The 55,636-nt window shown below is 62.7% G+C and carries 54 protein-coding genes and 1 tRNA gene (2 of these 55 cut by a window edge); 20 read left to right on the top strand and 35 right to left on the bottom strand.

Annotated elements, in window-relative coordinates:
• A protein-coding gene (locus JI748_RS16015; RefSeq protein WP_201632986.1) for a COG3904 family protein crosses the window boundary here: on the top strand, positions 1–414 show its 3' portion. It extends 381 nt beyond the left edge of the window; only the last 414 of its 795 coding nucleotides appear in the window; the start codon falls outside the window, past its left edge; the stop codon is at positions 412–414.
• A 76-nt stretch (positions 415–490) separates the two neighbouring features.
• Positions 491–778, top strand: a complete 288-nt coding sequence (locus JI748_RS16020) for a hypothetical protein (protein ID WP_201632989.1) — start codon at positions 491–493, stop codon at positions 776–778.
• Positions 779–924: 146 nt separating this feature from the next.
• On the opposite strand, the gene JI748_RS16025 is transcribed toward JI748_RS16020, so the two are convergent.
• On the bottom strand, positions 925–1,932 hold the full coding sequence (locus tag JI748_RS16025; protein ID WP_201632992.1) for an LLM class flavin-dependent oxidoreductase: 1,008 nt from the start codon (positions 1,930–1,932) through the stop codon (positions 925–927).
• Positions 1,933–2,117: 185 nt separating this feature from the next.
• Between JI748_RS16025 and JI748_RS16030 the strand changes: the two genes are divergently transcribed.
• Positions 2,118–2,714 (top strand): acyloxyacyl hydrolase, encoded by a 597-nt coding sequence (locus JI748_RS16030; protein WP_201632995.1) that lies wholly within the window; start codon positions 2,118–2,120, stop codon positions 2,712–2,714.
• Here JI748_RS16030 and JI748_RS16035 read toward each other — a convergent pair.
• On the bottom strand, positions 2,711–3,901 hold the full coding sequence (locus JI748_RS16035) for a BaiN/RdsA family NAD(P)/FAD-dependent oxidoreductase (RefSeq protein WP_201632998.1): 1,191 nt from the start codon (positions 3,899–3,901) through the stop codon (positions 2,711–2,713). The two genes, JI748_RS16030 and JI748_RS16035, sit on opposite strands and share 4 nt — an antisense overlap.
• Positions 3,902–4,215: 314 nt before the next feature.
• Between JI748_RS16035 and JI748_RS16040 the strand changes: the two genes are divergently transcribed.
• The 3 genes from JI748_RS16040 to JI748_RS16050 are packed head-to-tail and all read left to right on the top strand — an operon-like array spanning position 4,216 to position 6,605.
• Positions 4,216–5,262 carry an aspartate-semialdehyde dehydrogenase gene (locus JI748_RS16040; protein ID WP_201633009.1) on the top strand — a complete coding sequence of 349 codons (1,047 nt, stop codon included), beginning with the start codon at positions 4,216–4,218 and terminating at the stop codon, positions 5,260–5,262.
• Positions 5,263–5,730 (top strand): GNAT family N-acetyltransferase, encoded by a 468-nt coding sequence (locus JI748_RS17360; protein ID WP_211200723.1) that lies wholly within the window; start codon positions 5,263–5,265, stop codon positions 5,728–5,730.
• Between the two features lie 17 nt (positions 5,731–5,747).
• Positions 5,748–6,605, top strand: coding sequence for an EamA family transporter (locus JI748_RS16050; RefSeq protein WP_201633011.1), 858 nt, complete (start codon positions 5,748–5,750; stop codon positions 6,603–6,605).
• A 38-nt stretch (positions 6,606–6,643) separates the two neighbouring features.
• Here the strand turns inward: JI748_RS16050 and JI748_RS16055 are convergent, their stop codons facing one another.
• Positions 6,644–6,889, bottom strand: a complete 246-nt coding sequence (locus JI748_RS16055; RefSeq protein WP_201633013.1) for an EF-hand domain-containing protein — start codon at positions 6,887–6,889, stop codon at positions 6,644–6,646.
• 295 nt (positions 6,890–7,184) lie between these two features.
• Entirely contained in the window at positions 7,185–7,823 is a 639-nt protein-coding gene (locus JI748_RS16060) for a carbonic anhydrase (protein WP_201633014.1), read from the bottom strand.
• Positions 7,824–7,894: 71 nt separating this feature from the next.
• On the opposite strand from JI748_RS16060, the gene JI748_RS16065 reads away from it, so the two are divergent.
• Complete coding sequence (locus JI748_RS16065) at positions 7,895–8,101, top strand: DUF1737 domain-containing protein (RefSeq protein WP_164532837.1); 207 nt, start codon at positions 7,895–7,897, stop codon at positions 8,099–8,101.
• Positions 8,102–8,317: 216 nt separating this feature from the next.
• Here JI748_RS16065 and JI748_RS16070 read toward each other — a convergent pair whose 3' ends face one another.
• Genes JI748_RS16070 through JI748_RS16090 form a run of 5 tightly spaced genes read right to left on the bottom strand, consistent with a single transcriptional unit; the run spans position 8,318 to position 10,492 of the window.
• Entirely contained in the window at positions 8,318–8,734 is a 417-nt protein-coding gene (locus JI748_RS16070; protein WP_201633016.1) for an SRPBCC family protein, read from the bottom strand.
• Positions 8,731–9,126: a DUF1801 domain-containing protein gene (locus JI748_RS16075; protein ID WP_201633019.1), complete on the bottom strand. Its 396-nt coding sequence runs from the start codon at positions 9,124–9,126 to the stop codon at positions 8,731–8,733. The genes JI748_RS16070 and JI748_RS16075 overlap by 4 nt, the downstream gene beginning before the upstream one ends.
• 8 nt (positions 9,127–9,134) lie before the next feature.
• Positions 9,135–9,545 carry a DUF1801 domain-containing protein gene (locus tag JI748_RS16080; RefSeq protein WP_201633022.1) on the bottom strand — a complete coding sequence of 137 codons (411 nt, stop codon included), beginning with the start codon at positions 9,543–9,545 and terminating at the stop codon, positions 9,135–9,137.
• A complete protein-coding gene (locus JI748_RS16085) occupies positions 9,542–9,862 on the bottom strand; it encodes an ArsR/SmtB family transcription factor (RefSeq protein ID WP_201633025.1) in 321 nt (106 codons plus the stop codon). Before JI748_RS16085 ends, JI748_RS16080 begins: the two co-directional genes overlap by 4 nt.
• Positions 9,863–9,922: 60 nt before the next feature.
• Positions 9,923–10,492 (bottom strand): NUDIX domain-containing protein, encoded by a 570-nt coding sequence (locus JI748_RS16090; RefSeq protein ID WP_201633028.1) that lies wholly within the window; start codon positions 10,490–10,492, stop codon positions 9,923–9,925.
• 223 nt (positions 10,493–10,715) lie between these two features.
• Here JI748_RS16090 and sdhC point away from each other — a divergent pair, with 223 nt between their 5' ends.
• From sdhC to JI748_RS16115, 5 genes are read left to right on the top strand one after another with little or no spacing between them, the layout of a single operon-like run.
• Positions 10,716–11,102, top strand: coding sequence for a succinate dehydrogenase, cytochrome b556 subunit (gene sdhC / locus JI748_RS16095; RefSeq protein ID WP_201633031.1), 387 nt, complete (start codon positions 10,716–10,718; stop codon positions 11,100–11,102).
• Between the two features lies 1 nt (position 11,103).
• Complete coding sequence (gene sdhD, locus JI748_RS16100; RefSeq protein ID WP_201633034.1) at positions 11,104–11,493, top strand: succinate dehydrogenase, hydrophobic membrane anchor protein; 390 nt, start codon at positions 11,104–11,106, stop codon at positions 11,491–11,493.
• Between the two features lie 3 nt (positions 11,494–11,496).
• A complete protein-coding gene (gene sdhA / locus JI748_RS16105; protein WP_201633036.1) occupies positions 11,497–13,308 on the top strand; it encodes a succinate dehydrogenase flavoprotein subunit in 1,812 nt (603 codons plus the stop codon).
• Positions 13,308–13,592, top strand: coding sequence for a hypothetical protein (locus tag JI748_RS16110; protein ID WP_201633039.1), 285 nt, complete (start codon positions 13,308–13,310; stop codon positions 13,590–13,592). Before sdhA ends, JI748_RS16110 begins: the two co-directional genes overlap by 1 nt.
• Before the next feature lie 42 nt (positions 13,593–13,634).
• Complete coding sequence (locus JI748_RS16115) at positions 13,635–14,417, top strand: succinate dehydrogenase iron-sulfur subunit (RefSeq protein ID WP_201633042.1); 783 nt, start codon at positions 13,635–13,637, stop codon at positions 14,415–14,417.
• Between the two features lie 249 nt (positions 14,418–14,666).
• Here JI748_RS16115 and JI748_RS16120 read toward each other — a convergent pair whose 3' ends face one another.
• The 3 genes from JI748_RS16120 to JI748_RS16130 all read right to left on the bottom strand — a co-directional run bounded on the left by JI748_RS16120 (position 14,667) and on the right by JI748_RS16130 (position 18,078).
• Complete coding sequence (locus tag JI748_RS16120) at positions 14,667–16,001, bottom strand: hypothetical protein (RefSeq protein WP_201633045.1); 1,335 nt, start codon at positions 15,999–16,001, stop codon at positions 14,667–14,669.
• Between the two features lie 134 nt (positions 16,002–16,135).
• Positions 16,136–17,071 carry a DMT family transporter gene (locus JI748_RS16125; protein WP_201633047.1) on the bottom strand — a complete coding sequence of 312 codons (936 nt, stop codon included), beginning with the start codon at positions 17,069–17,071 and terminating at the stop codon, positions 16,136–16,138.
• Positions 17,072–17,148: 77 nt separating this feature from the next.
• On the bottom strand, positions 17,149–18,078 hold the full coding sequence (locus tag JI748_RS16130; protein ID WP_201633050.1) for a tyrosine recombinase XerC: 930 nt from the start codon (positions 18,076–18,078) through the stop codon (positions 17,149–17,151).
• 109 nt (positions 18,079–18,187) lie between these two features.
• On the opposite strand from JI748_RS16130, the gene JI748_RS16135 reads away from it, so the two are divergent.
• A complete protein-coding gene (locus JI748_RS16135; RefSeq protein ID WP_201637447.1) occupies positions 18,188–20,356 on the top strand; it encodes a primosomal protein N' in 2,169 nt (722 codons plus the stop codon).
• Between the two features lie 3 nt (positions 20,357–20,359).
• Here JI748_RS16135 and JI748_RS16140 read toward each other — a convergent pair whose 3' ends face one another.
• Both JI748_RS16140 and JI748_RS16145 read right to left on the bottom strand, forming a co-directional pair.
• A complete protein-coding gene (locus JI748_RS16140) occupies positions 20,360–20,689 on the bottom strand; it encodes a type II toxin-antitoxin system RelE/ParE family toxin (protein WP_325166883.1) in 330 nt (109 codons plus the stop codon).
• On the bottom strand, positions 20,643–20,894 hold the full coding sequence (locus JI748_RS16145) for a type II toxin-antitoxin system ParD family antitoxin (RefSeq protein WP_201633055.1): 252 nt from the start codon (positions 20,892–20,894) through the stop codon (positions 20,643–20,645). The genes JI748_RS16140 and JI748_RS16145 overlap by 47 nt, the downstream gene beginning before the upstream one ends.
• A 212-nt stretch (positions 20,895–21,106) precedes the next feature.
• On the opposite strand from JI748_RS16145, the gene JI748_RS16150 reads away from it, so the two are divergent.
• The 6 genes from JI748_RS16150 to JI748_RS16175 all read left to right on the top strand — a co-directional run bounded on the left by JI748_RS16150 (position 21,107) and on the right by JI748_RS16175 (position 28,499).
• Entirely contained in the window at positions 21,107–21,694 is a 588-nt protein-coding gene (locus tag JI748_RS16150; RefSeq protein ID WP_201633057.1) for a F0F1 ATP synthase subunit delta, read from the top strand.
• Positions 21,695–23,230 (top strand): F0F1 ATP synthase subunit alpha, encoded by a 1,536-nt coding sequence (gene atpA, locus JI748_RS16155; protein WP_201633060.1) that lies wholly within the window; start codon positions 21,695–21,697, stop codon positions 23,228–23,230. It abuts the gene before it with no gap.
• A 22-nt stretch (positions 23,231–23,252) separates the two neighbouring features.
• Entirely contained in the window at positions 23,253–24,140 is an 888-nt protein-coding gene (locus JI748_RS16160) for a F0F1 ATP synthase subunit gamma (RefSeq protein WP_164532821.1), read from the top strand.
• A 21-nt stretch (positions 24,141–24,161) separates the two neighbouring features.
• A complete protein-coding gene (gene atpD, locus JI748_RS16165; RefSeq protein WP_201633063.1) occupies positions 24,162–25,601 on the top strand; it encodes a F0F1 ATP synthase subunit beta in 1,440 nt (479 codons plus the stop codon).
• Between the two features lie 83 nt (positions 25,602–25,684).
• Entirely contained in the window at positions 25,685–26,110 is a 426-nt protein-coding gene (locus JI748_RS16170) for a F0F1 ATP synthase subunit epsilon (RefSeq protein ID WP_164532819.1), read from the top strand.
• A 211-nt stretch (positions 26,111–26,321) separates the two neighbouring features.
• Positions 26,322–28,499 (top strand): methyl-accepting chemotaxis protein, encoded by a 2,178-nt coding sequence (locus tag JI748_RS16175; RefSeq protein ID WP_201633065.1) that lies wholly within the window; start codon positions 26,322–26,324, stop codon positions 28,497–28,499.
• Positions 28,500–28,604: 105 nt separating this feature from the next.
• Here JI748_RS16175 and JI748_RS16180 read toward each other — a convergent pair whose 3' ends face one another.
• From JI748_RS16180 to JI748_RS16260, 17 genes are all read right to left on the bottom strand, one after another.
• Positions 28,605–29,291, bottom strand: coding sequence for an aspartate/glutamate racemase family protein (locus JI748_RS16180; protein WP_201633068.1), 687 nt, complete (start codon positions 29,289–29,291; stop codon positions 28,605–28,607).
• Positions 29,292–29,302: 11 nt separating this feature from the next.
• Positions 29,303–29,803, bottom strand: coding sequence for an RNA pyrophosphohydrolase (locus JI748_RS16185; protein WP_201633071.1), 501 nt, complete (start codon positions 29,801–29,803; stop codon positions 29,303–29,305).
• Positions 29,804–29,812: 9 nt separating this feature from the next.
• Positions 29,813–30,946, bottom strand: a complete 1,134-nt coding sequence (locus JI748_RS16190) for a divergent polysaccharide deacetylase family protein (RefSeq protein WP_201633073.1) — start codon at positions 30,944–30,946, stop codon at positions 29,813–29,815.
• A 95-nt stretch (positions 30,947–31,041) separates the two neighbouring features.
• Positions 31,042–32,478 (bottom strand): S41 family peptidase, encoded by a 1,437-nt coding sequence (locus JI748_RS16195; protein WP_201633076.1) that lies wholly within the window; start codon positions 32,476–32,478, stop codon positions 31,042–31,044.
• 8 nt (positions 32,479–32,486) lie between these two features.
• Positions 32,487–33,962 (bottom strand): murein hydrolase activator EnvC family protein, encoded by a 1,476-nt coding sequence (locus JI748_RS16200; RefSeq protein ID WP_201633079.1) that lies wholly within the window; start codon positions 33,960–33,962, stop codon positions 32,487–32,489.
• Between the two features lie 99 nt (positions 33,963–34,061).
• Positions 34,062–34,544: a 23S rRNA (pseudouridine(1915)-N(3))-methyltransferase RlmH gene (gene rlmH, locus JI748_RS16205; RefSeq protein WP_201633082.1), complete on the bottom strand. Its 483-nt coding sequence runs from the start codon at positions 34,542–34,544 to the stop codon at positions 34,062–34,064.
• 3 nt (positions 34,545–34,547) lie between these two features.
• Positions 34,548–34,940, bottom strand: coding sequence for a ribosome silencing factor (gene rsfS, locus JI748_RS16210; RefSeq protein WP_164532812.1), 393 nt, complete (start codon positions 34,938–34,940; stop codon positions 34,548–34,550).
• Positions 34,941–35,128: 188 nt separating this feature from the next.
• Positions 35,129–35,749 carry a nicotinate-nucleotide adenylyltransferase gene (locus tag JI748_RS16215; protein ID WP_267911599.1) on the bottom strand — a complete coding sequence of 207 codons (621 nt, stop codon included), beginning with the start codon at positions 35,747–35,749 and terminating at the stop codon, positions 35,129–35,131.
• A complete protein-coding gene (locus tag JI748_RS16220) occupies positions 35,746–37,023 on the bottom strand; it encodes a glutamate-5-semialdehyde dehydrogenase (protein WP_201633085.1) in 1,278 nt (425 codons plus the stop codon). The genes JI748_RS16215 and JI748_RS16220 overlap by 4 nt, the downstream gene beginning before the upstream one ends.
• On the bottom strand, positions 37,020–38,150 hold the full coding sequence (proB, locus tag JI748_RS16225) for a glutamate 5-kinase (RefSeq protein ID WP_201633088.1): 1,131 nt from the start codon (positions 38,148–38,150) through the stop codon (positions 37,020–37,022). The genes JI748_RS16220 and proB overlap by 4 nt, the downstream gene beginning before the upstream one ends.
• 151 nt (positions 38,151–38,301) lie before the next feature.
• Positions 38,302–39,345, bottom strand: coding sequence for a GTPase ObgE (obgE, locus tag JI748_RS16230; RefSeq protein WP_201633091.1), 1,044 nt, complete (start codon positions 39,343–39,345; stop codon positions 38,302–38,304).
• On the bottom strand, positions 39,342–39,917 hold the full coding sequence (locus JI748_RS16235) for a GNAT family N-acetyltransferase (protein WP_201633092.1): 576 nt from the start codon (positions 39,915–39,917) through the stop codon (positions 39,342–39,344). Before JI748_RS16235 ends, obgE begins: the two co-directional genes overlap by 4 nt.
• 7 nt (positions 39,918–39,924) lie before the next feature.
• Positions 39,925–40,437, bottom strand: a complete 513-nt coding sequence (locus JI748_RS16240) for a GNAT family N-acetyltransferase (protein WP_201633094.1) — start codon at positions 40,435–40,437, stop codon at positions 39,925–39,927.
• 22 nt (positions 40,438–40,459) lie between these two features.
• Complete coding sequence (locus JI748_RS16245; protein WP_201633095.1) at positions 40,460–40,975, bottom strand: GNAT family N-acetyltransferase; 516 nt, start codon at positions 40,973–40,975, stop codon at positions 40,460–40,462.
• Positions 40,976–41,201: 226 nt separating this feature from the next.
• Positions 41,202–41,468 (bottom strand): 50S ribosomal protein L27, encoded by a 267-nt coding sequence (rpmA, locus tag JI748_RS16250; protein WP_164532805.1) that lies wholly within the window; start codon positions 41,466–41,468, stop codon positions 41,202–41,204.
• 14 nt (positions 41,469–41,482) lie between these two features.
• Positions 41,483–42,022 carry a 50S ribosomal protein L21 gene (gene rplU, locus JI748_RS16255; RefSeq protein ID WP_201633097.1) on the bottom strand — a complete coding sequence of 180 codons (540 nt, stop codon included), beginning with the start codon at positions 42,020–42,022 and terminating at the stop codon, positions 41,483–41,485.
• A gap of 222 nt (positions 42,023–42,244) precedes the next feature.
• A complete protein-coding gene (locus JI748_RS16260) occupies positions 42,245–42,988 on the bottom strand; it encodes an MBL fold metallo-hydrolase (RefSeq protein ID WP_201633099.1) in 744 nt (247 codons plus the stop codon).
• 165 nt (positions 42,989–43,153) lie between these two features.
• On the opposite strand from JI748_RS16260, the gene JI748_RS16265 reads away from it, so the two are divergent.
• Positions 43,154–43,243 (top strand) — tRNA-Ser (locus tag JI748_RS16265).
• A gap of 236 nt (positions 43,244–43,479) precedes the next feature.
• Here the strand turns inward: JI748_RS16265 and JI748_RS16270 are convergent.
• The 4 genes from JI748_RS16270 to JI748_RS16285 all read right to left on the bottom strand — a co-directional run.
• A complete protein-coding gene (locus JI748_RS16270; RefSeq protein WP_201633100.1) occupies positions 43,480–44,829 on the bottom strand; it encodes an HlyD family type I secretion periplasmic adaptor subunit in 1,350 nt (449 codons plus the stop codon).
• Between the two features lie 24 nt (positions 44,830–44,853).
• Positions 44,854–46,938 carry a cadherin-like domain-containing protein gene (locus JI748_RS16275; protein WP_201633103.1) on the bottom strand — a complete coding sequence of 695 codons (2,085 nt, stop codon included), beginning with the start codon at positions 46,936–46,938 and terminating at the stop codon, positions 44,854–44,856.
• On the bottom strand, positions 46,935–48,692 hold the full coding sequence (locus tag JI748_RS16280) for a type I secretion system permease/ATPase (RefSeq protein WP_201633106.1): 1,758 nt from the start codon (positions 48,690–48,692) through the stop codon (positions 46,935–46,937). The genes JI748_RS16275 and JI748_RS16280 overlap by 4 nt, the downstream gene beginning before the upstream one ends.
• Before the next feature lie 61 nt (positions 48,693–48,753).
• Positions 48,754–55,636, bottom strand: the 3' portion of a protein-coding gene (locus tag JI748_RS16285) for a peroxidase family protein (RefSeq protein WP_201633109.1). It continues 236 nt past the right edge of the window; 6,883 of the gene's 7,119 nt are visible here — the last part of the coding sequence; the start codon falls outside the window, past its right edge — the gene reads right to left on this strand; it ends in the stop codon at positions 48,754–48,756.

Genomic DNA, 55,636 nt, shown 5'->3' on the forward strand with positions numbered 1-55,636 from the left:
ACCGTGCTGCTGGATTCGCCTGGCGGCTCGGTGGACGATGCCCTTAGCATTGGCCGGCTGATTCGAGAGCGGGACCTCTCCACCGAAGTCGCCAATGGCGGATTGTGTGCTTCGTCCTGCCCGCTGATCTTTGCGGGTGGCACGGAGCGGATCGCCGGGCGCGAGGCAGCTGTGGGCGTTCATCAGATTTATGCGGCGGCACTCAGCGCCACCCCTATCGACGCGCTCAGCGTAGCGGGCGTCGCCATGGCCGATGCGCAAGCGGTGACCGCCGACATCACCCGCTATCTGGGCGATGGCGGGGTTGATCCGGCGCTGTGGCTCCATGCGCTCGAAACGCCGCCAAGCCAGCTTTATTATTTTTCTCCGGAGGAAATGGAAGCGCTCAAGCTCGTGACCCGATGGAGTGAATAAAGATCAACGCTGACGGAACCGGAGGAGGACCGGGCCGTTTCGCGGGGAAATAACAAAAACGGAGGAGGAGGCTAGAATGACACAAGCCCATATGCTGACGCGGCATCGGGATATCCAGAACTGGGTAAGTGACCGCAAGGGCACCCCGGCGATCGCGCGTGTGCGCAATAGTTTGGGCGAGATGCGGGCGCAGCTCAAGCTGCGGTTCGCGCAGGGCCCCAAGCCGGCAAGCCTTAGCGTTGAGGACGGAATGAGCCCGTGTTCGTGGACGGCGTGGCTGGCAGAGCTTGATCGCCAGCAGCTGGCCCTGAAGGTGGAGCCGACGGGGCAGTGCGAGCTGGTTTCGCGGCAGGCGATGAATTAGGGGGGTAGCTGCGAAGGCCGGCCCCCACCCGGCCTCCCCCGTAAGGCGGGGGAGGAGTCTCATCGAGATTGAAGCTGTGTTTGTGGTCTTGCACGGAACAGCTCCTCCCCCGACTAACGGGGGAGGTTGGGTGGGGGTCCTTGCGGTTACCGCGGCGTGACGCCCAGGGATTCGGCGAGCAGGGCATAGGAGCGGCGGCGCAGGTCGTAGGAGTGGATGGTCGTCGTGACCATGACTTCGTCGGCTCCGGCGGCCTTGGCCTTTTCGGTGATGGCTTCCGCCATTTGTTCGGGGCTGCCGACCAGCCAGAGCGTCGATTGCTGATCGATGACGGCCTGTTGCTGTGGCGTTAGCTTGTGGTTCATGGCTTCTTCGGGCGAGGTGAGCTGGCGCTGCTCGCCGGTGACGAAGCGGGCCCAGTTGACCGCCTGGGAAATGCCCAGGTGCCTGGCTTCTTCCTCCGTCGGCGCGCAGATCACCGAGAGGCAGAGAATGGTGCGGGGCTCCGGAAAATCCCCGGAGGGCTGGAAGGCTTCACGGTAGGCGGCGAAGGCTGGGGCCGCCGGGGTGTGGCTGAAATGGGCGGCAAAGGCATAACCAAAGCCGAGCTGGCCGGCGGCCTGGGCGCTGGCACCGGACGATCCGAGCAGCCATTTGGGCGGCAGCGACACGCCGCCGGGCGAGACCGGGACGCGCGAGAACGGGTGATCGGGTGGAAAATTGTCTTCGTCGAAGGCCATGAGCTCGGCGAGGTAGGCCGAGAATTCCTCGCCGCCGCCGGAGCGCAAGGCGCGCATGGCATAGCCGTCGCCCCCGGGGGCGCGGCCGAGGCCGAGGTCGATGCGGTCCGGATGGAGCGCTTCGAGCGTGCGATAGGCCTCGGCAATGCGCAGGGGCGCATGGTTGAGCAGCATGACGCCGCCCGAACCAACGCGAATGTTTTTGGTCGCCGCGGCGGCGCTGCCGATCAGGATTTCAGGGACCGAGGAGGCGATGGAAGGCATGCCATGATGCTCGGCATACCAGAGGCGGTTGTAGCCCAGCCCATCTGCCGCCTGCGCTAATTTCACCGTTTCGGCCATGGCTTCCACTGTGCTGGAGCCAAAGGCGATGGGGGCTAGATCCTGGAGCGAAAGGGCGAATTGTGCGGGCATGATCGAAACAATCTGTGCTGAAAATCTTGATCGTTAGATCACGATGGAAGGCCCTAAGGTCAAGGCCGGATCGGGATTTTGTGACACAGCGGGCGCCATTTGCGCAGGGCAGGGCCGAAATACGCTTGACCGGGGCGGCTTGTGGGCCCCTTAGATAGGCCAATCTGTGGCAAGGATGGCCGGCGATGAAGCGTGTCTTGAGTGCAGTTGCGACCCTTGCGATCCTGGCGGCAAGTCCGGCCCTGGCCCAGGATGCGGCGCCCGGTTCTTTTTCGGCTGGCGTTCTCGACATCGTCGATGAGGTTCGTATCGGCGGGCATTTCCACGAAATCTACTGGACCATGCTGCCGCAGAACCCGCAGGACTGGTACTGGAAGCGGCTCGAGGATGTGAGCTTCGACGTCTTGTTCACGACGCCCGACGCCGATTTTTTCCGCTGGATCGGTGCGCCGCGCCCAGAACTTGGTGCCACCATCAACACCAAGGGCCAGGACAGCCTTTTCCATCTGGGCCTCACCTGGCAGCTGCCGATCTTTGAGACCCCGCTCTACCTCGAAGGCACCTTTGGCGCGGCCGCTCATACCGGCTATCTGACGAATGCGCCGGCTGGTTATCGCAATTTCGGCTGCCAGGTGAATTTCTACGAACGCTTCGGCATCGGCGCAAACCTTAGCGACAACGTCACGGCGACGGTGACCTACGAGCACACGTCCAATGCTGGTCTGTGCCAGGCCAATGCCGGGCTCTCCAACTTTGGCGTGCGGCTGGGCTGGAAGTTCTAGGCTGCCTGCCCGGCGGCATAGCCCGAGGCCCAGGCCCACTGGAAATTGTAGCCGCCCAGCCAGCCGGTGACGTCCACCGCTTCGCCGACAAAGAAGAGGCCGGGGACGGTGCGCGCCATCAGCGTCTTGGCGTCGAGTCCTTCCGTGTCGATGCCGCCCAGGGTCACTTCAGCGGTGCGATAGCCTTCCGAGCCGACGGGTTTGAGCGTCCAGCGGTTGACCGCGTCGGCAGCAGTGGTGAGTTTCTTGTCGGAAAAGTCGCCGATCATGCCGGGCTGGTTGATGTTGTCGCCGACGAGCTGCGCTAGCCGCTTGGGCAGGCGTTCGGCGAGCGCGGTCTGGAGGTGCTGCTTGGGGGCCGACTGGCGGGCCGCGCGAAAGAAATCGAGCGCGTCCTCGCCGGGCAGGAGGTCGACGGTGATGGGCTCGCCTTCGCGCCAATAGGACGAGATCTGAAGGATTGCCGGGCCGGAAAGGCCACGATGGGTGAAAAGGAGGGCTTCCTCGAATTTCGTCTTGCCGCGGCTGACCACGGCATTGGTGGAGACGCCGGCCAGTGGGGTCAGCTTTTCGAGGGCGCCGGGCTCGAAAGTGAGCGGCACGAGGGCGGGGCGGGTGTCGGTGAGTTTGAGGCCGAATTGACGGGCGACGTCATAGGCAAAGCCGGTGGCGCCCATCTTGGGGATGGACTTGCCGCCCGTGGCGACGACCAGGCTCGTGGTGGTGACGCGGCCATCTCCGACCATGACGTCAAAGCCATCGCTGATCTTTTCGATGCTCCCGACGGAGCGGCCGGTCCAGATGGTGGCACCGGCTTGGCGCAGTTCGTCGGTGAGCATGGAAACGATCTGCGTTGCCGGCCCGTCGCAAAAGAGCTGGCCCAGGGTCTTTTCGTGGAACTTGATGCCGCGCTTCTTGACCTTGTCGATGAACATCTCGGGCGTGTAGCGCGAGAGGGCGGAGAGGGCGAAGCGCGGGTTTTGGCTCAGGAAGCGTTCGCGGCCGGCGGTGTGGGTGGCGTTCACATTGGTGAAGTTGCAGCGGCCGCCGCCGGAAATGCGGATCTTTTCGCCTGGGTCGCGGGCATGGTCGACGACGAGGACCTTGCGGCCGCGACGGCCTGCTTCGATGCCCGCCATCATGCCGGCAGCGCCGGCACCGAGAATGATTACATCGTAGTCGGGCATATCTGGTCCTCTTCAAGGTCGGAGCCCTAGCCCCCAAGGCGGCGGCAAGCAAGGCAATTGACTATTTCCTATTTCGGCGTATGAGAAATCCTGCTCTTTGATAGGAAGCAACATCGTCATGGTCAGCATCGGCCCTATCGCCGCCTCTGCCACCACCCGGTTCACCGCCGGGGGCATGTTCGCCATGACCAAAACCACCAAAACCGCCTGACGCTTTTCCCCGGGTCGCACTCCCGACGGGGAGAGGCGCAGAACCAGGACCGCGGTCGAGATGATCGCGCGGGGGCGGAATGGTAAGGGACCGGAGTTCCAAAATGGGTTATCGCGTCGCTGTCGTCGGTGCCACGGGCAATGTGGGCCGCGAAGTTCTCAACATCCTGGCCGAACGCAAGTTTCCGGCCGACGAGGTTTATGCGCTGGCCTCGTCCAAGTCGATCGGCCGCGAGATTTCGTTCGGCGACAAGATCCTCAAGGCGCGCGACCTGCAGCATTTCGACTTTTCCGAAGTCGACTTCGCCATCATGTCGGCGGGCGGCTCGATCGCCAAGGAATGGGGCCCCAGGATTGCAGCGGCCGGCGCCATCGTCATCGATAATTCGAGCTATTGGCGCTACCATTCGGACGTGCCACTGATCGTGCCGGAAGTGAACGGGCACCAGCTCGACCGCTGGCTGGCCGACGCCAACCGCACTGGCATCATCGCCAACCCCAATTGCTCGACGGCGCAGCTGGTCGTGGCGCTCAAGCCCTTGCATGACGCGGCGACCATCAAGCGCGTCGTGGTCTCGACCTACCAGTCGGTCTCGGGCGCCGGCAAGGAAGGCGTCGACGAGCTCTGGAACCAGACCAAGGGCATTTTCGTCAATGACAGCCCCGGTCCGGGCAACAAGTTCCCTAAGCAGATCGCCTTCAACGTCATCCCGCATATCGATGTGTTCATGGAAGACGGCTACACTAAGGAAGAGTGGAAGGTGCTGGCCGAAACCAAGAAGATCCTCGATCCCAAGATCAAGGTCTCCTGCACCGCCGTGCGCGTGCCGGTTTTCGTGGGGCACTCGGAAGCGGTCAATATCGAGTTTGCCGACCCGATCTCCGCCGACGAAGCCCGCGATTTGCTGCGCGAGGCACCGGGCATTTCGGTGCTCGATAAGCGCGAACCGGGCGGCTATGCGACCCCGGTCGAAGCTGTCGGTGAATACGACACCTATGTGTCGCGCATCCGCGAAGACACCACGGTCGAGAACGGCATTGCCATGTGGGTGGTTTCCGACAACCTCCGCAAGGGCGCCGCGCTCAACACGATCCAGATCGCCGAAACGCTGATCGAAAAGGGTTATGCGGCGCGCAAGAAGGCTGCGTAGGTGACACAAGCGAGGGTGGCGCCGCAGGGCGTCACCTTTCGTGCCGCAAATGCTGAAGATGTCGATGCGATCGTCGATATCTTCGGCCGTTCGCGCGCCGTGGCTCTGCCGTTTTTGCCGAAACTGCACACGGCCGAAGAAGATCGGGCCTTTCTTGCAGGCGCTGTCAAAGAGGCACGGGTGACGCTTGCGTCTTTGGACCGGCCAATCGGGTTCATGGCGGAGACCGAGGGCTGGATCGATCACCTTTATCTCCATCCGGACTGTCGCGGCCGCGGCATCGGCGAGGCACTGGTGCGCCAAGCCATGTCGCGGCAGGAGCGGTTGCAGCTCTGGTGCTTTGCGGACAACCATCCGGCGCGGCGCTTTTACGAACGCTTAGGTTTTGCCATCGAGCGTCAAACCAGCGGCGACAACGAAGAAGGGCTTCCGGACATTCTTTATGTGTGGCAACGAGAGCCGGCTTAACCGCCTCTTTGGTGCCCATGCCCATCCGCCACGTCCTTCTTGCCCTTCTGGTCGTTGCGATCTGGGGCTTCAACTTCGTCGTTATCAAGCTCAGCGTCGAGGCTTTGCCGCCTATTCTGGCGGCGGCGCTGCGGTTTGCAGCGGCGGCGCTTCCGGCAGCCTTGTTCGTGCGACCGCCCAAGACGCAGTGGTGGATCGTCGTTCTTTACGGGTTGAGCTTCGGCTTTGCGCTTTACGCCTTTTTGAACCTCTCCATCGCCTGGGGCATGCCGGCGGGGTTGAGTTCGATCGTACTGCAGACGCAGGCCTTCTTTACCATGCTGATGGCCTTCCTGATCCTGGGGGAGCGGCCAAGCCGCTTTCAGATTATGGGGGCAGCCATCGCCTTTGGCGGCATTGCGGTGATCGCCAGCGAGCGCATCGAAGGTGCAGGGCTTCTGCCGCTCTCATTGACCATCGTGGCCGCCGTGAGCTGGGGGCTGGCCAATGTGCTGACGAAGAAGGCGGGGCGGGTGAATGCCGTGTCGTTCACCGTTTGGGGAGCGCTGGTGTCGCCGATCCCGCTGCTGGCCTTGTCGCTTCTGGTCGAGGGACCGGCACAGGTGGCTGACGCCCTGGCCAATTTCGGCTGGGACGATGCGGGGCTTATCGCCTTTTTGGCCTATCCAGCAACCTTGCTCGGCGGCGGCATCTGGGCCTGGCTTTTGTCTCGGCATCCGGCGTCCACAGTCGCGCCCTTTACGCTTCTGGTGCCGATCACGGGGCTGGCTTCGGGATATCTGGTGCTGGGGGAGATGGTGACGCTGTTGGAAGTGGCGGGCGCAGCGCTGGTGATCGTGGGGCTCCTGGTCACCCTGCGCAAGGCTCGGGCTTAGGGGAAGGGCCGCCCGAAGGCGGCCCACCTGTTCCGGCCTTATTGCGCCGGGGCAGCGCTTGCAAGAAGCGCGTTATATTCCTCAACGGAGAGTTCGCCATTGCCGTCCGTGTCGGCAGCGGTGAACGCTTCCTGGGTCAGATCCGGCCAGGCCACCTGCGCTTCGGCAAAGGTCACGCCACCGCTGATATCCGCATCCACCGTTGCGAAATCGGTGGCGGCTTGCGCGAAGGCGGCGCCCGAAAGGCCGAGGGCGAACAGGGAGGTCAGGACGATCTTCTTCATGGGATTTCTCCATGTGAGTTGGGAAAAGCAGCGAATGATTTCGCCGACGGATGCTCTCCGGCGATCCGTGAGAAGAAGATTGCCGGTCCAATGTGGCCCGTGCTGGCCCGGCAAAGGGCGAGGGCTGACAAAAGTCTGGGCCATTTGCGGGCGAGAAAAAAGGCCCGGAAAGCGGGCCTCTTCAAGTGATCACGGCAGCGTGAGCAAGCTTATCTCGGGTGCGCCGAACTAGTTTGGCCAGCCAAGTTTGGCGCGGCAAGTGCAATGCCGTGACCACATTGGGGCAGGCAAAAGCTCAGAGTGCGGGGCGAATGAAATCGCCGTTGTGATCCATGATCCAAAGCTCGCCCGTCGAAATATCGAACCAGGCGCCATGCACGGCCAACTTTTCTTCCGCCTCGAGCGCGGCCACATAGGGGAAGGTGCGCAGGTTGCGGATCGAGTTGCGGATGGAGATGCGTTCAAGCGCCGTCTGCTGCTCGGTTGCCGTCATCATCGTGTTGGTGCCGAGCTGGCTCGGCAATTCGCCCAGCATGCTCATCCACTTGCCGATGAAGTCTCCTTCATCGAGCGGGCTGTAATCGGGGTTGAGCGCCGCCTTGATGCCGCCGCAGCGGCCGTGGCCCATGATGACGATATTGGCGATGCCGAGGCCCTTGATGGCGAATTCGATCGCTGCCGACGTGCCGTGCTGGCCCCCATCGGGCTGATAGGTGGGCACGAGGTTGGCGACGTTGCGCAGGACAAAGGCTTCGCCCGGGCCGGTATCGAAGATCATTTCGGGCGCTGCGCGGCTGTCGCAGCAGGCGATGATCATGGTGGTCGGCTTCTGGCCGACCTCGGCCAGATCGCGAATGCGTTCTTTCTCGCGGGAATAGCGTCCCGACATGAAATTGGCGTGGCCGTCGAGCAGGTGCTGAGGAAAGCTGTGCATAGGCTTTCGATTAGCGCTAAGAGGCGACAAGATCAATTGCCGGCGGAGGGCGCCGGTCGGGGGAGACGTGCATGCTGATCTATCGGTTTTTGTCCGGTGAAGACGATTCCGCTTTTTGCCACAAGGTGACCAAGGCGCTGTCGGAGGGCTGGCAGCTGCATGGCGGGCCGACCTATGCCTATGACCAGGTGAGTAAGAAGATGCGCTGCGGCCAGGCGGTGACCCGGGTGGCCAAGGATCAGCCTTATGATCCGGAGAAGAAGCTGGTGGACTTTTAGGGCGGCGGCGCTGCGCCCAATCCAGAAAGTCACCCCACCCCAGCGTCGCTAGGCCTGCGGCAAGCTTTGCTACCCTCCCCATCTAGGGGAGGGAGCACCCCCACCCGGCCTCCCCCTTTAGGAGGGGGAGGAGTTGGGCCGGTGCGATGCTGATATCGAGCCGCATACCCGATCGTCTCCTCCCCGAATTACGGGGGAGGCTGGGTGGGGGCGTTTCTAAGCCCGGGCCACCACGGTTTTGAGCTTTTCCATAAAACCCTTCCAGCCGGCGTGGGCGCCGCCATAGGCGGCTTTCTGGTCGGGGCGGAAGCCGGTTTGCTCAACGCTCAGATGCGTGCCGGTGACGGAGGGGGTGAGCGTGAAGGTGACGACGCTTTCGAGGGCGTAGGCGGGATCGTCGTTGGCAAAGTTCCAGCTATAGACGAGCCTGGTGATCGGCTCGAGCGCCAGCACTTCGCAATCGAGGACGCCGCCCCAGTCGCCGCGAAGGGTGAATTTGTGGCCGAGTTCGGGGACGAAGTCGTTGCGCATCAGCCAGTCTTCGATCAACGCCGGCTGGGTGAGGGCGCGCCAGAGTTTTTCCGGCGCATGGGCGAAGTCGCGCTCGATGACGACGGTTCTGGTTTCGCTCATGGCTTCTTGCTCTTGTTGAAGGCGATGGCAGCGCGGATGAGGCCGATGAAAGCGGCTTCGTCAATCGGGGCGCCTTCCTTGAAATCGATGGCGCGGCGGGTGGCGCCTTCGAGGCTCGAGTTGAAGAGAGCGGTGGGATCGGGCAGCGCGGCGCCATGCGGGAAGGTGGTCTTGACGGCGGCCTTATAGACCTCGCCGGTGCAGATGATGCCGTCGAGCGCCCAGACTGGGACGTTCCATTTCCATTCCTCGACCACGCCAGGATCGGCCTCGTGGATCAGGGCGCGGAGGCGCGTGAGGGTTTCGGCGCGCCAGCCGCCGGCATCGGCGATGCGCTTGTCGATATGCTGGGGGGCAAGGCTTTGGTCCATATGCGCTGTGGCTTTTGGCATGATGATCCTCAGTACTTTTCGCCAGGCATAGCGCTGGCTTGCTTGACCCAGGAGATGAATTGTTCGGCGTCGAAGGGCGCGTCCTCGTAGATGTCGAGATAGCGGACGCGGGGCTGTTTGGAGGTGCCGGGCGGCACGGGATCGAGTTCGGTGCCGGCGGGGAAGGCGACTTTGACGTATTTGGTGAGGCAGTGGAAACTGACGAACCAGTGCCGGTCATCGAGCCCATAGAAGGGCGTGTTCCACTTCACGGCTTTGGAGAGGTTGGGCACGGCGTCAGAGATCAAGCCATCGAGCTGGCGACAGACCGCCTGTTTCCAGCCCGGCACCGCAGCGATGTAATCGGCGACTTTTTCGTCACCAAAACCCTTGGTGATCTGCGGATTGCCGCCGGAAAGGAGAACGGGCTCGCTGGTCATTGATCCATCCTCTTGAGAAGATCATCGAGGTGATCGAGGCGGTTTTCCCAAAAGCTCGACATTTCCGTGGTCCAGTCGGCCAGGGGGCGGAGGGCCTGGAGGTCGGCGCGGTAATGGGTCTGCCGCCCGTCGGGGCGATGCTGGACGAGACCGGCGTCGCGGAGGACGCCAAGATGCTTGGAAACGACGGGCTGGGAAACGTTGGCGGTCTTGGTGAGGGTGCCGACGGTCGCTTCGCCCTCGCGGCAGAGGCGTTCGAACAGCGCCCGTCTTGTCGGGTCGGCGAGGGCGCGGAACAGGACGTCGGGTGCAGACATGGGGAAAACCATAGCTGGTTGGCTATGGTTTTGATTTATAGCTACATGGCTATGGGTTCGTCAAGCGGTGAGGGCGAGATGCTGCAGCAGGAGGACGGTCTTGGCGTCCATGATGCGGCCATCGCCGATCATGGCCAGGGCTTCGGCGAGCGGCAGTTCCACCACTTCAATGTCTTCGCCCTCATCGGCAAGGCCGCCGCCTTCGTGCTGGCGGGTGCTGGCGTGGTAGTGGCCGATAAAGAGGCTGACTTTTTCGGTGACGGAGCCTGGGCTGACATAGACGTCGCAGACATGGCGGAGGTCGGTCGGCGCGTGGCCGCTTTCCTCGGTGGCTTCGCGGATGGCGCAGGTTTTTGGATCGTCGCCATCGAGCATGCCGGCGCAAACTTCGAGCATGTCGGCATGGTCGCCATTGAGCATGACGGCAAAACGGAACTGGCGGACCAGGAGCACGGTCTTCCGATCCGGATCGTAGAGGAGAATGGCGGCGGCGCTGCCATGGTCATAGGCTTCGCGCTTGAGGCGCTGCACGGTGCCGTCCTGGCGGCGGTAATCCATGGTGTAGCTGGTGAGGCTCCCCCAGGATTTGGCCAGCACCTGCTTGCTGATGATCTTTGCGCGCTCGTTCATGGCAGAGGCTCCGTTGCTGGCTTCGGCTTAGCGGCGCCTCGACCAAAATGCCAGAGGCCGGGCAGCGAACAGCTCGTGCGCCAAGCGAACAAAGTGCGGATTGCGCCGGAATGTGATGGTGTCATGGCGCTGAAGCTTTGATTTTGTAGGGATTGGGCGCTACACACTCGAACAATTCCAAACTGAAGGCGCCCGTCTTCAGCTTCAGCCTCTTGGAACATTCATGTCGGTCAGAGCCCGCCCTACGTCTCCCCACCTGCAGATTTATCGCTGGACCATCACCATGGCCATGTCGATCCTGCATCGCGCCACCGGCATTGCCAACTATGCAGGCATGTCGCTGTTCGTGATCTGGCTCGTGGCGGCGGCCTTTGGGCAGGCGCCGCTGGACCAGGTCAATGCCCTTTACGGCAGCTGGTTCGGGCAGCTGGTGCTGTTCGGCTTCACCTGGAGCCTCGTGCATCATATGTGCGGGGGCATTCGCCATTTCGTCTGGGATTTTGCGGTGATGATGGAGCCGGGGCAGCGCTCCACCATGGCCTGGGCGACGCTTGCCGCCTCGATCACCATCACGCTGCTTGTCTGGACCGTTTTCGTGTGGGTGAAGTAAGATGCGCGAACGTATCACCAAGGACATGATCGCCAATCCGCGCACCCATTATGGCAGTGCCAGTGCCTCGACCCGGCGCTTCATCACCCAGCGCACGACCGGGGCGATCAATATCGCCTTCTTGGGCATGCTGCTGTTCCTGGTTATTCGCCTTGCCGGCGAAGAGCGCATGGATGTGGTGGCGCTGGTCGGCAATCCGTGGATCGGTCTGCCACTGGCTTTCCTGATCGGCATCGTGGCGACGCATATGCGCAACGGCATGCGCGATACGCTCGAGGATTACCTGCATGGCCGCATGTATAGCCTCGTGATGATGCTGAACTCGCTTTTCTGTCTCCTGATCGCGATGGCCGGTATCGGCGCCGTGCTCAAGCTCGTCTTCTGGGGTTAATCGATGGCCGCTTACGAACTGATCGACCACGAATTCGACGTGGTGGTGGTGGGCGCTGGTGGCGCAGGCCTGCGCGCGACGCTGGGGATGGCCGAGCAGGGGTTCAATACCGCCTGCATCACCAAGGTTTTCCCCACCCGCTCGCATACCGTTGCCGCGCAAGGCGGCATTGCAGCCTCGCTGCAGAACATGGGGCCCGACTCTTGGCAGTGGCACATGTATGACACCGTCAAGGGGTCGGACTGGCTGGGCGACAACGACGCCATGGAATATCTGGCGCGTGAAGCGCCGGCGGCGATCTATGAGCTCGAGCACTATGGCGTGCCGTTTTCGCGTACGCAGGACGGCAAGATCTACCAGCGGCCGTTCGGCGGTCACATGACCGAATTCGGCGATGGCCCGCCGGTGCAGCGCACCTGCGCCGCCGCCGACCGCACCGGCCACGCGATCCTCCACACGCTTTATGGTCAGTCGGTCAAGAACGACGCGCAGTTCTTTATCGAGTATTTCGCGCTCGACCTGATCATGGGCGAGAACGGTGAATGCCAGGGCGTCATTGCCTGGAAGCTCGACGACGGCACGCTGCATCGCTTCCGCGCCAAGATGGTGGTGTTGGCGACCGGCGGCTATGGCCGCTCCTATTTCTCGGCGACCTCGGCCCATACCTGCACCGGCGACGGCAATGGCATGGTGGCGCGCGCCGGATTGCCGCTGCAGGACATGGAATTCGTGCAGTTCCACCCGACCGGCATTTATGGCGCGGGCGTCTTGATTACCGAAGGTGCGCGTGGCGAAGGCGGCTATCTCACCAATTCCGAAGGCGAGCGCTTCATGGAGCGCTATGCCCCCAATGCCAAGGACCTGGCGTCGCGCGACGTCGTGAGCCGCTGCATGACGCTGGAGATCCGCGAAGGCCGTGGCGTGGGTCCCAAGAAGGACCACATCTACCTTCACCTCGATCATCTCGACCCAAAGGTGCTGCATGAGCGGCTGCCGGGGATCACCGAGTCGGCTAAGATCTTTGCCGGCGTCGATCTCACGCGCGAACCGATCCCGGTGCTGCCGACGGTGCATTATAATATGGGCGGCATTCCCGCGAATTATCATGGCGAAGTGCTGAACCCGACGGCGGAAGACCCCAACCGCATTGTGCCGGGCCTGATGGCGGTGGGCGAAGCGGCCTGCGCTTCGGTGCATGGCGCCAACCGGCTGGGCTCGAATTCGCTGACCGACCTCGTTGTCTTCGGCCGTGCCGCCGCCATCCGGGCCGGCAAGGTGATCGATCGTGCCGCGCCGGTGCCGGGCATCAACCAGGCTGAGGATGCCAAGATCCTGGCGCGCCTCGATCGCTTGCGCAACGCCAATGGATCGCAGCCGACGGCGAAGCTGCGCGACGAGATGCAGCGCACCATGCAGGCCGATGCCGCCGTGTTCCGCACCGACGCCTCGCTCAAGAATGGCGTCCAGGCGATGAGCGAAATCTATGGGCGCCTCGCCGACATCAAGGTTTCGGACCGCTCGCTGATCTGGAATTCGGACCTGGTGGAAACGCTGGAACTCGAAAATCTCATGGCCTGCGCCATGGCGACGGTGGTCTCGGCCGAGGCGCGGCACGAGTCGCGCGGCGCCCATGCGCATGAGGATTTTCCGAACCGCGACGACGTTGAATGGCGCAAGCACACGCTGGCGAGTGTCGACATCGCCACCGGCGCAGTGGAGCTTTCCTACCGTCCGGTGATCACCGATCCGCTGACGCCTTATGACCAAGGCGGCATCGATCTCAAGAAAATTGCGCCCAAGGCACGCGTCTACTGATGCGCTTCGTTCTCGCTACTGCCGCCATTATGATTCTGGCTTTGCCTGCTGTTGCCGCGCCGACGGCTGCGCAAAAGGATGAGTTTTACACGACCTGCATGGGCATCGCGCAGGACCAGACGCTGTGCGCCTGCAAGGCCGACGCGGCGATGACGTTGATCGACGAGCGCTTCATGGGCGTGGTGATCGCCTCAATGAAGGGCCGCCCGACGGCGCCGGAGGATGCGGTGCCCTACAATACCTACGTCGCCAAATCGAACCAGATCTGCAAGCCGAACTACTGATTTTCCGGGCGACCCCAAGCGTCCGTTGAGAAGGAATACAAGATGGCCGAACTCACGCTTCGCAAGGCCGACCAGCCGCAAAAGGGCAAGACCTGGCCCAAGCCTGCCAATGCGACGCGCCTGCGCGAATTCCATATCTATCGCTATGATCCGGACACGGAAGCCAATCCCCGCATCGACACCTATTTCGTCGATCTCGACAATTGCGGGCCGATGATCCTCGACGCGCTGCTCTACATCAAGAACAACGTGGATGCGACCCTGACGCTGCGCCGCTCCTGCCGCGAAGGCATTTGCGGCTCGTGCTCGATGAATATCAACGGGCTCAATACGCTAGCCTGCACCAAGGGCATGGACGACAGTTCCGGTCCGATCAAGATCTACCCGCTGCCGCATATGCCGGTGGTCAAGGATCTGGTGCCCGACCTTTCCAATTTTTACGCGCAGCACCGCGCCATTGAGCCCTGGCTCAAGACCACCTCGCCCACGCCGCAAAAGGAATGGACGCAGTCGGTCGAGAACCGGGCCAAGCTCGACGGGCTCTACGAGTGCATTCTTTGCGCCTGCTGCTCGACCTCGTGCCCGAGCTATTGGTGGAATGGCGAAAAGTATCTGGGCCCCGCGGCGCTGTTGCAGGCCTATCGCTGGCTGATCGACTCGCGTGACGAGACGACGCCGGAGCGCCTCGACAATCTCGAAGACCCGTTCAAGCTCTACCGCTGCCACACGATCATGAACTGCGCCCAGGTGTGTCCGAAGGGTCTGAACCCGGCCAAGGCCATTGCGCAGATCAAGAAGATGATGGTGGACCGCAAGGCGGCTTAGTTAGGCAAGGAAGGCGCCCCCTTCCGAGCTGCGCTAAGGCGCTGCGCACCTAAGCTACGCTTGCCTTCCCCTCTGAGGGGGAAGGTGGGCACCGAGCTTGTTCACCCACTGTGCATACCCTCCCCCTCCGAGGGGAGGGTACCGGAGCTTAGCCGCAGGCTTAGCGCAGGTAGGGAGGGGGTGCCTTCGCTGGTTCACCAAACACAGAAGGCGGGGACCAACCCCGCCTTTGGCATTTGCCCCGAACCTTCACCCCTGGCCTTCGCGCAGATCAACCGTTCCTGCCTCATAGGCCGTGCGGCAATCGTCGGCATCGGCCATGCGATCGCTGTCGAGCAGGGTCACGGCTGTGCCGGGGCCTTCAAAGCGCGGGTCGTCGCACAGATTGTCATTGGCGTAGGTCGATGAATTGTTGCCAAAGTCGATGTTCGAGCTGTCATAGGGACCGTTTTCGGCATAGCCCGGCTGATAAACGCGCTTGATCGCGATGGCGCCGGACTGTTCCAGGGCCTGGCAATCGCTGGCATCGCCCAAGACATCTTCGGAGAAAAGCTTCTTGGACATGGCCGATCCGGCGAAACGCCAGTCGTCGCATTCGCCGTCATTGGCATAGGCGGACGTATCGGAGCCGTAGTCGAAGGCAGCTGGCTGGGTCGCTGCACCTCTCAGCGAAACGGTGCCGGCGATAAAGGCCGCGCGGCAGTCGGTCGCGTCACCCAGGCGTTCGTTTTCGACCGGCTCCAGCGCCATGGCCGAGCCGACAAAGTCGGGATCGTCGCATTCGCCGTCATTGGGGTAGTCCCCGGAGTCGTCGCCAAAATCGATGCGGCCGGCAATGGCAGTCAAGAGGGCGGTGTTGTCGCCGCTGTTTCCGGTGTCGTTGGGCGCGTTCTCGGCGAGGGTAACGGTGCCGGCATTGAAGGCGGCCTCGCAGTCCGTGGCGTCCTTGCCGATATTGACGTCGTTAAGCGTACCGGCCATGGCGGAGCCGGCAAAGCGCGGGTCGTCGCATTCCTCGTCCCGTGCCCATTCGGAGCTGTCGTCGCCGAAGTCGATCGCGGCAGTGTCGGTGGTGGCCGCCGGAATATCACCAGTCTCGGCGATGCTGATCGTGCCCGCCTCGAAAGCCGTGCGGCAGTCGGTGGCGTCTTTGAGGATATCGGCATCTTCAAGTTCGACGGCCATGCCGGTGCCGCTGAAGCGGGGATCGTCACACTCGCCATCATTGGCCCAGCTCGATGTGTCGTCGCCAAAATCGACATCCGCGGCAGCTGTGGTGGCGACGGGCGGCGCGACGGTTTCGGCGACAGGGGCCTCGACCGGCGTGTCGGCGTGGGCGATATTGCCCGCCTCGAAAGCGGCGCGGCAATCGGTGGCGTCCTTGAGGATGTCGGCGTCCTCGAGTTCCGCTGCCATGCCGGAACCGGCAAAGCGGGGATCGTCGCATTCGCCGTCATTGGCCCATTCGGAGCTGTCATCGCCGAAATCGACATCGGTGGCCTGCGCCCAGGCGGGCGACGCAAAGCCCGCAGCTAGCGTCAGCGCCAGCAAAGCTCCGGCTAGCGCTCTCGGTTTCATACGCATTCGCAGTCCCTCCTGATCGAAGCCGGCACGTTCCGGTGCCGATGCTCGCAAGCCTGTTTCGGGAACACGGTCCCGTGAATTCCCATCTGCTCAGCACTTTATAGCGGGATTACGGCAGCCGGGCGAACACGCATTTAGGTGGGATTGCGCCGGCTTTGGCTTTCGAGCCGGGCAAAGAGCCATGAGCCGAGGAGGACCAGCGCCGTGCCCAGGGCATGGATCCAGGTGAAGGCTTCACCCAGCACCAGTACGGCGAGGGCAATGGTGATCACCGGGCCGAAGGAGGCGGTCGAGGAGGTTGCCTGCGGGCCGATGCGGCTGATGGCGGTGTTGAGCAGGAAGGAGGGCAGCACGGTGCCGAAAATGCCCAGCATCAGGCCGAGCGACCAGACATAGGGCGTAAAGCTTGCATAGGTGGCGGGGCCGTCGACGACGAGGCTCTGGGTGATGGCGAGCACAGCGGCGGTGGACATGCCGATGCAGGTGAAAAGCCCCGAGCCGATCAGCTTCATCTGCCGCCTGGCGAGGTGCTGGTAGAAGGCGAAGGTCAAAGCCGAGCCCAGAACCAGGATGGTGCCGATCATGAGGCCATCGGGGTTGACGGCGAGGTTCCAGGCAAAGATCACCAGCAGCCCGCCATAGGTGATGAGCATGGGCGGCACGAGGCGCCACACCATGCGCTCGCCAAAGAACCAAACGCCGAACAGCAGCACGAAGAAGGGGTAGGTGAAGAGCACCAGCCGTTCGTATTGCGCGGAGACAAAGGCGAGACCGGCAAAATCGAGGTAGCTCGACAGGTAATAGCCGAGCGCGCCAACGGCCATGCTGGAGCCGACCAGCCGTGGCGTGAGGCTTGCGCGCAAAGCGGGGTTGCGGCGCAGGATTGTGACGAGGATCGCGACATAGACCGGAAGGGCGACCAGCATGCGCAGGGCGAGGGCGGCTTCGGTCGATACGCCCTGGGAGAAGGCGAGCTTGATGAAGATGCCCTTGGTGGAAAACAAGGCGGCGCCGCCGATGGCGAGGGCATAGCCGAAGGTGTCGATTTTGGGGGTGGAGGAGGGAGGCATGGGCGTCTTCTTTCGAAGAACGGGTCTACGCCTCGTCTCCCCAAGGGCAAAGCCGGGTTCAGCCAAATCCGTCCAGCTCAGCCGCGCGGGTGGGCGGCGGCGTAGCTTTCGAGCAGGCGCTCGGTGTCGACGGCAGTATAGATCTGCGTCGAGGAGAGGCTGGCATGGCCCAGCAATTCCTGGATGGCGCGCAGATCGCCGCCACGGCCGAGAAGATGGGTGGCAAAGGAGTGGCGCAGGGCGTGGGGCGTGGCCGAGGGTGGCAGGCCCAGGGCGGAGCGAAGCTGTTCCATGCGCTTCTGGATCAGGCGAGGCGAGAGAACGCCGCCCTTGACGCCGCGAAAAAGCTTGTCGTCGGGCCAGAGCTTGAACGGGGCGAGGCCGAGATAGGTCTCGATTGACTGCCGGACCGGGGCGATCAGGGGCACCATGCGCACCTTGCCACCCTTGCCGGTGACGCGCAAGGTTGCCGCTTCAAGATCGCCGGAGGTCAGCGCCAGGGCTTCGGAAATGCGGAGGCCGGCACCGTAGCACAGCGAAATTACCGCCATATCGCGGGCGGCGATCCAGGGGATGTCTTCCATCTCGTTGGTGGTTGCGATGGTTTGTTTGGCCTCGATCACTGTCAGCGCCTTGGGCAGGGAGCGCCCGATCTTTGGGGTACGAATGACGTTGAGGGCTTCGGTCGCCAGCGTTCCCTCGCGCTCCAGAAAGCCGAAAAAGCTCTTGAGGGCAGAAAGCACGCGAGCCAGGGAGCGGGAGCCGAGGCTTTCGCTGCGGCGCTGGGCCATGAAGGCGCGAATATCAGCGCCGCGCAGTTCCTTGAGGGCGGCGAGCGAGACGGGGCCGCCCATATGGCCGGCGAGAAAGCTCATGAACTGGCCGATGTCGCGGCTATAAGCTTCGAGCGTTTTTGCCGCTAGCCGCCGCACCGAGCCCAGGTCGCGCAGCCAATCGGCGATGCGGGAGCGGATGAAATCGTCGGTGGCAAAGGCGCTGTCGGTCATCGGGTCAGTCTCGGCCGGCTTGGTAAAGGCCACATTAATGGGAGCGTCTGGCAAGAATCACGCAAGCTTCCTATTTAGGGCAAAAGAGAACGGAACGCGCACAAACTTGATGTATGGAGCAGGCGACATCGTGGCGGTGCTGGTGGGGGTCGCCGTCGAGGGCCCCTATAGCTATCGCGTGCCCGACGGCATGACGGTCAGCCGCGGCTCGATCGTGGCCGTGCCGCTGGGGCCACGGCTGATCCAGGGCGTGGTCTGGGGACCGCCCAAGGACATGGTGGCGCATAATCGGCTGCGTGATATCGCCCATGTCTACCAGACGCAGCCATTATCGGAAGAGCTGCTGCGTCTCATCGAATGGGTGGCGCGCTATACGCTGGCGGCGCCGGGGCAGGTGCTGCGCGGCGTCTTGCGCTCGCCGGAAGCGCTGGATGCACCAAAGCCGGTGACGGCCTTTCGCCGCACGGGGCATGAGCCGGAGAAACTGACGCCGGCGCGGCTTCGGGTGCTGGACACGCTGATGGACGATCAGGCCTGGCCCAAGGCGGCACTGGTGGGTGCCACCGGCGTATCGTTTTCCGTAATCGAGGGATTGGAACGCGCCGGGGCGCTGGAGCGGATCGAAATGGCGCCGCCGCCCGTGGTGCTGCCGCCCGATCCGGAGGCCAATCCGGCACAGCTCAGTGACGGGCAGCGCGCGGCGCTTGGCAATATTTTGTCACTCGATGCCGGCGAGTTCGGCGTGGCACTGCTCGATGGCGTGACCGGCGGCGGCAAGACCGAGGTGTTCTTCGAGGCGGTGGCGGATACGCTGCGGGCCGGGCGGCAGGCACTGGTGTTGCTGCCGGAAATTGCGCTCACCAATACATTCATCGACCGCTTCACCAAGCGCTTTGACGCGCGGCCGGCCGAATGGCATTCCGACATGACGCCGCTGCAGCGCTCAAAGGTGTGGCGCGGTGTGCTTGACGGCACGGTGCGAGCGGTGGTCGGGGCGCGTTCGGCGCTGTTTCTGCCGTTTCGGGAGCTGGGCCTCCTGGTGCTCGATGAGGAGCATGACGGCGCCTATAAGCAGGCCGAGGGTTTTACCTATCATGCGCGCGACATGGCGATCGTGCGGGCGCAGTTTTCGAAGGCCCGGGTTGTGTTGTCCTCGGCGACGCCATCGGTCGAATCGCGCAACAATGCCAATCAGGGCCGCTATGCGCATGTAAAACTCGAAAGCCGGTTCGCCGAGGCGGCGATGCCCGACATTACCGCCATCGACATGCGCATGGATGGACCGGAAAAGGGCGAGTGGATCGCGCCGAGCCTGGCGCGCGAGGTGTTCGGGGCGCTGGATCGCGGCGAGCAGGCGCTGTTGTTTCTCAATCGCCGTGGCTATGCGCCGCTGACCCTCTGCCGCTCCTGCGGGCATCAATATCAATGTCCGGATTGCTCGGCCTGGATGGTGGAGCATCGGTTTCGCGGTGTGCTGATGTGCCACCATTGCGGGCATGAGGTGCGTACGCCCAAGACGTGCAAGGAATGCGGGGATACCCAAAGCCTCGTGGCTGTCGGGCCAGGTATCGAGCGCGTTGCCGAGGAAGCCGCCGCGCGCTTTCCCAACGCACGACGCGTGCTGGTGTCCACCGACATGGGCAGCCATGCGCAGCTGCGCGAACGCTTTGCCGAGATCGAGCGGGGCGAGTATGACCTCATTATCGGCACGCAGCTCGTCTCCAAGGGGCATCACTTTGAAAAGCTCTCGGTGGTGGGCGTGCTCGATGCCGATCTCGGGCTTGCCCATGGCGATCCGCGGGCGGCCGAGCGAACCTTTCAGATCCTGACTCAGGTGGCCGGCCGCGCCGGGCGTGCCAGCAAGCACGGCAAGGCGTTCCTCCAGACCTATCACCCAGATCATCCGGTGATGCGCGCCATGGTCAATGGCGACCGCGAAGCATTTTACGCCCAGGAACTGCTCGCCCGAGAAGCTGGCGGCATGCCTCCCTTCGGGCGCCTCGCTGCGCTGATCGTTTCCGCCAATGAACAAAAGTCGGCGATGGATTATGCCAAGCTTTTGCTTTCGGCCGCGCCCATGGCCGAAGGCGTGCGGCTTTTCGGTCCGGCCGACGCTCCCATCAACATGATCCGCGGCCGCCACCGCGTGCGCCTCCTTGCCCAATCCGGCCGCGATTTCGATCTTTCGGGCTATATGCGGTTTTGGCTCAGCAGCGCCGAACGGGCGCGGGGCGATCTCAAGGTTCAGATCGACATCGATCCGATGAGCTTTATGTAGCGCTCAGGTCAGGTGACGGCGTGGATCCATGTTTTGGTGGAGGATACGCACCACGTCGATGACGTCTGGACGTTCCTGGTAGAAAATGGCGTGTGACCCTACCGGACAACGCAGGACGTCTACAAGATGTGGCACTACGCTGCCACGTCTGGTGCCGGAGGCTAACTCGTTCAGGGTTGCCAAGACTTGATCTGTGTAATTGTCGGCTTGATCCAATGACCACCGGTCCAATGAATAAAACCAAATGCCTTCGAGATCGGCATCAGCCTTCGGCCTAAGCTTATACTCACGAGCGAGAGACATATTTGTCGCGCATGCGCTGGAGAAACTCATCGCGATCGAATGGCATCGGAGGTCCGGAATCAAGGCCCTCCTGCAAAGCGGCCTGCAGTGCTTTTACCTTCGCATCGTGTTCTTCGAGCATATGCAGACCGGCGCGGAGTACTTCCGCAGCCGAAGCGTAGGTTCCATTGACGACCTGCCGCTCGACGAACTCGGCCTCGTGATCATTCAAAGCAAGGGATGCATGCTGAGTCATTGCTCGCTCCTGTTGCGGACAATCTAACAACCCAACGCCCGCATCACAAGTTCGCCTCCGCCTGCGACAACTTCGACACATTCGAATCCCGTGCCACAGCCTTGCATGGCGAGCTTTTGCCGTGTTAGAGCGTGCGCGACTTTCAAGGGGTCCGGCTCGAACCCCGTTTCCGAGCACGTCCAGGTAGTCCTGGACCATTCCGATGAACCGGAATGGCCACAATAGAGGGTGAAGCGGCATTGGCAGCGCAGAATTCGGTGCTTACCCAGATCGCACGGCCATATGCGTCGGCACTGTTTGATCTCGCGCGCAGCGAGAACCAGCTGGCTCAGGTGGAAACCGGGCTTTCCGATATTTCCCGGCTGATCGGCGAGAGCGAAGACTTCTCGCGCTATCTCCGCTCGCCAGTGATCGCCGCCGACGTCAAGGCTTCGGCGCTCGACGCCATTCTGGCGCGGTCCAATGGCAATGGCCTCGTGGCCAATTTCCTGCGCCTCGTCGCCAAGAATGGCCGTCTTTTTGCGCTGGACCAGATCATCGCATCGTTCCGCGAACTGGCCGCAACGGCGCGTGGCGAAACCACGGCGGAAGTCACTTCGGCCACCCCGCTCAGCGACGATCAGGCGCGGGCGCTGGCGGAAACGCTCAAGGGCAAACTCGGCAAGACCGTGACGCTCAATCAATTCGTCGATCCCTCGCTGATCGGTGGCCTTCAGGTGAAGGTCGGCAGCCAGATGATCGATAGCTCACTCAAGACAAAACTCGCTGCGATGAAAATCGCCATGAAAGAGGTCGGATAAATGGACATCAAAGCCGCGGAAATTTCTGCGATCCTCAAGGACCAGATCAAGAATTTCGGCCAGGAAGCCCAGGTTTCCGAAGTCGGCCAGGTGCTTTCCGTCGGTGACGGTATTGCCCGCGTCTACGGCCTCGACAATGTGCAGGCCGGTGAGCTCGTCGAGTTCCCGGGCGGCGTCAAGGGCATGGCCCTCAACCTTGAAACCGACAATGTCGGCGTCGTGATCTTCGGCTCCGACCGCGCCATCAAGGAAGGCGACGTCGTCAAGCGTACCGGCGCGATCGTGGACACCCCGGTTGGTCCGGGCCTTCTCGGCCGCGTGGTCGATGGCCTTGGCAACCCGATCGACGGCAAGGGCCCGATCGTTCACACCGAACGCCGCCGCGTCGACGTCAAGGCTCCCGGCATTCTGCCACGCAAGTCGGTGCACGAGCCGATGTCGACCGGGCTCAAGGCCATCGACGCGCTGATCCCGATCGGCCGCGGCCAGCGCGAGCTGATCATCGGCGACCGCCAGACCGGCAAGTCCGCCATCATTCTCGACACCTTCCTCAACCAAAAGCCCGCCCATGATGCCGGCGCATCGGACACCGATCGCCTCTACTGCATCTACGTGGCCGTTGGTCAGAAGCGATCCACCGTTGCCCAGTTCGTGCGCCAGCTCGAAGAATCGGGCGCGCTGCCCTATTCCATCGTGATCGCCGCGACCGCTTCGGATCCGGCTCCGCTCCAGTACATCGCGCCGTTCACCGGCTGCGCCATCGGCGAGTGGTTCCGCGACAATGGCAAGCATGCCGTGATCGCCTATGACGATTTGACCAAGCAGGCCGTTGCCTACCGTCAGATGTCGCTCCTGCTGCGCCGTCCGCCGGGCCGCGAAGCCTATCCGGGCGACGTGTTCTACCTGCACTCCCGCCTCCTCGAACGCGCTGCCAAGCTCAACGAAGACCACGGTCTTGGTTCGCTTACCGCGCTTCCGGTTATCGAAACCCAGGCCAACGACGTCTCGGCCTATATTCCGACCAACGTGATCTCGATCACCGACGGCCAGATCTTCCTTGAAACCAACCTCTTCTTCCAGGGCATCCGTCCGGCCGTGAACGTCGGTCTTTCGGTTTCTCGCGTGGGTGGTTCGGCCCAGATCAAGGCGATGAAGCAGGTTGCCGGTTCGCTTAAGGGTGAGCTGTCGCAGTATCGCGAAATGGCGGCCTTCGCGCAGTTCGGTTCTGACCTCGATGCGTCGACCCAGCGCCTCCTCAACCGTGGCGCCCGTCTCACCGAGCTTCTTAAGCAGCCGCAGTTCGCGCCGCTCAAGACCGAAGAGCAGGTTGCCGTGATCTTTGCCGGTGCCAATGGCTACCTGGACTCGATCCCGGTCAACAAGGTCGGCGATTTCGAAAAGACCGTGCTGTCGGCCCTGCGTGGCAAGCATGCCGCGCTGCTCAACACGATCGCGACCGAAAAGCAGCTGAGCGACGACACCCGTTCCAAGCTCAAGGCCGTTCTCGACGACGTCCAGAAGACCTACGCGGCCTAAAGCCTGAAGGAGACGACAGGCAATGCCGTCGCTAAAGGACCTAAAGAACCGGATCGACTCGGTCAAATCGACCCAGAAGATCACCAAGGCCATGCAGATGGTGGCGGCGGCAAAGCTTCGTCGCGCCCAGGAAGCGGCTGAAGCTGCGCGTCCCTATGCCGAGCGCATGGGCCGCGTGCTGGCCGCGCTTGGTGCCGTCTATGACGGTCAGGAAAACGCACCGGTGCTGCTCGGCGGCACCGGCAAGGACCAGGTTCACTTGCTGGTGGTTGCCACGGGCGAGCGTGGTCTGGCCGGCGGTTTCAACTCCTCGATTGCGCGTCTTGCTCGTGAGCATGCTGCGCGTCTCCTCAGCCAGGGCAAGACGGTCAAGATCCTGACGGTCGGCCGCAAGGGTCACGACATCCTTCGTCGCCAGTATCCGGAACTGATCGTCGACACCTTCAACTTCCGCGACGTCAAGCAGGTCGGGTTCGCCCAGGCTTCGCAGGTCGCCGAAAAGGTGCTGGCCATGTTCAATGCCGGCGAGTTCGATGTAGCGACGCTGTTCTTTGCCAAGTTCGGCTCGGTGATTTCGCAGGTGCCGACGGCGCAGCAGATCATCCCGGCCAAGCTCGAAAAGCCGGCGGGCGAAGGCGTGGTGGAAGCCAGCGCCGTCCCTTACGAATACGAGCCTAGCGAAGAAGCCATCGTCGAAGACTTGCTGCCGCGCAATATCAGCGTGCAGGTGCTTCGGGCGCTGCTTGAAAACTCCGCCTCGTTCTACGGTGCGCAGATGTCCGCCATGGACAATGCGACCCGAAACGCCGGCGAAATGATCGGCAAGCTGCAGCTGAGCTATAACCGCCAGCGCCAAGCGCAGATCACCAAAGAACTTATCGAAATCATCTCGGGCGCCGAAGCGCTCTAACCGCATAGCGAGGACGAACAAATGGCAGACTCAAAGGCCGGTCGCGTATCGCAGGTCATCGGCGCCGTCGTCGACGTCACGTTCGACGATCACCTGCCCGCCATTCTCAATGCCCTTGAGACCTACAACAACGGCCAGCGCCTGGTGCTGGAAGTGGCACAGCATCTCGGCGAAAACGCCGTGCGCACCATTGCCATGGACACGACCGAGGGCCTGGTTCGCGGCGCCGAAGTGACCGATCTGGGCACCGCCATCCGCGTGCCAGTCGGCGAAGCAACCCTCGGCCGCATCATGAACGTTATCGGCGAGCCGATCGACGAAGCTGGTCCGATCTCGGGTGACACGCTGCGCGAAATTCACCAGGATGCGCCCGAATTTGCCGAGCAGTCCCCGGAATCGCAGGTTCTGGTCACCGGCATCAAGGTCGTGGACCTCATCGCTCCTTACGCACGCGGCGGCAAGATCGGCCTCATGGGCGGCGCCGGCGTGGGCAAGACCGTTCTGATCCAGGAACTGATCAACAACGTCGCCAAGGCGCACGGTGGTTATTCGGTGTTCGCAGGCGTGGGTGAACGCACCCGCGAAGGCAACGACCTTTACCACGAAATGATCGAATCGGGTGTGAACAAGGATCCGCATGAGAATGGTGGCACCGCTGCCGGTTCCAAGTGCGCCCTCGTGTTCGGCCAGATGAACGAGCCCCCGGGCGCTCGTGCCCGCGTGGCGCTGACCGGTCTTACCGTCGCCGAGAACTTCCGCGACCAGGGTCAGGACGTGCTGTTCTTCGTGGACAACATCTTCCGCTTCACCCAGGCCGGCGCCGAAATGTCGGCACTCCTGGGCCGCATCCCCTCCGCCGTGGGTTACCAGCCGACGCTGGCGACCGACATGGGTGCGATGCAGGAACGCATCACCACCACCAACAAGGGCTCAATCACCTCGGTTCAGGCCGTGTACGTGCCCGCCGACGACTTGACCGACCCTGCGCCGGCCACCTCGTTCGCTCACTTCGACGCCGTGACGGTTCTCAACCGCGCGATCTCGGAAAAGGGCATCTATCCGGCCGTTGACCCGCTGGCCTCCAACTCGCGCATCCTCGACCCGCTGACCGTGGGCCAGGATCACTACGAAGTGGCCCGTCGCGTCCAGGAAGTGCTGCAGAAGTACAAGGCTCTGCAGGACATCATCGCCATCCTTGGCATGGACGAACTTTCCGAAGAGGACAAGCTCACCGTGGCCCGCGCCCGCAAGGTCGAACGCTTCATGAGCCAGCCCTTCGACGTGGCCGAAGTGTTCACCGGTTCGCCGGGCGTGTTCGTGCAGCTTGCCGACACGATCAAGGGCTTCAAGGGCCTCGTGAACGGCGAATACGATCACCTGCCGGAAGCGGCCTTCTACATGGTCGGCACGATCGAAGATGCCGTTGCCAAGGCCCAGAAGCTCGCCGCACAGGCTGCCTAATCGAGTCGGGCCGCCTGTCGGCCCGCCTTCTCGACATGAAGCCCGGATGAGAGTTCGGGCTTTAATGCCAAAGGACCGAAAGAATGGCTGAAGGCCTCAAGATCGAGATCGTTTCTCCCGAGCGTCTGGTGCTGTCCGAAACCGCGGTTTCGGTAACCGTGCCCGGCACCGAAGGCTATTTCACGGTCATGAATGACCACGCGCCGTTCATGACGACGCTGCGTCCCGGCTTCATCACCGTGACCAAGGATGCCGGCGCGTCCAGCATCTACTTCGTGCGCGGCGGCTTTGCTGATGTCTCGCCCGAGGGCCTGACCATCCTAGCCGAACAGTCGGTGCCGTTCAGCGAGTTCGACCATGCGGACCTGCAGACGCAGATCCAAAGCGCTCAGGAAGAACTGACCCGCGCTGAGTCGCCGGAAGACAAGTCTTACGCGCAGGAAGTTGTTTCAGGTCTTTTGAACCTGGCCGTGGAAGCGCAGCAGATCAACGGCGCGCACGTCCACTAAGCGCCAAATCTGCCAATGAAATATGCAGGCCGTCTCCTTCGGGAGGCGGCCTTTTTGCTTTTCGAATGGGCAAACTGCTTCGTCTCTAAGCAAGTCATTGCAGGATAACGATTTTCTTTATCCTGCAAGCTCCGCTTAACCAATAACGTGCAATCTGGCGACCAGGGAAGAGGGTGTCCGGCCGGGGGGTCGGGGAAAAGGGGACCACTCAATGGCTGCACTGCTTGCCAATATGCGCCTGACTTTTGCCATTTCGGCGATGACGATCGGCGCTATCTGCGTTTCCATTCTTGCCGTCCTGGCGAGCCTTTTTGTGACCTTGCAGAATTCGGCCGAGGGCGAGGCGCAGCAGGCGCTGCTCGACGGCACGCGAATTGCGGCGCAGATCTTCCAGGTCAACCTGCCGAGCCTTGAAGTCGGGTCGGACGAAGCGGGCAATGTGGTGAGCCTCTCCGCCCGCAGCATGCCGCGGTTTCGCAGCCATGACGTGATCGATGCCGTGGGTCGGGTCTCGGGCACACAGGCTTCGGTCTTCGTTTTCGATCCCGAGACCAGCCCCGACTTCGTTGTCGGCAGCACGACCTTTGTCGACGAGGCCGGCGAACGGTTGCTAGATACGCCGATCTCCGCGGACAGCCCGCTGTTCGCAACGCTTGCCGCGAACCAGCACGCCGACGTCGAAGCAACGATCGCCGGCAACACCTATCTCCTGCGCTACCAGCCGATCGCCACGGCCGATGGCACGGTGATCGGCGCACTGATGGTCGGTGTCGACCGTGCGCGCTTCGATGCCGTGCTTTACCAATCGATGATCGCCCTGGGTGCCAGCGGGCTCGTGGTCTTGCTGGTGATGTCGGTTGCCGCGCTGATCCTCGCGCGCCGCATGATGCGACCGATCCCGCAACTGGCCGATGTCATGAGCGTCATCGCCGAAGGTGAACTCGATGCCGAAGTGCCGCACAAGGCTGCCGGCAACGAGATCGGCGCCATGGCGCGGGCGGTCGAGATTTTCCGCGTCAACTCGCTCGAAAAGGCGGCGCTCGACGCGCAGGCGCGCCAGCACCTCGCAGAAGCGGCGGACCATACCGGCCAGCTGCAGGCGATTTCGCGATCGCAGATGGTTGTCGAGTTTAATCTCGATGGGACGGTAATCACCGCCAACGACAATTTTCTCTCGATGCTTGGCTATCGACTCGAGGAAATCATCGGGCGGCCGAATGCGCTTTTCCTGCCCGATGCCGATCCGACCAGCCAGGTTTATCGCCAGTTCTGGCAGGAGCTCGAGGACGGCGCGTTCAAGAGCGGCGAATATCGGCGCCGCACCAGTGCTGGCCAGGAAGTCTGGATTCAGAGCACTTTTACGCCGATCTTCGACACCGATGGCGCGCCCTACAAGGTCGTGCAGTTTGCCATCGACGTCACCGCGCGCAAGCAGTCGGTGGCGGCGATCGGTGCCGGTTTGAAGCGCCTCGCGGATGGCGATCTTTCGAGCACGATCATCCTTCCCTTTCCGCCGGAATTTGAAGACCTGCGCTTGGCGCTCAATGGCACGGTCGAGCGTTTCGCCGACGTGGTCGGCCAGCTGCGCCTCACCACAAAGTCGCTGCGGACCGCGAGCGGCGAGCTTCTCAGCGGCGCCAATGACCTCTCTGAGCGGACGACGCGCCAGGCGGCGACTATCGAAGAAACTTCGGCGGCCATGGAAGAGCTTGCGACCACCGTCGCCAGCAATGCGGGCATGGCCGAGGACGCGGCCAAAAAGGCTGAGACGGTGTCGCGGACGGCTGAAGAGTCCGGCAGCGTCATGGGCAAGGCCACCGACGCCATGGAGCGGATTACCCAGTCTTCGGCCAAGATTTCCAACATCATCGGCATGATCGACGACATCGCCTTCCAGACCAATCTTCTGGCGCTCAATGCCTCGGTGGAAGCGGCGCGGGCAGGGGATGCCGGCAAGGGCTTTGCCGTGGTGGCCGTCGAAGTGCGGCGCCTGGCGCAATCGGCGGCCCAAGCCTCGTCGGAGGTCAAGGCTCTGGTCGAGCGCAGCAATGGCGAGGTCAAGGAAGGCGCCGGGCTCGTCTCGGCGGCGGAAGACCGGTTGCGGGCCATGCTCGATGCGGTGCAGGAAAACAGCGCGCTCGTCCGCGCCATCGCCCGTGCGAGCCGCGAACAGGCGGCCTCAATCGAGGAAGTGAACACTGCCGTGCGCACGCTCGATCAGATGACGCAGCACAATGCGTCGCTGGTGGAAGAAACCAATGCGGTGATCGAGCAGACCGAGGGCCAGACGCATGCGCTCGATCAAATCGTCGATATTTTCAGGCTTGAGGCGGAGCCGGAGGTGAAGTCCTTCCGGAGCCCTCGTGGTGAGGTGCGGAGCGCAGCGTAGAATTGAACCAGCGGGGTGGGTACTCCAATGTTTGTGCCACGCCCTCGCCCTTCGAGACTTCGCTTTGCTGCGCACCTCAGGGTGGGGCTACTGGAGCATTGTGGTCTAGCTTAAGGCGGCGGCGACCAGGGCTTTGGCGTGGAGGTCGGTGGTGTCGTAGGTCGGCAGCGGGCTTACGCTGTCGTCGATCAGCATGCCGATCTCGGTGCAGCCCAGGATCACGGCCTGGGCGCCGCGTGCCTTGAGGCGCTCGATGGCGGTCACATAGACCTGGCGGGACTCGTCGCGGACGATGCCCTTGCAGAGCTCTTCGTAGATGATGCCGTGGAGGTTGGTGCGGTCGACTTCGGGCACCAGCGGCGTTAAACCACGCGCCATGAGCCTGTCCTTGTAGAAGGGCATTTCCATGGTGAAGCTTGTGCCTAAAAGGCCGACCGTGTCGAAGCCGTCGGCAAGCAGCGTCTCGGCGGTCGGGTCGGCGATATGCAAGAGCGGCACGTCGAGGCTTTGGGTGATGGCATCGGCGATCACATGCATGGTGTTGGTGGCGATGCCCAGCACCTCGGCGCCGGCCGAGACGAGCCCCCGCGCTACGGTGTTGAGCTCGCGCCCGGCGCGGTCCCAGTCACCTGCCGCCTGCATCTGGGCAATTGGGGCGAAATCCACCGAATGCATGATGACGGGGCAGGAGTGGAGCCCACCAAGAAGGCGAGCGGTTTCCTCGTTGAGGATGCGATAATAGTGGGCCGAGCTTTCCCAGCTCATGCCGCCGATCAGGCCGATGGTTTTCATGTCAATTCAGTTCAAGCAAAACGTTGCGGAATGTCGCCGAAGGCTTCGACGACCTTTTCGTAGGCCGGTCGCTTGAACGGTACGATGAGGGCTGGCGTGCGGGAAAGCTTTTCCCAGCGCCAGCCGTCGAACTCCGCCTTGTGCTTGCCGCCGCCGGGGGTGAGCACGTCGATTTCACTGTCATCGCCGTGAAAGGCGAAGGCAAACCAGCGCTGGCGCTGGCCGCGATATTTGCCCTTGAACGCCACCCCGAGTGTATCATCCGGCAGGTCGTAATAGATCCATTCGGGGGCCTCGGCGAGGAGACTGACCGAGGTCACGCTGGTTTCCTCATAGAGCTCGCGCATGGCGCAGCGGAGCGGATCCTCGCCCTCGTCAATGCCGCCCTGTGGCATTTGCCAGGCATGCTCGTCAGTGATGCCTTTGCGATGACCGACGAAGACCTCGCCGCGGCCGTTGAAAATGGCAAGGCCGACGCAATCGCGATAGGGCAGGCTTTCCCGATCAACCATGGTTTGGACCTACTTCATCAAGGCGCTGGCAGGCACCAGCGCGATGCCCTTGGCGTCCAGTTCACGCGCCCATTCGGAAACAGTCGACACCGAAATGGGCAAGGCGCTCACAATACCAATGGCGCTGCCGGTTTCCAGCGCCTGGGCTTCAAGGCTGGCCAGCGCCTCGAGAATGGATGCACGGGCAGGATTGGCGTCGATCATCTGACCGGCGCGGCCATAGGGCACCTTGTTGGCGCCGGCGAGCTGCGCCGCCACGGAGCGATTTGAGGAGCCATCATCGAGATAGCCGAGGCCCCGTGCGCCAAACTCTTCCATCACCGGCGCCATGTCGGCGGCCGAGGCGGTGAAGCGGGCGCCCATATTGTTGACGACGCCAAAATAGCCGCCAAAGCGCGCCATCAGCCAGAACAGCTTGTCCAGGTTAGCGCGCGGCGTTTCGCCGGTGAGGACGGTATGCGGGCCGGGGTCGTTCTGCGGATAATCAAAGGGCTCCATCGGCACTTCGAGCATCACTTCGTGGCCCGAAGTGCGAGCGGCGGAGACGGTATTTTCGAGCGAGCGGCCATAGGGGGCAAAGGCCAGGGTCACGTCGTCCGGCAATTGTTCGATGGCGTCGAGCGATCCTTGCTCGTTGATGCCGAGACCTGTGACCACGACGGCGACCATGGGCTTGCCGGCGGCGATGGCCGCGTCGGCGGGGCGGCGGTAGGCCACGAAGGGGCTGAGGCCGGTTCCCGAGATGCGGGGGATGGCGCCGTTGGCGGTTTCTTCGCTGAGGTCCGGCAGCGCACCATAGCGGTCCGGCACCTGGCCAGTGGCGGTCGCCGTTTCGCCGGGCGGGGCGACGCTGGTGAAACTGCTGCCGGCTGGAAATTGCTGGGGATCGGCGGTGATGGTCGCGGGGCCGCTGGCGACCTGGTTGGCGACCGTGTTGCCATCGCGTGTCGTGGTGATCGCGACTTCCTGGCTCGGGCGGCCGCCATTGGGTTCATCGACGAGGGCGATGCGCAGGACCACGGCGCCCACGGCGAGGGCGATGACGGCGAACAGGAGACGTGCCAGGGGAAAGTGGAAGCGGCCAGTCTTTTGCTGGTTGCGGCGCTTTCGTCCGGTCAGGGGGGTCGAAAGATCATTGGCCATCGGCGTTTCCGCTCATGCCCGCGCGGGGCTCCCAATACAAAGGGTGCGGCACGAATCACGCGCCGCACCCTGATTCTAGCACAGGCTCGACCGGCCTATTCCTGCGGTGGCGGGTAGGCCGGATCGGTTTCTTCGCCGTTGATCAGGCGCACCGCGTATTGCAGCTGCGTGTCATCAGCCGCTTCGGCCGGCACATAGACCGAGGAACCAACAGTCGATTCTTCCTGGCCTTCGATGACGATGTGGCCTTCAAGCCCGGCCTCGCCGATGATCTCGTCGCGGCCTTGGAACTCTTCGGGCACGACCTGCAGCACTTCGATATCGGGCGTGATGCCGAGCGCCTGAATCGAGCGATTGTTGGGCGTGTAGTAGCGCGCCGTGGTCAACCGCATGGCGCCATCGGGGCCAAGCGAGATGATCGACTGTACCGAGCCCTTGCCGAAGGAACGGGTGCCGACCAGCGTTGCGCGCTTGTGGTCCTGGAGCGCACCGGCGACGATTTCCGACGCAGAAGCCGAGCCACCATTGATCAACACGACGAGCGGCACGTCCTTGAGGCGGGCATCGAGCGGGTCGGGACCAGCGTCATAGCGGTCGCTGTCGCCATCGGTGCGGCCACGGGTCAGAACCACGGCGCCCCGATCGAGGAAGGCATCGCTTACCATCACGGACTGGTCGACAAGACCGCCCGGATTGTTGCGGAGGTCGAGGATGATGCCCTTGGGCGCGACGCCATCGCGCTCTTCATAGATGTCTTCGACGGCACGTTCGATGCCGACAAAGGCCTGTTCCGAGAAGCGGGCAAGGCGCAGCACGGCGACATCGCCTTCCATGGACCAGCGCACGGCGCGCATGGAAATGACGGCGCGGGTGAGTTCGAATTCGAGCGGCTTATCGACGCCTTCGCGAACCACCGAAATTTTCACCTTGGTGCCCACTTCGCCGCGCATCAGCTCCACGGCTTCGTCCTGGGTCATGCCCTGCACGGGTTTGCCGTCGATTTCGTAGATCAGGTCATTGGACAAGATGCCGGCGCGCGCAGCGGGCGTGTCGTCGATGGGGGAAACGACCTTGATGAGGTCGTCTTCCATCTGGATTTCGACGCCAAGACCGCCGAACTGACCGGACGTATCCTCGCGCATTTCGTCGTATTCGACAGGCGGCAGGTAGCCCGAATGAGGGTCAAGCGAGGTCAGCATGCCCTGGATGGCGGCGCGGATCAGCTCTTCTTCATCCGGCGGATCGACATATTCGGCGCGGATGCGATCAAAGATTTCGCCGAAGAGATTGAGGTCGGAATAGATCTCGAGCGGATCGCGGGCCTCCACGATCGCCTTTTCGGCTTCGGTGGGCTCGGGCTCTTCGCCGCTTGGATTGGGGGTTTCGTCGACGGGCACCTCTTCGCCGGGTGCGACTTCGGTGGGTGCCTCGGACGGCGTCTGGACCGGTGTCTGGTCTTGGGCAATCAATACGGTGGCCGGCACCAGCAATGCCGCGCAAACGGCGGCAGCGCGAAGGGTGGGTAAGCGCATGGGGTGTTTTATCCCGTCTGTCCGTTATTGGCCCACCACCCGGCTGGGTCGAAGGGCTCGTTGTTTTGTCTTAGCTCAATATAAAGGGTCGGTTGCTCGTTACCAGCACTGGTGGTGACCGTCCGTCCAATTGTGCGTGATCCCATGGTGCCGATCGGCATGCCCATTTGCACGAATTGTCCGATATCGACCGAGATGGTTTCAAGCCCCGCGAGAAGCGCCGTGTAGGTGCCGCCGGTATTGAGAATGACGATCTGGCCGTAATTGAGGTAAGGGCCCTTGTAGAGCACAAAACCATCGGCCGGCGCCAGGACCTGGGCTTCGGCGCGGGTGACGATGGACTGGCCCTGCGAGATGCCGCCCTGGCCGTCATTGGCGCCGAATTCGACGACGGTGACGCCGTTCGAGGGCTGGGTAAGGTAGCCGCGCGCCAGCTGGAACGGCACGGCGGGCTGGGTTCGCGACGTGTCGGCGAAGGCAAGCTGGATGGCTTCGGGAGAGAGCGTCGGTGCGTCCGGATCGGCAGCAGGTGTTGGGGTACCGGTAGCACTGGCGGCGGCACGCTCGGAAAGGGCGCCGATGAGTTCGCGCAGGGTGCTGGCGCGTTCGGCGAGGTCGACGGCGGCGGCTTCTTCTTCGCTCAGTTGCGCACTGATCTGGGTGATGCCCTGGCGGCGGGCGGCGATCAGCGTTGCGATGCGCAGCTGTTCTTCTTCCAGCACGTCGTGATTGGCCTTGAGCGTCGCTTCTTCGGCAAGGGCCGCGGTCTTGATGTCGGTGAGCGCCTTGAGGTCGGCCGCAACCGTATCGGCCTTGGTGCGCAGCTGGGGCAGGATGGCAGCGATCAGCATGGCGCCGCGCGCCGAGCCCAGCGCGTCATCGGGGTCGACGACAAGGGCCGGTGGCGGATTGAGCGAGATGCGCTGGAGGGCAGCAAGGACATTGGCAATCTCGGCATCGGCGCCATCAAGGCGGCCGCGCACTTCGAGTTCCCGCACGATCAGGTCCGAGAGGCGTTCCTCGACATCGGCCACCTCGATTTCGGCGAGCTTGACGCGCTGTCCGGCGGCGATCAGGGCGGCGTTCTGCTGGGCGGTGTCGCCTTCCATCGCCGCGATCTCGGCCTTGAGCGCATCGATGCGTTCGCGGCTGATGGTGAGCGAGGCTTCGACTTCCTCAAGGTCTGCGGCATTGCTGCTGGCGGCTGGAGGGGGAGCGGTTTCCGTGGGGGACGCTGTTGGTTCGGCTGCGGGTGACTCGGCAGGGGCAGGCGCGAGCAGCGGGGTTTCGGTGGTGGGAACGTCGGTCGCGGGTTCAGCCGGCGCCGGCACCAATGTCGGATCGGCCGGAATGCTGGGACGAAGATCGGCGTCGACCGCGTTTGTGGGCGTTTCGGTCTGCGCCCAAAGCGGCAGCACGGCTGTGCCCGCAAGCAGGCCGCTGACCAGCAACAGCGTAACGATGCGGGCCGGCCGCAAGCGCATGGCAACTCCCAATAAGGGCTCTCCGCCCCGAATCACTTGCCGCACCTTAGCAAGCAGCCGGCAAAGCGCTGGTTAACAATGCTTAACCATCCGGTGAGCTCAGTCACCGCGATGATAGGGATGCCCCGAAAGGATGGTGGTGGCGCGATAAAGCTGTTCAGCCAGCATGATGCGCACCAGCTGATGAGGCCAGACCATGGGGGAAAAGCTCAGGGTCAGGTCGGCGGATTTGACGAAATCGGGGTCGATGCCGTCGGCACCACCGATGACGAAGCCGACCGCCTGACGTCCATCGTCGCGCCAGCGGCCGAGTTGAGTGGCAAAGGCTTCCGAGCTCAGCGATTTGCCGCGCTCGTCCAGCATCACCAGCATGCCCTCGGGCAGGGTGGCGCGGATGGCTTTGGCCTCTTCTGCCTTGCGGGAAGCGGCGGAGCCGGCGCGGCTTTCAGCGAGTTCGTGAACGTCGAAGCCGGTCAAGGCCAGCGGCTTGCCCGAAGCCTGCGCCCGCTCAAGATAACGGGCCACAAGCTCGCGCTCTGGCCCGTTCTTGATCCGCCCGACGGCGGCAATGCTAATCCGCACAGCTTAGTGCTGATCAGCCGCGAAATCGGCCTGCCACATCTTTTCGATCGAGTAGAACTCGCGCACTTCGGGGCGGAAGATGTGGAGGATGACGTCGCCCGCATCGACCAGGACCCAATCGGCATTGGGCATGCCTTCGACGCGCGGCTTGCCGTAGCCGTTGTCGCGCAGGGCGGTGATCACCTGATCGGCGACGGCGCCGACATGGCGCTGCGAGCGACCCGAGGTCACGACCATGTGGTCGGCCAGCGAGGACTTGCCGGTAATATCGACCGCAACGGTTTCCTCGGCCTTGGCATCATCGAGCGTCTCGAGGATCACGTCGATCAGGGGCTTCTGCACCGCATTGGCTGCGGCGGGCGGGGTGTTGACGGTATTGGTGGGCAGCGCGGCCATCAGTAAAGGACCTCCGCCCCTGCGCGTGCACGGGTCATGCGAACGATAAACATCCTTGGTTGTTGATCGGAAAAAAAGCGGCGTCGAATAAACGGCAAGCCGTCAGTTCCTGTTCCGGTGACTTCAATCACTGGGGGCAAATATACGGTCAGACGGCCATTTTCGCAAGGTCAGGCCTTAACACGCAGTTACTTTTGGCTTTTCGCTGCCCTGATACCCGAGGACGAGAGACTCGATTGCCGTCCCTGAAGGTAGATCCAGGCCGGGGTTTTCGCGCTTGCGAGAAGAGGGGCGTCGCTTTCGTCGAGCTGGGCGAAGTCGAGCGTTGTTGCCGCACGGGAGGCCAGGGCCCGCCGCGACGAGCCAGGCCGGACATAGACTGCCAGCGGCACCGTGGCGGCAATATCGCGCCAGCGTTCCCAACGGTGGAGATCGGCAAGGCTATCGGCGCCCATGATCCAAACGAAGTGCCTACCGGGCAGGGACTGCGTTAGAAACCGCACCGTTTCCCAGGTATAGGTAAAGCCCCTGGCGGCTTCAAAGCCGGTGACGCGGATGCGAGGGTGGGCGAGGAATTGCCGGGCAGCTGTGACCCGATCGGCCAGGGGCGCGAGCTTTTCGTTGTTCTTGAGCGGATTGCCGGGGGTAACGAGCACCCAAAGCTGATCCAGCCGCAGCCGGCGCAGGGTTTCCTCCATGACGAGGCGATGCCCGTCATGAATCGGATTGAAGCTGCCCCCGAAAAGGCCGATGCGCATGCCCGGCGCCGAAGGCGGGATTTTGGTGATGCCGGGAATAGGCTGGCTCAAGGGCGCAGCTGTCCGTTGCCGCGCACGCGGTATTTGAAGCTCGTCAGCTGTTCGACGCCGACCGGCCCACGCGCATGCATCTTGCCGGTGGCGATGCCGATTTCGCCGCCAAAGCCGAATTCGCCGCCGTCGGCGAATTGGGTCGAGGCATTGTGGACGAGGATGGCGCTATCGATCTCATTGAAGAACTTTTCGACGGCCGCCGCGTCTTCGGCAATGATCGCCTCGGTGTGGTGGCTCGAATAGTGCTCAATATGAGCGATCGCCGCCTCGAGGCTTTCGACCACCTTTACCGAAATGATGGCGTCTTCGTATTCGGTGCGCCAATCCTGTTCGGTGGCGGGCTTAGCATCGGCGATCAGCGCCTGCACTTGGGCATCGCCGCGGATTTCGCAACCCTTGGCAATCAGCGCCTCGACGATGGGTTTGAGGTGCGTGGCGACGACGTCCTGATGCACGAGAAGCGTTTCTGCTGCGCCGCATATACCGGTGCGCCGCATCTTGGCGTTGAGGGTGACGGTTACCGCCTTTTCGAGATCGGCCGAGCGGTCGATATAGACATGCACCAGGCCTTCGAGATGGGCAAAGACGGGCACGCGGGCTTCGCTCTGGACCCGCGCCACTAGCGATTTGCCGCCGCGGGGAACGATGACGTCGATCGTGCCGCCAAGGCCCTTGAGCATTTCACCCACCGCCTCGCGATCGGTGGTGGGCACCAGCTGGACGCATCCGACCGGCAGGCCAGCGAGATGGAGGCCATCGAGCAGGCAATCGACGATGGCGGTCGAGGAATGGAACGAGTCCGAACCGCCGCGCAGGATCACGGCATTGCCCGACTTTATGCAAAGCGCGCCGGCATCGGCGGTTACGTTGGGGCGCGATTCAAAGATGACGCCGATGACGCCCAGGGGCGTGCGCACGCGCTCGATGTGAAGGCCGTTGGGCCGGTCCCATTCGCTGATCACCGTGCCGACGGGGTCGGGGAGGTCGGCAATGGTGCGTACCGCCTCGATGATGCCGTCGATGCGCTTGTCGGTAAGCTCGAGCCGGTCGAGGAAGGCGCCGGAAATGCCTTTGGTGCGGGCCGCTTCCATGTCGAGCGCGTTGGCCTGGAGGATCTTCTTGCGATGGGCATTGAGCGCGCCAGCAGCAGTTAAGAGAGCGGTGCGCTTCTGCTCCGGCGAGGCGATGGCCAGGGCACGCGCGCCAAGGCGGGCCTTTTGGCCGATCTCGCTCATCAGCGCGCCGATATCGGTGACTTCCACTGCGCTCATTGTGCATTCTCCTTGGCGCCCACGAGCACCAGATTGTCGCGATGGATCATCTCGCTGCGGTTGCCGGTGCCCAAAAGCTCGGCCATCACATCGCTCCTTTTGCCCATGACCAGCCGCGCGTCCTCGCTATCCAGGCTTGCAAGACCGCGGCCAATTTCTTGGCCTTCGGGATCGATGATGGAAACCGTGTCGCCGCGTTCGAACGCGCCGGTGATGCGGGTCACGCCGATCGGCAGCAGTGAGCGCCCGGTGCCCAGGGCGCGCGCGGCGCCGGCATCGACCTGGAGGATCCCGGCCATGGCCAGCGTCCCCATGATCCAGCGTTTTCGCGACTGGGCGCGGGTCGTGGCCGCGCGGAACAGGGTATGCAAGCCGCCTTCGGTCAGGCGTTTTAGCGGGTGCGCTTCGGTGCCTTTGGCGATGATCATGGCCGTGCCGGCAAGCGTTGCGATCTTTCCGGCCTCGACCTTGGTGGTCATGCCGCCGCGCGACAGGTGGCTGGCAGCGCCACCGGCCATGGCCTCGATGGCAGGGGTGATGCGGTCGACCACCGGCAGATGCTCGGCAGCGGGATCCTTGGCGGGAGGTGCGGTATAGAGCCCGTCGATATCGGACAGCAGCACCAGAAGATCCGCCTCGATCATGGTCGCGACGCGGGCCGACAGGCGGTCATTGTCGCCGTAGCGGATTTCGGCAGTTGCCACCGAGTCATTCTCGTTGATGATCGGAATGGCGCCCAGGCCCAGAAGCGTCTGGATGGTGGTGCGGGCATTAAGGAAATAGCGCCGCTCTTCGGTGATGTTGGGCGTGATCAAGATCTGGCCGGTGACGATGCCGTGCCGGCCGAGTGCCTCAGCCCAGGCCTGCGAGAGGGCGATCTGACCCGCGCTGGCGGCGGCCTGCGATTGTTCAAGCGTCAGGGCAATGGCGGACAGGCCCAAAAGCCCGCGACCGAGCGCGATGGCGCCGGAGGAGACGATCACCACTTCGCGGCCTTCGGCCTTCAAGTGCGCGATGTCTTCGGAGAGGCCTGCCAGCCAATCCGCGCGCAACTTGCCTGCCTTGTCGACCAGGAGGGCCGAGCCGATCTTTATGGTGATGCGGCGATAGGGGGCGAGGGGGTTCATGCCAGCACTCCGGTGCCTGCACCCCCACCCGGCTTCCCCCTGCAGAAGGGGGAGGAGTTCGATCGAGTCTTTGGCACCATGGTGCTCCTCCCCCGCCTTACGCGGGAGGCTGGGTGGGGGCCGTCCCACGCGTTGAACGTCCCAAGCAAGCTCAAGGCGTCCATTTTTCTTCCGTCTTTTTGCGCACCAGTTCGGCAGCGGCCGCTTTCTCGGCGTCGAGGATATTGAGCACGTCGTAAAGGACCTGCTCGACGCCTTGGCCGGTGGCGCCGGAGACGAGGCGGACTTCGGCCTTGGATGCCTTTTTGAGCGCCTTGACCTTGGCCTTGATGTCGTCTTCGCTCAGCGCGTCGACCTTGTTGAGCACGACGATTTCGGACTTGTCGGCCAAAACGTCGGCATAGGCGGCAAGTTCGTAGCGCACGGCCTTATAGACATGGGCGACGTCTTCGTTGGTGCCGTCGATGAGGTGGATCAGCACCTGGCAACGCTCGATGTGGCCGAGGAAGCGATCACCAATGCCGATACCTTCCGAGGCGCCTTCGATGAGGCCCGGAATATCGGCGAGGACAAATTCGCGCTCTCCGATGCGCACCACGCCCAGATTGGGGTGGAGCGTGGTGAAAGGGTAATCGGCGATCTTGGGCTTGGCGGCGGAAACAGCGGCGAGGAAGGTCGACTTGCCGGCATTGGGCTGGCCGACAAGACCGGCATCGGCGATGAGTTTCAGCCTTAGCCAGATGCCTTTTTCGGTGCCTTCCTGTCCGGGATTGGCGCGGCGGGGCGCCTGATTGGACGAGGTCTTGAAATAGGCATTGCCAAACCCGCCATTGCCGCCCTTGAGCAGCACGACGCGCTGGCCGACTTCGGTGAAATCGGCGATCAGGGTTTCCTGGTCTTCCTCGAAAATCTGCGTTCCCTTGGGGACGCGCAGGATCACGTCCTCGCCATGGGCACCGGTGCGGTTCTTGCCCATGCCATGGGTGCCGGTGGGGGCGCGGAAGTGCTGCTGGTAGCGAAAGTCGATCAGGGTGTTGAGGCCTTCGGCGCATTCGGCAATGATGTCGCCACCCTTGCCGCCGTTGCCGCCGTCCGGGCCGCCGAATTCGACGAATTTTTCGCGCAGGAAACTGACGGCGCCGGCGCCGCCATCTCCCGATTTGATATAGACCTTGGCCTGGTCGAGGAACTTCATGAGACTGACTTTGCTGTTGTCGCGCTCGCCGCCCCGGATCGGGCCGCAAGCTGGCGGAAACGCTCGCGCGTGAGTTGAGTGTCGATATGCTCCACCTCGACGCCGCGCGCAAGGCAATGGAGGCGCGAGCGGCCGATCTCGCTAAAGCCGAGCTTGCGCTGGATGGCGAGCGAGGCGGCGTTGAAATGGAAGACGCCCGAATAGATCGCGGTCGCGCCGGTCTGCCCGAAATACCAGTCGAGGCTTGCCCAGGCCGCCTCGGTCATGAAGCCGCGGTTCCAGAACGGCTGGCCGATCCAGTAGCCCACGACAGGACCTTGTCTGCCGGGGTGAAAGCCTACTTGGCCGATATAGGCCCCTTGATATTCGACGGCAAAGTTCATGCGCTCGACGGAGGTGTCGAGACGCCGGGTCCGCAGCCACGACTCCGCATCGGCGAGGCGGTAGGGGTGGGGGACCTGGGCAAGGTTTCCGGAGACGGCAAAGTCGTTGAGGTTATTGGCGATGGCCTCGGCGTCGGTTGCGGTCGGCGGCCGCAAGAGCAGACGGGGCGTTTTGATGATGGGGTTCATGACATGTTCACCTGCGCTCCAGCACGAGAAGCGGCTTGCCGAGATGGCGCTCGACGGCGCTCACCGTTTCTTCGAGCAAGGCAAAGTCGGCCTTCTCCAACACCCGCAGCGAGCCAGGGTTGCTTTTGAGCACGCGGGCCCGGATGGGCGAAATGCCCACGCCGATCGCTGCATTCACCAGCGCGTCGACGGCTTCGGGCGCAAAGCCTTGCCCCCAGAAGCGTTCGCCCAGCCAATAGCCGAGCTCCACCGGCTGATCGGGCACGAAGTAGAGGCCGATCACGCCAAGCAAGCGGTCCGTCTGCCGATCCGCGATGACATAAGGATGCTGGCCGGTCCGCTCCCGCTTGGTGAGGAAGGCATGGCCATGGTCAGGCAGATAGGGGAAGGGCAGGCTTGCCGTGGGCTCCAGCACTTTGGGGTTGTTGATCTCGCGGATAAGGTCATCGAGATCGGAAACATGGGGTGGCCGCAGCAGGAGGCGCGCGGTTTCGATCGTCTCGGGGAGGCGGTCTCTCATCGGCTTGCCTCGTCGGTTCTCATCACGCACATCGCTTTGCCTCGCCCGCCAGCCAATCGGCGCGCGTCAGCGTGCTCACCACATGCTCAACATTATGCCCCAATGCGTGCGAAAAGCGGCGATCGCGGCCGGTTTCGACAAAGCCGAGCTTGGCTTTGACCCGTAGCGAGGACTTGTTGGCGTGATGGGCGATGGACGAGATTTCGGGCTCATCCGAGGTTCTAAAATACCAGTCGAGAACGGCGCTTGCCGCTTCGGTGGCATAGCCGCGGCCCCAGTGGGGACGGCCGATCCAGAAGCCCAGCTCGGCGCCGAGCACGACGCAGCCAATCAAACCGCGTCCCGGTAGATCAACGACGAAGAGCCCATTCTCAGGCGCCATGCGGACCCAATCGATGGCCATTGCCAGGGTATAGGGCCACGGCACCGGCGCCAGCCAGCGGGCCACTTCGAATTCGCCCATGCCCAGCGCAATGCAGGGCGCATCGTCGGGCCGGGGGGCGCGCAGGACGAGACGCGAAGTTTCGATCCGCGTCATCTTGATAGCGTCCCATAATCCAGCATTGGGATCGTTGCCGTCGCGGCGGTACGTGCAAACTGGTTGGCGTTAGTGGTCTTGCGGTCGTTGCGGATCGTCATTTGGCGGCGTGCTCCTGGAAACGAAAAGGGGGACCGGCTGACCGGTCCCCCTTTGCATTTGCACTACACTGCCAAACGCCAAGCCGGGGAACTGGTCACCGGCTGGGTTTGTAAGACCGGCCGGGTTATTCGGCGGCCTCTGCCGGGACGACAGACACGTGTACTTTGGAATTCGCACGGGTTCGGAACGCGACGGTGCCGTCGACGAGCGCGAAAATGGTGTGGTCCTTGCCCAGGCCGACGCCGGTGCCCGGAGCCCACTTGGTGCCACGCTGGCGGATGATGATGTTGCCGGCGATCACAGCTTCGCCGCCGAACTTCTTGACGCCGAGGCGGCGGCCAGCGGTATCACGACCGTTGCGGGATGAGCCGCCTGCTTTTTTATGTGCCATGGTCTAAGTTCCTCTTATTCCTGGTCGGCCTTGGGAGCGGTCTTCTTGGCCGCGGCCTTCTTCGCCGGCTTTTCAGCGGCGGTGTCTTCGGTGGCGGCAGCGGCCTTCTTTGCAGAAGCCTTCTTGGCCGGTGCTTCAGCAGTGGTGGCTTCGGCTTCGGTCGCCTTGCTTGCCTTCTTGGGCGCAGCCTGCTCCGTCACGGACGGGGTCGCGTCGGTTGCAGCGGCAGCACGCGCGGTCGGCTGGGCGCCGCCGGTCAGGATCTCGGTGATCCGGACGGTGGAGAGCAGCTGGCGGTGACCGTTGCGGCGGCGCGAATTGTGGCGGCGGCGCTTCTTGAAGACGATGACGGTCTTGGACTTGCGAGTCTCGACGAGCTCGCCGGCGACCAGAGCGCCTTCCACCAGCGGCAGGCCGATGGTGTCGCCCACCATGAGGACCTGGTCGAAGGTGACGATGTCACCGGCCGAAGCCTCAAGCTTTTCGATTTTGATCAGGTCGTTGGCAGCAACTTTGTACTGCTTCCCGCCCGTCTTGATAACGGCGAAAGTCATGCAATTGCCGATTGGTGGTCCAACCGGTCCCTATCTGTCGCGCTCTGTGGCGCCGCGGCTTTCGTGCCAGAGCCGCGGGCTTTTCGAATGGTGAGCCGAAGAATTCAGCCGGCAGCCTCGAGCAGCGTTGTCAAACAAAATCGGCGCGCCGGCAGAACCGGAGCGCAGATCGTGTGGCTTATCGGGGCAGGCGTCCGCAGAGTCAAGCCAATTGATGACAGGTCAGGCGTTGGGATACCAGTTGCGGAGACGCACTTCCGTGTCGCCCTCCACCACGCCTTCGAGCACGCTGAGGTCGCTGTCGCCATAGTGGTAGGGATAGACGACCTTTGGCTTGAAGGTGTTGATCGCCTCGGCCGCCTGTTCCGGCGTCATCGTATAGGGCAGGTTCATGGGCAGGAAGGCGATGTCGATATCGGTCAACGCCAGCATGTCATCGGTCAGCTCGGTGTCGCCGGCAATATAGACCTGCTGGTCGCCGAAGGTGAGGACATAACCGTTGCCGACGCCCACCGGATGATACTGCATGCGGTCAGCCGTGGTGTTATGTGCGGCAATGGCGCGGATCGGAAGATTCACGACGGTGCCCTCGTCGCCATTCGCCATGGCCGTCGCATTTGCCTTGAGGGCTTCGGGCAGTTGGTCGAAGACGTCCTGGTTGGTCACCAGCACCGCGTCGCCGGCGATGGCCTCAAGCGTGGGGACATCAAAATGGTCGCCATGACCATGGGTGATGAGGATAGCCGTTGCGGCGGGCAGGCCTTCATAAAGCGCGGCGCCGCCCACAGGGTCCACATAAATGGCCTGGTCGCCCCAGGTCAGGACCAGGCTGGCGTGATCCACGGGATGGATCACGAGGTCACCCTCGCTGGTCGTGACAGTATCGGTTTCCTGCGCCGAAACGCGCACCATTCCCAAGACAGGCAAAGCCGCCATTCCAGCCACCACCATTCGACGCGAAACCATTGTCTTCTCCCTGTTTTATGGATGTTCCCGCGGCCCAAACGTACGAGGCAGGGTTTGGTGCCCCCAAAACGAAAACGTGAGACAAGACAGTTGCAGCCGTTCCACCCTTATGCGATAAGCCGCCCCGTATCGACCAGCAGCGCCTCCGGGCGCCCTCGATCTCGCGGAGAGATGGCAGAGCGGTTGAATGCACCGCACTCGAAATGCGGCATGGGGGCAACTCCATCGGGGGTTCGAATCCCTCTCTCTCCGCCAGCTTTCCACATCACACGCAAATTCAGCCGCTTAGCAGGTGGTATTGGCTAAGCGCCTTGCGTGCCTCCCTGCCATGCGGCGAGCCGTTGCGAAAAAGGCAAAGGTAGAGGGCCGGCAGCTGTCGGTGCGGTGTAGGTGGCAAAGCGGCGGAGAGCCGCCATTGCGCCCGTGGCGAAAATATCGATGTTCCTGGCGTTCATTGGGTCAAGCGTCAGATGTGCTCGATTTTTCCGCCTCTACTCCTCCCGGAAGGCTCGCGTTACTTGGTCGGTGAAGGGCTTCATGAAATAGGCCAGTGCCACTTGTTCCTCGGTTTGCACGAAGACCTCGACGGGCATGCCGGGCACGAGGCCGCGCGCGCCCAGGCTCTGGGTCTGCCCTGTCGTCTCCACCTGTGCGAGATAATAACTTTCGCCGGTCTGCGGGTTGTGCTGGGCCGCAGCGGATACGAGGGTGATGACGCCATCCACTTCCGGTGTGACGCGCTGATTGAAGGCGCTGAAGCGTAGTTTGGCGTCCTGGCCGACCGAAATCTGGTCGATGTCATTGGTGGCTATCCGGAACTCTATGGAAAGGTCGGCATCGGCCGGAACGATAGTCATCAGGCGCTCGGCCGGCGAGATCACCCCGCCGATGGTCGTGACGTTGAGCTCATTGATCGTGCCGCTCACCGGCGCGCGAATTTCAGTGCGGGCAAAACGTTCCTCGACTGCCGCCAGCCGTTCGGTCAGCTCGGCAATCTGCGCCTCGATCACTCGCAACTCTCGCTGCGCCTCGGTGCGCACGGTCCCATCGAGAGCCAAGATCTGCAGTTCGATTTCGCTGATGCGAGATTCGGCGCGTGCCAGGTTGGCGTCGATTTCGCCCTGCTGGCCCTGCATGCGGGCGACCTCGCGCTCCACGTCACTGACGCGCGATGTTTCGATCAAGCGGCTTTCGGCCAGCGAACGCATGCGATCGCGCTCGTCCAGTGCGAGATCAAGTTCGGCAAGCACTGCGGTTCGTTGAAACTGCAAGCCGGTGATTTCCTGCCCCAGCTGGCCGATCTGGAGCTGAAGCTGGTCTTTTTGAGACTGAAGGTTGCGCAGATTGCCGGCAAAGAGCTGTTCTTCGCCGCTGGCGATCATGGAAGCGTCGGGGTGCTGGTCCAGGAACTGCGACGGAAAATCCAGACCGTCGGCGCCGTCGCGTTCGGCCAGAAGCCGGACCTGGCGGGCTGTCAGCTCGAGAAGCTGTCCCATGACGATCGACCGCTCGGCGCCAATCTGCACGTCGTCGAGACGCAGCAGGACCTGACCTTGCGTAACCGTGTCGCCTTCCTTGACGGCGATCTGGCGGAGGACGCCGCCATCGATATGCTGGACGACCTTGAGATCCTGATCGACCAGCACCGTTCCTACGCCGATGACAGCCCCGGATAGCTTTGCCGTCACGGCCCAGCCGCCGACCCCGCCCAAAAGCAACACCCCGAACAGCACGCCCCAGGCAACCCGGCCGCGCATCGCAAAAGGATCGCTCTGGCCTTTGGGGGCCTTGAAGCTCGGCGCGGTTGCGCCATAGGGGGCAAAACTATCGATCGTCGTCATCTCTTACTCCACGCGGCAGTCGGGTCAGGCAATGCCCGCCTCAGGGTTGATCGGCAGGTGAATGCCATGCACGTTGATGGTGATTTCGTAGACGTCGTCTCGGTCCACATCGGCCATGATGACCGTCTGGTCGACGCCGTCGGTTCGCTCGTGCCGGACGATGATCGGCAGGTCCGAGCGTAGCCAGGCGTCATCGTCGTCGTCCTGGTAGACGGACCTGAAGAGGTCTTTTTCCGCCTCGCGGGCGCTGCGATCGATTTCGTAATCCAGCACGCGAATGCGGTCGCCGACCACGAAATCGAGAATGTCATGCATGACATCTTCGCTGATCGTCGGATCGTCGCCGGCGACTTCGAAGATGAACGTGTCCCGCCCGCGGCCGCCCATGGTCACGGTTGCCGTGGCGCCGAGGATGAAGATGTCGTCTCCGTCGCCGCCGATCGCCTGCTCGATGCCGGAAAAGGTATCGGTGCCGAACTCGCAGCTGTAGGTCCTGCCGGCACTGAGGTCGAAGATGACGCTTTGTCCGGCCGCCGCGTAGTCGAGAATGTCGTCGCCCGCGCCGCCATCGATCTGGTCATCGCCGGCATCGCCCAGGATACGGTCATTGCCAGCGCCGGCCTTGACCCGGTCGTCGCTCGCACCGCCCGTGAGTTGATCGTCGCCGTCTCCGCCCTCGAGCAGATCGCACCCCTCGCCCCCATCAAGCACGTCATTGCCGCTTCCGGCGATCAGGATGTCATTTCCTGCGCCGCCGAAGAGCGCATCGTTGCCCGTCCCGCCCTCGAGCCGGTCATCGCCCGCCTCGCCCAGCAATAAGTCATTGCCTGTGCCCCCATCGAGCAGGTCGCAGCCATCGCCGCCCGTGAGAAGATCGTCGCCGGCCTCACCGTAGAGAAAATCATCGCCTGCCTGGCCGTCGATCATGTCATCCCCATCGCCGCCGAGCAGCCGATCGTTGCCATTGCCACCCAGGATGACGTCGTCACCGCGTCCGCCGAAGATCACATCGTTGCCATTGCCGCCGAAGAGGTGATCGTCGCCGTCACCCCCATTGATGTGATCGTCCCCATCTCCGCCGGAGACCATGTCATTGCCGGCCAGGGCGTCGATGATGTCGTCGCCACCGAGGCCATCGATATCGTCATCGTAGGGCGTGCCGGCATGAAGATCATCGCCGGGTGTCAGCGTTTCCCCATTGCGGATGATGTTGAAGACAGCGGTCTGCCATACGGCCGCCTCGCCATCGCTGATCTGGTAAGTCAGCTCGACTTCGCCCAGCGAGCCGTGCTCGGTGGAAACGGTCCAGCCATTGGTGCTGCGCACCACGCCCACTCCGGATGCAGTCATGTTGAGAATGGTAAGCGGGTCGCCATCGGGGTCGTGTGCGCCAAAGAGGAGGCTGCTGAGCCCGATCAGCACGACCTGGCCCGCGAAGACGTCATTGAGCCGTACCGGGGCCGAGACCATCGGCGGCCGATTGCCAACGTCGGTTTCCTCTTCCTCTTCTTCTTCCACGTCCCCGTCCTCGTCCGGGTAGTCGCTGCGGCTTGGGCTGGTGTGGCCGTCTTCATCCGGGCGGTCGACTTGGGGGCGCACGCTGGTGCCGCCAGCCGGGAAGGCACCGGGATTGTCATTGGAAAAAGAAAGCTCGAAGGCGGCAGGGAAAAAGGCCTGGATCGAAGCGTTGAACGGTTCGAACGGCTTGGTGAAGCTGATCGTTGGCGCAGGCAAAGGAATAAAGGGACCGGGCCAAGCGGGGCCAATCCCGACCTGGCTGCGCGGACCGGCGCCGTCGCCCGTGCTGCCGGTTATGGTGGGATCGACTCCCGGCTCTTCCAACGAGGCACTGAGCAGTTCGTCGCCGGGCAGGCACCAGTTGACGGGGCGCTGCAGCGCCTCGGGCGCCTCGTCGGGCGCCGGCGTTGGCGCTAGCGCCAGTACCTTGTTTTCGACTGCGCTCTTCAAGTAAGCCGCGACCAGCACAACGATCCCGGCGACGTAGAGCGGCAGCCGTGACAGCCGCTCCGGCGTCATGAACTCATAACGTTTTCGTCCGTCGAGCTGGGTTGGCTCCTGCTGACGGCTGCTCTTGGCCTGGATGATCATGCCGATTGCTCTGCAAGGATGGGTTTTAGCCGATTGGGGCGGGCTTCGTTGTCGGCAGCCATGGTCTTGTTCTGCTGCGCAATGATCTTTTCCTTGGGACCAAAGCTCGTGAGCCTGCCGTTCTGGATCACGGCCACCATGTCCACTTCGGCGAGGACGCTGGGACGATGAGCCACGATAATGGCAATACCGCCGCGCTTGCGGATCTGAGCAATGGCGCGATTGAGTGCCAGTTCGCCCTCGGCATCGAGGAAGGCGTTGGGCTCGTCGAGAACGACGATGAACGGGTCGCGATAAAGGGCGCGCGCCAGGCCGATGCGCTGCCGCTGGCCGGCTGAAAGCGCCGTGCCCATGGGGCCGAGCTGGGTATCGTAGCCTTCCGGCAGGCGCACGATCATTTCATGCACGCCGGCAGCCTGGGCGGCGGCGACGATCGCCCTGCCATCGCGCTGCGGCTCGAGCCGACTGATGTTTTCGATGATGGTCCCATCGAGCAGCGAGACTTCCTGCGGCAGGAAACCGATATGGCGGCCGATCGTGTCTTCGTCCCATTGGCTGAGTTCGGCATCGTCAAGCCGCACGCCGCCGCGCAGCACCGGCCAGATGCCGGTCAGGGCGCGGATCAGCGTTGTCTTGCCACCGCCGCTCGGGCCGATGACGCCCAGCGCCTGACCGGCATGAAGCTCGAAACCGACTTCCGAGAGCAGGACCTGGCCCGTAGCGGGCGCCGAGACGGTGACCTTTTCCACCTTAAGCGATTTGCTTGGCGCCGGCAGGTCGAGCGGCTTGGTCATGCCGCCAAGCGCGACCATGGTTTCGCGCAGGCGCTTGAAGGCCTGGCGCGCCGCAACGACGCCCTTCCAGTTGCCGATGGCCATGTCGATGGGCGCCAGCGCGCGGGATGAGGCAACTGAGACGGCGATGATCGCACCGGCCGACATCTGCCCCTGGATGGTCAAATAAGCGCCGAGCCCCAGAAGCGCCGACTGGAGGATCATGCGTAGGACGCGAGAGAAAGCGCTGAAGGTGCCGACCACGTCGCTGGCCTGGGTCTGGAGCTTGAGGTGCTCCTGGTTGGCGGTATTGAACCGCGCAACGGCACGGCCGGCAAAGCCCATTGCCTTGAGGATATCTGCATTGCGGGCATTGGAGTCGGCGATAGCATTGCGGGCCACCCCGGCCTGCTGCGCTGCACTCGCCAGTTTGCGCGACTTGAGTTCGGTCCAGACCGTGAGGAGCGTCAGCACGACCGCGCCGCCCAGGGTCATTGCCCCCAGCATCGGATGAAGGAAATAAACGAAGAGAATGTAGAGCGGCACCCATGGGAGGTCGAACAAAGCCACCGGGCCTTGGCTGCCCATGAAGGTGCGCAGCGTATCGACGTCCCGGCCGCGTTCCAGCGCTTCCGGCGTTGAAAAGCCGAAGCGAGGCATGTCGACGCTCACCCGATGGGCGATCGGCGCCAGCATGCGGTCCAGCCGTGCCCCGATGCGCACCAGGAGCTGGCTGCGCACGACGTCGAAGGCGCCCTGGAACAGGTAAAGCCCGACCGCCAGGACGGACAGCGCCGCCAGGGTCGGAATGGAGCCACTGGTCAGCGCCCGGTCGTAGATCTGCAGCATGTAGAACGAGCCGGTCAGCGCCAGCACGTTGATGATGCCCGAGACCCAGAAGAGGTAAACGCCAATCCCCTTGAATTCGCGCTTGAGCAGGGCATCACCGCGATGCTCGGCAAGATTTTTCGCTAAAGACATGATGCCCCCCAGGGTAAAACTTGATGCCCGGCCGGCTGGATGCCGGCCGGGCGCCGTCGTGCTAGAGGTTGAAGTCGCTGTTGGTCAGCGTGTGATTGCCCGAGAGGCTGATCCGGAACTCGGCAGCATCGTCGCCGGCCGTGTTGCCCGAGATGACGGTATATTCGCCGTCCTCGCGCACCTCGTGCGCCACCACGATCTGTCCCGGAGCTGTCGCCGACTGGCCTGTGACCAGGGTGAAGCTCTGCTGGCCGGCAAGGCCGGCATTGGCGTCGATCCCCGACAGGTCGATCTTGTCGCCGGTCTCGAAGCCGATGATCGTATCGCCATGTGCAGCGGTGGCCGAACCGAAGACGAAGGTGTCGTTGCCGTCCCCGCCGTCGATGACATTGACGACGTTGCTGGCGACGATCCGGTCATCACCCGAGCCGGTGGTGATGTTCTCGATGCCATAGAGCGTGTCCGTGCCCGACTGGGTGCCCGTGACGCTGCCGCGGCCGTTGACGCCGGTGCCGAGATTGACCGAAAGGTCCGCGGTCAAGGAGCCATAGTCCAGGGTGTCGATGCCGCTGCCACCATCATAGGTGTCGTTACCGTCATCGATCCCGGCGACCATGAGGTCGTTGCCTTCGCCACCAAAGATGGTGTCGTTGCCCAGTCCGCCGGTCAGCAGGTCATCGCCATTTTCGCCGAAGAGCCGGTCGTTGCCCGCATCTCCATAGATCATGTCGGCACCATCGCCGCCGAAGAGGTCGTCGTCGCCATCACCACCGAAGATGATGTCGCGGCCCTCTTCGCCATGGACGAAGTCATTGCCCGCCTCGGCCCGGATGATGTCGGCCGCGGCTCCTGCCAGGATATAATCGTTGCCGGCAAGCCCGAAGATCAGGTCCGCACCGGACGTGCCAGTCAGAAGATCGTCGAGACTGGTCCCCATGATTGCATGGGACGAGCCCGGATTGGCCGGAGCCTGGGGCTCCTCGTCATCATCATCCGTCGAGCAGTCGTCGTCCTCGCCGTCGTGGCCGTTGTCGTCTTCGTCGTGCTCTTCGTCCTCGTGTTCGTCATCATGATGATCGGAGAACTGCGGCAGCCCTTCTGGAGCGACGAAGCAGATCGTGTGCTCGCCGCTGGTCATGGTGGTGACGCCGTTTTCATCGATCTCGATGTCGTAGTCGGCCGAGGTCATCCCTGCAGGCAATTCGACCACATCCTGCGGACGCAGCGTTCCCACGATGGTGTCGTTGCCGCCATTGGTGCGGAAGAGGATGCGATGGGCCGAGGCAAGCGCGGTAATGTCCACCGTGTCGTTGCCGGTCGAGCCGTTGACGGTGATGGTTTCCTCCGACAGGTCGGTCGGCGCGAGATTGCCGATCACCGTAACCTGGTCGTTGCCGCCATTGGTGTCGATGATCAGCTCTTCGATGCCGGTCAGTTCGGCGATGACCTGGCCATCGCGAACAACGACGATCTGCGTTCCCGGCTTGAGGCCGGCGATGCCTGCTGCATCGGCTGCAGCGCGGGCATAGACCACGAAGGTCTCGGCGAAGTTGCTGCCATTGACCCGGAACGTGTCGCCTACTGCACCATTTGTGCCGCCATCGACATAGTCGCGACCGTCTCCGACATTCCAGACGATGGTGTCGTTGCCGGCGCCGGCGAAGACAATGTCGTTGCCGCCACCTGCATCGAAGGTGCTCGACGCAGCATCACCAATCAGAATGTTGTTATTGTTATTCCCATCGACATTGCCGGTGGTGTCGTTAGAGATCGAGACCTGTGCTGTATCGTTGGTGCTGCCCGTGGCGACGTAGTTGAACGTGCCGCCGGAATTGCCGGTTGTCGGATCGGTCACGCTGACCGAGCCATTCGATCGCGAAAGGCCGGTCAATCCATTGGCGCCGCCCACCGAGGTGAAGCTGATTGCGCTGTCCGGATCGATGTCGTTGGCGAGCAGCGCCCATTCCGGAATGACGATCGCATTACCACGAGCGATGTTGGTGATCACCGTATCGTTCTGCGCATTGGTCGGGTCGTTGACGGCCACGACATTCATGGTGGTCACCGCAATATTGGAGTCGCTGACCCCATCGCTAACGGTGACGTGGATAATGCGGTCGATCGTGCTCGGATTCTGCGACGTGTTCTCGAACTCGATCTGGGCAATAGCCGACTGGAAGGTCGCAAGGGTTTCGCCGCCCACAGTGGTCGTGGTCAGGATCATGGTGATGATCCCCGGCACAGTGGTGTCGATGACCCGAGTAATATTGCCGGGCAGGTTGGTCGGCGCGCTGAGCACGTCACTGGCTTGGGCATTGGTCAGGACCACGCGGGCCGAGACGATGCGGTTGCTGTCCTCGACGATCACCGGCGAGCGGGCGATGGCCTGTTCGTTGCCGTCCTCGGTGAAGGTCGTTTCGTAATTCACCGTGGCGGGCGCCGTCTGATAGCTGATCGAGAGGTTGTCTATCGAAACGATGTCGTTGGCATCGTTCATGGCGCTGGCCACAAAGCGGATCTTGGCAGCCGCTGAGAATGGTCCATTGGCCGTATGACTGTAGTCCGTTTCCGCCCCGTTGCCGGTGATCTCGTTCAGCAGAACGAAGTTGACGCCGTCGGCGGCAAATTCGACGCGGACGTTTTCGCCCGCTTCCATGCTATCGGGATTTGCTGAGTAAGTGATGGTCGCGCTCTGGCGGCCCGACAGGTTCAGATCGCGAGTGATTGTCGCGCCATCGCTGGAGCTGCCGCCGTGGAACCGCAGCACATTGGTGCTGAAGATGAGGAGTTGGCTTTCATCGATCCGGATCTGGCCAGCAGCAATGCCACCGCCGTTGTCACCGGTCTCGACCCAGTCGGGACCCCAATTAACGTTGCCAGTGCTGTTGCCCCAACCCCGATTGTCGAAATTATCAGCATAGTTGGCCGTGGTCGGCCCGTTTAGGAAAAGCTCTGGCGGTGTGAACCGCACATCCTGGTCGGCAAAGCGCAGCACTTCGATGTTGAAGAGCCGGTCGGTGCCGTCAGAGACGGGCCGCGGTGCGGTTTCTTCATCGTCGGGGTTGACCGCGTCTTCGTCAAAGCCGGTATGGTCGACAGTGATGCTGCCATCTGCGTTGCGGGTGATGGTGTAGTTGGCAAAGACGTCGGAGAAGACGGCGATGTCCTCGGCTGTATTTCCCACATCCCCATCCACGATCTCGCGGACGATCGACAGCTGCCCGGGATTGACCGTGCGGGTGAACATCAGCGCGTCGAGCGTGCGGCCGCCGAACTGCGCCAGGGCGCCATCGACCAGTTTGCCGTTCACGAGATCGGAGCTCAGGTAGACCTTGGTGGTCATGCCGTCAGCGGTATAGGCGACGTTGTTGATGGTGAACTGGATGCGGACATTGAGCCAGCGGTCGCCATCGATGATGTCGTTGCCGGCCAGACCCTTGATGATGTCGCTGCCGCCGCCGCCGAGCAAAATGTCGGAAGCATCTGCGGTGTCGAGGACGATCTGCTCCTGCACCCCGTTGGCATCCAGCACCGGCTGGCCGTTAGCGTCGACAACCGGGATACGCGTCAGATGTGCCACCAGGGATGCCAGACCATCGATTAGCGCGACGTTCTTCTGCAGCAGGGCGTTGGAGAAGGAGTCGATCGGGCTGTCGGGTCCTGGGATGGCTGCGGTGTTCTGCAGCTCGGCCCGGGCATTGGTCGCATTGTTGCGGCCGGTCAGGACGTCGTTCTTGTCCCAGCCGGAAAGGCCTTCGACGAGGTCGAAGCGATCGCGCAGGATGAAGGCTTCCTGCGTATCAAAGATCGGGATGCCGAGGTCGGAATTGGCGGCGACGGTGTCGCCCTTGTGGATTGCCCAGTCAAACCCGGCCATGCCATTGGAGCGCTGGATGCCCTCGTTCTGGAACATGATGTCGTCGCCGGACTCAGCGTCGTAGTCGGTGTCGCTGCCATTGCCGTTGAGAACGTCGTGACCAATGATGGTCGAGTTGAAGAAGAGGTCGGAATTGTCGCCGGCAAGGGTATCGAACCGCCCGCCGCCTTCGATCCAGTCGTGCCCTTCATTGCCCATCAGGAAATCGCCGCCGTCACCGCCGGCGATGAAGTCGTTATCGAGACCGCCCAGGATGTGCTTGCCGTCCGGGCCGCCGATGATGAAGTCCTGGCCCTCATTGCCGAAGATCAGGCCAAGACCGCTGCCGCCGTGAATGACGTCATTGCCTTCATTGCCGTGGAGGAAGTCGGCAGCGCCGATGTCGGTGCCGGCATTGGTGATGATGTCGTCGCCTTTGCCGCCGAAGATCTTGTCGACGCCATAGCCGCCCTCGAGCGTATCGTTGCCGCCCCGGCCCCAGATGGTGTCATCGCCTTCGCCGGCGGTGATGATATCGTCTTCCTCGGTTCCGCCCATTACGACGTGGTCGCCGCCATGGTAGACGAGGATGTCGGTGTCGCCGTCGCCATCGGTGTCGAGACGCACGACCAATGGCGTCAGGGCGTTGAGGATCGGATCGCTATGGGTTGGATCCGCGCCGATCTGGCGGGACTTGTCGACTTCAAGGGTGAAGTCCGGCGTCGAGAAGATGTCGCCCGGCAAGGCAGATGAGTGTTCATCGCCCAGGTTGGTATTGCGCATGATGATCTCGGAGAGCGAATTGTTCTCGAGTTCATTGAGCAGGTTGAGGCCCTGGACGCGCGACAAGTAATAGAAGCGATCGGCTTCCTGCAGATTTTCCATCTGCAGTTCGAAGACAAAGCTGAAGGTGGAGCCCAGCATACCGCCAAAATCCATCTTCTTTTCGGCAAGCCCGCCGATCCAGAGATCGATATTGCCGAGGCCGGTTTCCTTGTTGGCCCAGGTGCCAGTGGATTTGAGGAAGTCCAGACGATCGGGCGGCACCGTGCCGACGCCGAGGACCAGAGCTGCTGCGGCGGCGCGCTTGGCGTCCAGAGTGGTGGCCGAGGTAATGCTTTCATGCGTGCCATAGGCCGCGATGAAATTGACGATCGAGGCCGGGTTGTTGATGTTGAGCGCGAAATCGACCCAGCTCGTATAGGGCTTTAGCTGGCTGTCATTGCCCGCCATGGCATAAAATTGCGCGCGCGCTTCGTTAAGCGTCGGAAGCCCGACATCGCGGCCTCGGGCGATATTGATTGCCGCCAGATCGAGCGGGATGCCGACCAGTTGGTTGCGCAGCACATTGGTGACGAATTCGTCAATTTCGTTGCCGGCCTGGCGCGACATCCCGCGGATAATGGCGCCGGAGGCCACATCGTGATCAAGCACGCTGCTTCCGCTGCTGCCGACCATGGCAAGCGGGTTGAGGAACCCTTCAAAGAGCGTGATGTCGAAGCTATTGCCGTTGATGTCGATACGATCGATGCTTTCGTTCAGCATCGAATGGCCGAAGCGATAAACCGCATGGGCGAATTCGGCGAAGATTGCCGGATTGATGTCGGCTGAAGGCTCGAACAGGAAGGCGTCGATGTCCGGCTGCATCTTGCGGCCGAATTCTTCGAAGACCAGGTGCTGGTATTCCATTTCGTTGGTGAAACGGCCCACCTGGAACAGGCGCTCGCCATCCCAGACCAGCGCGTCGATTTCTGCCGCAGTGTCGATCTCGGCTAGCGAGGCGATGGGCTTCAGCAACCATTGGTTGATGAAGGCAAGGTCGCCGCTTTCCAGCACGACTTCCTTGGTCTGCTCGACAATGCTGTTGTGCTCGGAGTGGAACACATGGTGAATGGCGGTGAGGCCAATGTTCTCGTTGCCGCGGCCGTCGCCCGTAATGTAGTGGGCGTCGAGCATTTCATTGTCATAGTGGGTCTGCTGGCCACGGGAATTGATGCCGCCCGCAGTGCCGTCGGCGTTGAAATAACCGACGCCGTTGTCGCCGTCTGCCTGCAGGACGCCTCCTGCTACAACCGGCACGGCCGCATGGGCGATATCATCGAGGAAGGCATTGGGGGTGCGGATTGCGCCGGCAGTGGTGGGATTGACCGGTGCCGTTGGCGTACCGGAAACCACGATGTCATCGGCGGTGTTTGGAGTGTTGTCGGCACCTATGCCGACGATCAGCTGGGCATAGCCCTGGCTGTTTGGAATGAAGTTGCCATAGGCGTCGGTGCGCAACAGCGGCACCTTGCCGACATCGGCGTCGGTGAGCTGGATGCCCAGCATCAGCGCCTGTTCCTTGACATCAGCCCAAGTGGCGAGCCCGCCATTCTTGCCTTCCAGCAGGTGCCCGGTCGCTACCGGCTTGCCCTCATGAAGTGTGTATTCACGCAGGAAGGTCTGGTGCGAAGCGTGCGACGTATAAGTCTGGTTCTGGTCGACCCAGGGCGTCGTCACATTGGTGGCGTTGGTCGAAACGCGCGTCAGCACCATGAAGTTTGAATGGCTGCCTTCCACATAAAGCGGGTCATCGGGGGACAGAGGGATGTAAACCGTGCCGTTGCCGCCCTTCTGCACCAAGTCGAGACCGTGGTCGAAGAACTGGCCAAACAGCGTGAACATCGAGTTGTAGGGCGCCGAGTCGCCGATATCGGGCGAAATGTTCTCGAATGTGTAGCTCATCACCGGGCTGCCGGCGGTGACCAGCACTTCGCCATTGAACCCTAGGACATCAGCGGTGTGGAGCACCGGGGTGCCCTGAGGCGTCAGCATCGGCGTCGCTGTGGCCTTACCCTCAAGGACCATGGCATTATAGACTTCGACCGCAGCCGGGTTGTTGCTGGTCTGGTCGACGATGAGATTGGAAATCAGGCGCGGATCGGCGTCGACCACGGTGCCGTTGGGCAACATGGGGCTGCCTGACGGCGTGCCGGGATTGGAAGCATAATTGTTGTTGGTCAGCCAAACCGGATTATTCGGGGTGCCGAACATCAACGCGTCATCGCCCTCGTTGATGTGGTTCGGTTCGACCAGCGGCACGAAGGGC

The organism is Devosia rhizoryzae, from assembly GCF_016698665.1.
GTDB lineage: Bacteria > Pseudomonadota > Alphaproteobacteria > Rhizobiales > Devosiaceae > Devosia > Devosia rhizoryzae.

Excerpts from the sequence above, each read along its gene's own strand:
- JI748_RS16185 (WP_201633071.1), bottom strand. The coding sequence starts at position 29,803 with ATGGTTGATCGGGAAAGCCTGCCCTATCGCGATTGCGTCGGCCTTGCC.
- JI748_RS16240 (WP_201633094.1), bottom strand. The coding sequence starts at position 40,437 with ATGAGAGACCGCCTCCCCGAGACGATCGAAACCGCGCGCCTCCTGCTG.
- JI748_RS16235 (WP_201633092.1), bottom strand. The coding sequence starts at position 39,917 with ATGAACCCCATCATCAAAACGCCCCGTCTGCTCTTGCGGCCGCCGACC.
- JI748_RS16160 (WP_164532821.1), top strand. The coding sequence starts at position 23,253 with ATGCCGTCGCTAAAGGACCTAAAGAACCGGATCGACTCGGTCAAATCG.
- proB (WP_201633088.1), bottom strand. The coding sequence starts at position 38,150 with ATGAACCCCCTCGCCCCCTATCGCCGCATCACCATAAAGATCGGCTCG.
- JI748_RS16125 (WP_201633047.1), bottom strand. The coding sequence starts at position 17,071 with ATGCCTCCCTCCTCCACCCCCAAAATCGACACCTTCGGCTATGCCCTC.
- JI748_RS16065 (WP_164532837.1), top strand. The coding sequence starts at position 7,895 with ATGCTGATCTATCGGTTTTTGTCCGGTGAAGACGATTCCGCTTTTTGC.
- JI748_RS16090 (WP_201633028.1), bottom strand. The coding sequence starts at position 10,492 with ATGAACGAGCGCGCAAAGATCATCAGCAAGCAGGTGCTGGCCAAATCC.
- JI748_RS16085 (WP_201633025.1), bottom strand. The coding sequence starts at position 9,862 with ATGTCTGCACCCGACGTCCTGTTCCGCGCCCTCGCCGACCCGACAAGA.
- JI748_RS16180 (WP_201633068.1), bottom strand. The coding sequence starts at position 29,291 with ATGAAAACCATCGGCCTGATCGGCGGCATGAGCTGGGAAAGCTCGGCC.
- JI748_RS16220 (WP_201633085.1), bottom strand. The coding sequence starts at position 37,023 with ATGAGCGCAGTGGAAGTCACCGATATCGGCGCGCTGATGAGCGAGATC.
- JI748_RS16050 (WP_201633011.1), top strand. The coding sequence starts at position 5,748 with ATGCCCATCCGCCACGTCCTTCTTGCCCTTCTGGTCGTTGCGATCTGG.
- JI748_RS16120 (WP_201633045.1), bottom strand. The coding sequence starts at position 16,001 with ATGCGTATGAAACCGAGAGCGCTAGCCGGAGCTTTGCTGGCGCTGACG.
- JI748_RS16140 (WP_325166883.1), bottom strand. The coding sequence starts at position 20,689 with ATGAGTTTCTCCAGCGCATGCGCGACAAATATGTCTCTCGCTCGTGAG.
- rsfS (WP_164532812.1), bottom strand. The coding sequence starts at position 34,940 with ATGGCCGCGCTGCCCACCAATACCGTCAACACCCCGCCCGCCGCAGCC.
- sdhA (WP_201633036.1), top strand. The coding sequence starts at position 11,497 with ATGGCCGCTTACGAACTGATCGACCACGAATTCGACGTGGTGGTGGTG.
- rplU (WP_201633097.1), bottom strand. The coding sequence starts at position 42,022 with ATGACTTTCGCCGTTATCAAGACGGGCGGGAAGCAGTACAAAGTTGCT.
- JI748_RS16130 (WP_201633050.1), bottom strand. The coding sequence starts at position 18,078 with ATGACCGACAGCGCCTTTGCCACCGACGATTTCATCCGCTCCCGCATC.
- JI748_RS16245 (WP_201633095.1), bottom strand. The coding sequence starts at position 40,975 with ATGACGCGGATCGAAACTTCGCGTCTCGTCCTGCGCGCCCCCCGGCCC.
- atpA (WP_201633060.1), top strand. The coding sequence starts at position 21,695 with ATGGACATCAAAGCCGCGGAAATTTCTGCGATCCTCAAGGACCAGATC.
- JI748_RS16150 (WP_201633057.1), top strand. The coding sequence starts at position 21,107 with ATGGCCACAATAGAGGGTGAAGCGGCATTGGCAGCGCAGAATTCGGTG.
- JI748_RS16135 (WP_201637447.1), top strand. The coding sequence starts at position 18,188 with ATGTATGGAGCAGGCGACATCGTGGCGGTGCTGGTGGGGGTCGCCGTC.
- JI748_RS16055 (WP_201633013.1), bottom strand. The coding sequence starts at position 6,889 with ATGAAGAAGATCGTCCTGACCTCCCTGTTCGCCCTCGGCCTTTCGGGC.
- sdhD (WP_201633034.1), top strand. The coding sequence starts at position 11,104 with ATGCGCGAACGTATCACCAAGGACATGATCGCCAATCCGCGCACCCAT.
- JI748_RS16195 (WP_201633076.1), bottom strand. The coding sequence starts at position 32,478 with ATGCGCTTACCCACCCTTCGCGCTGCCGCCGTTTGCGCGGCATTGCTG.
- JI748_RS16280 (WP_201633106.1), bottom strand. The coding sequence starts at position 48,692 with ATGTCTTTAGCGAAAAATCTTGCCGAGCATCGCGGTGATGCCCTGCTC.
- JI748_RS16035 (WP_201632998.1), bottom strand. The coding sequence starts at position 3,901 with ATGCCCGACTACGATGTAATCATTCTCGGTGCCGGCGCTGCCGGCATG.
- JI748_RS16145 (WP_201633055.1), bottom strand. The coding sequence starts at position 20,894 with ATGACTCAGCATGCATCCCTTGCTTTGAATGATCACGAGGCCGAGTTC.
- JI748_RS16115 (WP_201633042.1), top strand. The coding sequence starts at position 13,635 with ATGGCCGAACTCACGCTTCGCAAGGCCGACCAGCCGCAAAAGGGCAAG.
- JI748_RS16060 (WP_201633014.1), bottom strand. The coding sequence starts at position 7,823 with ATGCACAGCTTTCCTCAGCACCTGCTCGACGGCCACGCCAATTTCATG.
- JI748_RS16270 (WP_201633100.1), bottom strand. The coding sequence starts at position 44,829 with ATGACGACGATCGATAGTTTTGCCCCCTATGGCGCAACCGCGCCGAGC.
- JI748_RS16200 (WP_201633079.1), bottom strand. The coding sequence starts at position 33,962 with ATGCGCTTGCGGCCGGCCCGCATCGTTACGCTGTTGCTGGTCAGCGGC.
- JI748_RS16040 (WP_201633009.1), top strand. The coding sequence starts at position 4,216 with ATGGGTTATCGCGTCGCTGTCGTCGGTGCCACGGGCAATGTGGGCCGC.
- JI748_RS16275 (WP_201633103.1), bottom strand. The coding sequence starts at position 46,938 with ATGATCATCCAGGCCAAGAGCAGCCGTCAGCAGGAGCCAACCCAGCTC.
- JI748_RS16110 (WP_201633039.1), top strand. The coding sequence starts at position 13,308 with ATGCGCTTCGTTCTCGCTACTGCCGCCATTATGATTCTGGCTTTGCCT.
- JI748_RS16170 (WP_164532819.1), top strand. The coding sequence starts at position 25,685 with ATGGCTGAAGGCCTCAAGATCGAGATCGTTTCTCCCGAGCGTCTGGTG.
- atpD (WP_201633063.1), top strand. The coding sequence starts at position 24,162 with ATGGCAGACTCAAAGGCCGGTCGCGTATCGCAGGTCATCGGCGCCGTC.
- obgE (WP_201633091.1), bottom strand. The coding sequence starts at position 39,345 with ATGAAGTTCCTCGACCAGGCCAAGGTCTATATCAAATCGGGAGATGGC.
- JI748_RS16070 (WP_201633016.1), bottom strand. The coding sequence starts at position 8,734 with ATGAGCGAAACCAGAACCGTCGTCATCGAGCGCGACTTCGCCCATGCG.
- rpmA (WP_164532805.1), bottom strand. The coding sequence starts at position 41,468 with ATGGCACATAAAAAAGCAGGCGGCTCATCCCGCAACGGTCGTGATACC.
- JI748_RS16075 (WP_201633019.1), bottom strand. The coding sequence starts at position 9,126 with ATGCCAAAAGCCACAGCGCATATGGACCAAAGCCTTGCCCCCCAGCAT.
- sdhC (WP_201633031.1), top strand. The coding sequence starts at position 10,716 with ATGTCGGTCAGAGCCCGCCCTACGTCTCCCCACCTGCAGATTTATCGC.
- JI748_RS16175 (WP_201633065.1), top strand. The coding sequence starts at position 26,322 with ATGGCTGCACTGCTTGCCAATATGCGCCTGACTTTTGCCATTTCGGCG.
- JI748_RS16190 (WP_201633073.1), bottom strand. The coding sequence starts at position 30,946 with ATGGCCAATGATCTTTCGACCCCCCTGACCGGACGAAAGCGCCGCAAC.
- JI748_RS16260 (WP_201633099.1), bottom strand. The coding sequence starts at position 42,988 with ATGGTTTCGCGTCGAATGGTGGTGGCTGGAATGGCGGCTTTGCCTGTC.
- JI748_RS16025 (WP_201632992.1), bottom strand. The coding sequence starts at position 1,932 with ATGCCCGCACAATTCGCCCTTTCGCTCCAGGATCTAGCCCCCATCGCC.
- JI748_RS16020 (WP_201632989.1), top strand. The coding sequence starts at position 491 with ATGACACAAGCCCATATGCTGACGCGGCATCGGGATATCCAGAACTGG.
- JI748_RS16080 (WP_201633022.1), bottom strand. The coding sequence starts at position 9,545 with ATGACCAGCGAGCCCGTTCTCCTTTCCGGCGGCAATCCGCAGATCACC.
- JI748_RS16030 (WP_201632995.1), top strand. The coding sequence starts at position 2,118 with ATGAAGCGTGTCTTGAGTGCAGTTGCGACCCTTGCGATCCTGGCGGCA.